Source organism: Aeromonas sp. ZOR0002 (assembly GCF_963866995.1).
In the GTDB taxonomy this organism is placed as follows: domain Bacteria; phylum Pseudomonadota; class Gammaproteobacteria; order Enterobacterales; family Aeromonadaceae; genus Aeromonas; species Aeromonas caviae.
Genome location: NZ_CAWMFQ010000034.1, coordinates 1 through 43,071, shown reverse-complemented (window position 1 = coordinate 43,071; position 43,071 = coordinate 1). Strand labels below are relative to the sequence as shown.

Here is a 43,071-nt window from a genome sequence, read left to right as displayed (position 1 = left end):
GAGACTCTGGTGCGGCCGCTCGAGCGGCTGTCAGGGGAGGGGCTCGGCGGCGAACTCAAGCAGCAGGAGCACCAGATCATTCTGGACACCCTGCAGGAGTGCAACGGCAGTCGCAAAGCGGTGGCCGACAAGCTCGGCATCAGCCCGCGCACCCTGCGCTACAAGCTGGCCCAGATGCGTGACGCCGGCATCGAGCTGCCCGCCTAGGCCTGACAGGCGCATGGCCTTGCCGGTCCGGCTCGATTATCATGGGCCCTGACGATCGGAATCCGGCTCCCCGCACAGTGCGTGGGGAGCCCAGCTAGGAGACCCCCATGATCTCTCATCGTAAACTGGAAAGCCTGCTCAACCACCTGCTCGAACCCCATGCCATCAAGGATTACTGCCCCAACGGCCTGCAGGTGGAGGGGCGCGAGCGCATTCGCAAGGTGGTGACCGGCGTCACCGCCAGCCAGGCCCTCATCGATGCCGCCGTGGCCGCCGGGGCCGATGCCATCCTGGTTCATCACGGCTACTTCTGGAGCGGCGAGCCGGCCCAGATCACCGGCATGAAACAGCGTCGTCTCAAGACCCTCTTGACCCACGACATCAACCTGTTTGCCTACCACCTGCCGCTGGACGTGCACCCCGAGGTGGGGAACAACGCCCAGCTTGCCAGGCTGCTTGGCATCAAGGTGCGTCGCGGCCTCGAACCCTGGAACAGCAAGAGCGTCGCCATGGTGGGCAAGCTGGAGGAGCCCATGAGCGGCAGCGATTTTGCCAAGCTGATTGGCGAGCGTCTCGGTCGCGAGCCGCTTCATTGTGGTGACAGTGGTCCCGAGCTCATCCGCTCCGTGGCCTGGTGCACCGGCGGTGGCCAGAGTTACATCAGCCAGGCGGCGGAGCAGGGCATCGATGCCTTCATCTCCGGCGAAGCCTCCGAGCAGACCATCCACACCGCCCGCGAGATGGGCATGCACTTCTACGCCGCAGGCCACCACGCCACCGAACGTTACGGCGTAAAGGCGCTGGGAGAGTGGCTCGCCACCGTACACGGGTTGGAGGTGACCTTTATCGATATCGACAATCCGGTGTAGGGCCGATTAGCCGCGCAGCGGCGTCATCGGACGTGATGGCAACCATTGCGCTGGTCGATGGAAATGACAAGGGAGGCCTGAGCCTCCCTTGTTGTGTCTTACTGCTGCTAGCGGTTACTCGCTGGCATAGCCTGCCAGGCCAAGCTGCTTGCCATCGAGGAAGGCAGACCCTTCTCGCATCTGCAAGCGCCCTTCACAGAACCACTGCACCACCAGGGGGTAGATGCTGTGCTCCTGCACCTGGACCCGGGCGGCGACCTCGTCGGCACTGTCCCCTTCGAAGATGGGGACCCGTGCCTGGAGGATCACCGGGCCGCCGTCGAGCTCTTCGGTGACGAAGTGGACGCTGGCGCCGTGCTCGTCATCACCGGCCTCGATGGCGCGCTGGTGGGTGTGCAGACCCTGGTATTTCGGCAGCAACGAGGGGTGGATGTTGATCATCCTCCCCGCGAAGTGACGCACGAGGTCGGCGCTCAGGATCCGCATAAAGCCGGCCAGCACCACCAGATCCGGCTGATAATCCGCCATCAGGGCCAGCAGGGCGGCATCATACTCCTCCCGGCTGGCGAACTGCTGCTGGGCCAGGATGGCGGTGGCCACCCCGGCTTCCCTGGCACGCACCAGGCCATAGGCATCAGCCTTGTTGCTGATGACGCCGACCACCTGACCGGCAATCTTGCCGCCGGCACAGCCGTCGAGGATGGCCTGCAGATTGCTGCCGCTGCCTGAGATGAGGACGAGGATGCGTTTCATGGAGGTCATCTGGCCGTTGATACGATCATTCATTGAATGATGACCTGCTCCTCACCATCGGCCGCCTTGGCGATGTGGCCGATGTGCCAGGCGTTTTCGCCTTCGGCCTTGAGCAGGGCCAGGGCCTTGTCCAGCTGATCCGCCGGCAGGGCGATGATCATGCCGACGCCGCAGTTGAAGGTGCGATACATCTCGTGGCGGGTGACGTTGCCTGCCTGTTGCAGCCAGCTGAACACCGCCGGCCACTGCCAGCTCTGCTCGTCGATGACCGCCTGGGTGTTGGCGGGCAGCACGCGCGGGATGTTCTCCCAGAAGCCGCCGCCGGTGATGTGGGACAGGGCGTGGATCTCGCACTCCTTGATGAGCTTGAGCACGGGCTTCACGTAGATGCGGGTCGGCTCCAGCAGGGCGTTGGCCAGGGTGGTATCACCCAGCGGCTGCTGCACGTCGGCCTTGGAGACTTCCAGGATCTTGCGAATGAGGGAGAAGCCGTTGGAGTGGGGACCGCTGGCGGCCAGGGCGATCAGGGCATCCCCTTCGCCAACCTTGCTGCCGTCGATGATCTCGCTCTTTTCCACCACGCCGACGCAGAAACCGGCGATGTCGTAATCTTCCCCTTCATACATGCCAGGCATTTCGGCAGTTTCACCGCCAACCAGGGCACAGCCGGACTGTTCGCAGCCGGCGCCGATGCCGGTGACCACGGCAGCGGCAGTGTCCACGTCCAGTTTGCCGGTGGCATAGTAGTCGAGGAAGAAGAGGGGCTCGGCGCCCTGCACGATGAGGTCATTGACGCACATGGCGACCAAGTCGATCCCCACGGTGTCGTGCTTCTTCAGGTCGATGGCCAGACGCAGCTTGGTGCCCACCCCGTCGGTACCGGAGACCAGTACCGGTTCCTTGTAGCCAGCAGGGATTTGACACAGGGCCCCAAAGCCGCCAAGACCACCAAGGACTTCAGGACGACGAGTGCGTTTTGACACGCCCTTGATACGTTCAACCAGTGCATTGCCGGCATCGATATCTACGCCAGCATCCTTGTAGCTCAGTGAGGTTTTGTCAGTCACGCGTATTCCCCGTCATATAAAGAAGTGGAGGGTAAAATTCGGGGCGTATTCTACCAGCGGGCAAGAAAAACCAGAAAGAAAATCGTTTGCGCGTTTTTGAATCGAAAAGCTCTACAAGCCGTGGCTTTTGTTGTATGATTCCGCGATTTTTTTGGCGCCGGTTAGAGGAGATAATAATGAAAGTCGTTGAAGTCAAACACCCCCTGGTCAAGCACAAGATCGGCCTGATGCGCGAAGGCGACATCAGCACCAAGCGTTTCCGTGAACTGGCCAAGGAAGTGGGCAGTTTGTTGACCTACGAAGCGACCTCTGACTTCGAAACCGAAAAAGTGACCATCGATGGCTGGAACGGCCCTGTGGAAGTCGACCAGATCAAGGGCAAGAAGGTCACCGTGGTGCCCATCCTGCGCGCCGGTCTTGGCATGATGGACGGGGTGCTTGAGCACATGCCGAGCGCCCGCGTCAGCGTGGTCGGTATCTATCGCGATGAAGAGACCCTGCAGCCTGTCCCCTACTTCGAGAAGATTGTCAGCAATATCGAAGAGCGTCTGGCCCTGGTCATCGACCCCATGCTGGCCACCGGCGGCTCCATGATCGCCACCATCGATCTGCTCAAGAAGAAAGGCTGCCAGTCCATCAAGGTGCTGGTGCTGGTTGCCGCCCCTGAAGGCATCAAGGCCCTGGAAGCCGCTCACCCGGACGTGGAGCTGTTCTGTGCCTCCATCGACCAGGGGTTGAACGAGAAAGGCTATATCGTCCCGGGTCTGGGGGATGCTGGCGACAAGATCTTCGGCACCAAGTAAGCATCACCCCATCGCCGCGCCCAAGGCGCGCAAACGGAGCCGGCACCCTGCCGGCTCCGCTGTTTCTCCCCCCTTTGCTTGCTGCCATGCGCGCCTTGCCGCTACCATAAGCACCATCCCCCATTTCGAGAATCTTCTTTATGCTGAAACGCTTAGCGACTCTCCTCTGCTGCTGTCTGCCACTCGTGGTGTCGGCCGCCCAGGTAACCGACCTCTATCAGGGCAAGGCTCCCACCAGTGGCGACATGACGGCCGCCCAGTCCCAGGCGCTGGGGGATGTGCTCGTCAAGGTGACGGGCAAGCGCGATATCCTCACCCAGCCGGATGTGGTGAAGGCCCTGGCGGCGCCGGCGGATTACGTGCAGCAATACAGCTATCAGGACATCGGCTCGGTCAAGTTTCTCAAGGCGGATTTCAATGTGGCCAAGGTGAACGCCCTGGTCGGCCAGAGCAAGTTTGCCCTGCTGGGCCCGGTGCGGCCGCAGGTCGCCATCTGGCTGGTGGTCGACGAAGGGGAGCGGCGCATTCTGCCGGATCAGTCCGGCGATGGCTGGTCCGAGGCGCTGCGTGCTCAGACCCAGGCCATGGGGCTGCCGGTCAGTCTCCCGCTGATGGACTTGGATGACAACATGGCGGTCAATGCCACCGATGTCTGGGGCCGCTTTGCTGATCCCGTGCTCAAGGCGAGCCAGCGTTACGGCGCTGAAATGGTGGTGCTCGGCAAACTGAGCCCGGAGGGGGAGGCCTGGAGCATCGACTGGGGTCTTTATGGGACCAAGCCGGGGGCACAGGCAGGAGAGCTGACCGAACTGACCAAGGGCTCGGGTTCAGGTACCCAGGCCGAGGTGGCAAAGGGCTTTGCCGATGCCCTGGCCGGTTGGCTGGTGCAGCAGTACGGTACCCGTCTCTCCGGTGTCGCCTCCAGCCAGACCCTGGTGGTGGAGGGGCTGTCCGACATCGATGGCATGATCCAGATCCAGAAGCTGCTGCAGGGGATGGCCAGTGTCACCAAGGTGGCCATCGGCAAGCTGGAAGGGGACAAGGTGACCTTCAACCTCTCGCTGCAGGGGGACAAGGCCGAGCTGGTGAGGGGGTTGCAACTTGAGAGTCGCCTGCATCAGGTGGAAGACAACGAGAGCGGCCTGCGCTATCAATGGTCGCAGCCCTGATCCCGGGGAAGGATCCTGACCGCCCGGCATGGTCCGGGCGGTTCTCTATCTGCCCCGCTGGTGATACACTTGCCCGCAAATATCACAGTCAAAGCCCAACGAGTGAAGCAACCGGCCCAACTGTCTTTAGCCGTACAACTACCGGATGATGAAACCTTCGTCAGTTTTTATCCCGGCAACAACGCCCATCTGATCACCGCCCTCAAGAATGCGGCCATTGGTCAGGGCTCGCCCTTCCTCTATTTCTGGGGAGCCAAGGGGTCGGGCCGCTCCCATCTGCTCCATGCCACCTGTGCCGAGGTCAACGCCCGCGACGCGGCGGCTGCCTATCTCTCCCTCGATCAGTTCGAACAGCTCGACCCCAGCATGCTCGATGCTTTGGAGAGCCTGCCCCTGGTCTGTCTTGACAGCCTGGAGGCGATCGCCGGCAACGCCCTGTGGGAGCGGGCCCTGTTCGACTTCTACAATCGCTGGAAGGAGAAGGGGGAGGGGACGCTCATCGTTACCGGCTGCAGCGCGCCACGCAAGCTGGGGCTGCAACTGCCGGATCTCGCGTCCCGTCTCGACTGGGGAGTGAGCTTCCACCTCGACGAGCTGGACGACGAGGGCAAACTCAGCGCCCTGCAACTGCGCGCCGAGCTGCGGGGTTTCAAGCTGCCTATCGACGTGGGCCGTTTCCTGCTCAACCGCCTCTCCCGCGACATGCGCACCCTGCTTGCCACCCTCAATCGTCTCGACAACGCCTCCTTCCGTGCCAAGCGCAAGCTGACCATCCCTTTCGTCAAAGAGATCCTCGAGCTCTGAAAACCTATCCCATTAGGCTATCTTATTCGCCATTTTGAACCTGGGCAGTGCTCGAAATCCTCACGTACTACAGTACGCTCCGGTTTCTGCGCGCTGTCCGTGTTCAAACTGCCTTCAACGATTACGCCTACTGGGATAGGTTCTAAGCCCCATAACGACAAACCCCGGGACTTGGCCGGGGTTTGTTTGCGAGCATTACACAGCTATCAGTGGAACTGATCTTCTTCGGTCGAGCCGGTCAGCGCGGTCACCGACGACTGGCCGCCCTGAATGACGGTGGTCACCTTGTCGAAGTAACCGGTACCGACTTCCTGCTGGTGTGCCACGAAGGTGTAGCCCCGCTCGGCGGCGGCGAATTCCGGCTGCTGCACCATCTCGACATAGTGCTTCATTCCCTCGCCACGGGCGTACTGGTAGGCCAGCTCGTACATGTGGAACCACATGTTGTGGATACCCGCCAGGGTGATGAACTGGTACTTGTAGCCCATGTCGGAGAGCTCCTGCTGGAAGCGTGCGATGGTGGCATCGTCCAGGTTCTTCTTCCAGTTGAAGCTCGGGGAGCAGTTGTAGGCCAGGATCTTGTCCGGGTACTGGGCCTTGATGGCCTCGGCAAATTTGCGCGCCTCGTCCAGATCGGGCTTGGCGGTCTCGCACCACACCATGTCGGCGTAAGGGGCGTAGGCCAGGCCGCGGGAGATGGCCTGCTCGATGCCGGCCTGCACCTTGTAGAAGCCCTCGCTGGTGCGCTCACCGGTCAGGAAGCCGGCATCGTAGGGGTCGGCATCCGTGGTCAGCAGATCCGCTGCGTTGGCGTCGGTGCGGGCGATCACCAGGGTGGTGGTGCCGCAGACATCTGCCGCGAGGCGAGCCGCGACAAGCTTTTGCACCGCTTCCTGGGTCGGGACCAGCACCTTGCCGCCCATGTGGCCGCACTTTTTCACGGACGCGAGCTGATCTTCGAAGTGCACGCCGGCGGCGCCCGCTTCAATCATCCCCTTCATCAGCTCGAAGGCGTTCAGCACGCCGCCGAAACCGGCTTCCGCATCCGCTACTATGGGCAGGAAGTAGTCGATGAAGCCCTTGTCCTCTGGTCCAACCTTGTTAGCCCACTGGATCTGGTCGGCCCTGGCGAAGGAGTTGTTGATGCGCTCCACCACGGAGGGGACGGAGTTGGCCGGGTAGAGGGACTGATCCGGGTACATGGTGGAGGAGAGGTTGTTGTCCGCCGCCACCTGCCAGCCGGAGAGATAGATGGCTTCGATGCCGGCCTTGGCCTGCTGCACCGCCTGGCCGCCGGTCAGGGCGCCGAGGCAGTTTACATAGCCTTTCTTGGCGCCGCCGTGGATCAGCTCCCACAGTTTGTCGGCGCCGCGTTGGGCCAGAGTGTGTGCCGGCTGCAGGCTGCCACGCAGGTTCACCACGTCCTCGGCGCTGTAGCCGCGCTTGATCCCTTTCCAGCGGGGGTTTTCTGCCCAGTCTTTCTCGATAGCCTGGATCTGTTGCTCACGGGTCAGTGCCATATCAGTTCCCTCTTTCATTGATTTCACGTTTCCATTGACTTGTTATGGGGGCCGTTACCGGCCCGGGTCTCACAGCCGCTCGTAGCCGGGCAGCGTCAGAAAATCGATGAGTGTGTCGGCGCAGGTGATCTCGTCCATCAGGGCACTTGCCTCGGCGAAACGGCCAGATTGCCAGCGGGCCTCGCCCACTTCGCCTCTGACCACCTCCTGCTCCTCGGCCAGCATCTGGCGGAACAGCGCCTTGGTCACCGCCTGACCGTTGGAGAGGGTCTTGCCGTGGCGGATCCACTGCCAGATGGAGGTGCGGGAGATCTCGGCGGTGGCGGCATCTTCCATCAGTCCGTAGATGGGCACGCAGCCATTGCCGTTGATCCAGGCTTCCAGGTATTGCAGGGCGACGCGGATATTGGTGCGCATGCCCGCCTCGGTGCGATCACCCTCACAGGGGGCCAGCAGGTCGGCGGCCGTGATGGGGGCATCCTGCTCGCGCAGCACGCCGATCTGGTTCTGGGCACCCGCCGGAATGGTGGCGTTGAACACCGCCATGGCGGTATCGGCCAGACCGGGGTGGGCGACCCAGGTGCCATCGTGGCCGTTGTCGGCCTCGCGCTGCTTGTCCGCGTGCACCTTGGCAAACACCTGTTCGTTGACTGCCGCGTCCTTGGCCGGAATAAAGGCGGCCATGCCCCCCATCGCCAGCGCGCCGCGTTTGTGGCAGGTCTTGATAAGGAGTCGCGAGTAGGCAGAGAGGAACGGCTTGTCCATGGTCACCACCTGACGATCCGGCAGGACGCGATCCGGGTGGTTCTTCAAGGTCTTGATATAGCTGAAGATGTAGTCCCAGCGACCGCAGTTGAGGGCGACGATGTGATCCTTCATCTGATAGAGCAGCTCATCCATCTCGAATACGGCTGGCAGGGTTTCGATGAGCACGGTGGCCTTGATGGTACCGCGGGGCAGACCGAATTTGTCCTCGGTCCAGGCGAACACCTCGCTCCACCAGCGCCCTTCCAGATGGCTCTGCAGCTTGGGTACGTAGAAGTAGGGACCGGAGCCCTTGGCCAGCAACGCCTTGTGGTTGTGCAGGAAATAGAGGGCGAAGTCAAACAGGCCGCCGGGAATGGGGGCACCATCAAAGGTGACGTGCTTCTCCGGCAGATGCAGACCGCGAACCCGGCAGATGAGCACTGCCGGATTGGGATTCAGGGTATAGGCCTTCCCCTCCGGGCTCTGGTAGGCAATGGTGCCGTTGACCGCATCGCGCAGGTTGATCTGGCCCTCGATCACCTTGTTCCAGGCCGGGGCCAGTGAGTCCTCGAAGTCGGCCATGAAGACCTTGACGTTGGCGTTGAGGGCATTGATCACCATTTTGCGCTCGACCGGGCCGGTGATCTCCACACGGCGGTCCTGCAGATCGGCGGGGATGCCGCGCACCGTCCACTCACCATCGCGAATATGGGCGGTCTCTGGCAGGAAGTCCGGCAACTCGCCGCCATCGATACGGGCCTGGCGTGCGACTCGCTGCTTCAGCAGCTCATTGCGTTGGGGAGCGAAACGTTCCACCAGTTCGGACACCAGGGCCACCGCATCCGGCGTCAGGATCTGCGCGTAATCGGGAAGCATCTCGCCTTGAATGCGCAGGCGGGTGCTGCTGATGGTCTGGGCCGGTGCCGACATAGTGGGTACTCCTCCAAAAGTTACATTTTGAATTTATTAACTACGACTAACGTCTATATCCCTTTCTTTCAAACTCCCCGTAACAGCGGGGTAACACGATTCATAAGGTGCAAAAGAATGGCGGATTCGTCAACTTGATTTTTAAAACAGGTGTTTTTTGATGATAGTTAAGATGCTGTTTTAAATGAATTTATGTGATTAGTGCAAAAGCTCTTTGCAGATGGTTATGCTCTTGGGTTGCCGGGGCGGCAGGGGGGAGGATTTCGGTAGAGGGGATGGGTTAAAAATGTAATTAATTACGTAATAAAATTACAAATGCAAAAACAAATCCCGACATTACTCCAAGCTTTGCAAAAACAGCTGTATGAAATGCCTTCGTTCAATCCAGCCTGCATGGGGGCTATGAAGTGACCGGGTAGTGAACTGGTGTTTAAAACTAAAATGTCAAATTGGGTCAAAATGGCGAAGGCGAACAGGAGAGAGGGAAATGACGAGCAATAACGTAGGTTTGTATCAAGGCGTGTCCATGAAGGAGAGGGAGGTTGGAGCGCAGCAGATGGTCAATTAAACTGATTTTTGAATAAAAACTAGCATTTTGTCGTTATTTGCGGTGGCAGTCTGTTGACCGGGGTCAAGGGCGGTGCCGGACAGCAAAACCGGCGTCTTGAACCGCACTATGGCACGGGCTCGTCTCAGTAATCTTCATCCGGGGCGGCGAGATCGATCACATCGAGGTGCACTGAACTGCCAAACCCGTGCTCTGCGGAATCGAGCTCGGAGGGCGTGGGGGAGATCAGGGGCTGAACGGGCTGGGAGTCAACAGCTTGGGTCATGGATGCTTGCCTCATTGATTGCAAGCCGGTCGGTGATTCCATCACCCTAGTGTCCACCTCCCTGTTTTTATGGCCGGCGGAAAAGTTGCGTATCCTAGCGGCACTTTATGAAAGCTTCAAGTGGTTCTGTATAAAATTCATGCCAATAAAAAGCGGCGACCCGATGAACGGGGGAGGCGAGAGGAAAAGAGGCAAGCGTCGGGCGTGCAGGCAAAAAAATAGCCCAGTCCTTTGACTGGGCTATTCTCGGGGAATTTGGTCGGTGTGAGAGGATTCGAACCTCCGACCCTCTACACCCCATGCAGATGCGCTACCTGGCTGCGCTACACACCGACGGAGTCAGCTCGGCTGACGGGGAGGAAGTCTAATCGGATGATTTGGCGGGCGCAACTCCTTTTTTATCAGGGAGATGCCGACTGCTTCTTTATTGTTCAGCCAAGATGCAACTTGGGCCCTGGCCGGAGTTTTGGCATAATCGCCGCCCCCTTAGGCGGGCACACCCAACTCGGGGCGTTCCGATGTCGCCGGGGCCTTTGGCCTCTCTTTCATTGACAGCATCTTCTGTCGTGGGCTACCGGCTACCGGCCAGCGCGAGGCGGAAGGGGCCCGGTGTGCCCAGGGCCGGGACGCAGTAATCCGGGAGTGCGCGGCCGATGCCGTGCAGGGGCCAGGCAAGCCGACATCATATCGACGAGAGGATCAGGGCGTGAAACCATCTGAAGTTGCAGCACAGATCAGCCAGCGCGAGGAGGACGAACGCTGGATGCGCCATGCCATGGCCCTGGCAGCCAGGGCAGAGGGGATAGGCGAGATCCCGGTGGGCGCCGTGCTGGTGCTGGGGGACGAGATAGTGGCAGAGGGGTGGAATCGTTCCATCAGCGAGCACGACGCCTGCGCCCATGCCGAGGTGATGGCGCTTCGGGAAGCGGGCAAGCAGCTTGAAAACTATCGCCTGCTCGACACCACCCTCTATGTGACGCTGGAGCCCTGCTGCATGTGTGCCGGCGCCCTCATCCACAGCCGGGTCAAGCGGGTGGTCTATGGTGCCCGGGATTTGAAAACGGGGGCGGCAGGGTCTGTGTTCGACATCCTGCTGGATCCCCGCCACAACCACCAGGTGGCACTGACGGGGGAGGTGCTCGCCGACGCCTGCTCGGCCCAGCTGTCGGATTTCTTCAAACGGCGCCGCGCCGAGAAGAAGGCGGCCAGACTCGCCGCGAAAGAGGCGCTTCCTCAAGATGACAGCGGGGCCTGATGGCCCCGTTTGCTTTTATTTCACTGCCAGACCGGCTGCCTGCTTCCCCCCGAATACCAACTGCCACACCCCCCGATGAAGCCCGTGCTCTTTGCCGCTGTTGATGTAACAAAACTGTCATGCATCCGCCATATAATGCCGCCAAGCCTAGCTCACATTGAGGTCTTGCATGTCATCGGAATCGTTAAATCTGGTCATGGCGGGTAGTCGAAAACGCCGGATCAAGGATAAATTGGCCAAATATGGCGTCACCACAGGGGGAGCCCTGGTGCTGGTGGCGCTGTTGCTTATCTTCTTCTACCTGCTCTATGTGGTGAAGCCCATCTTCAATGGCGCCAGCATGGAGAGCACTGCGTCCTTCACCCTGCCCATCAAGGACAAGACCGCCTGGCTCGGGGTCGAGGAGCAAAACGAGATAGGTTACCGCTTCAGCGACCAGGGGAAGGTCAAATTCTTTGCCGTGCAACCGGATGGCAAGATCAAGACCGGACAGGTGATTGGCGAGGCGCAGGTGAACGGCGAGATCACGGCGGTCGCGCCGCCTGCGCCGGGCCAGAAACTCATCGCCTATGGGTTTGCCGACGGCAAGGCCCAGGTGGTGCAACCCTATTTCAAGATCTCCTATCCCAATGACGTGCGCGTCATCGAGCCCAGCCTGCAATATCCCTTCGGCGAGACCCCCGTGGTGATCGATCCCCAGGGCAAGGCGCTGACGCGCATGGTCTTCGAGGCGACCAAGGACAAGATGGCGACTGCGGCCGTGACCGAAGATGGTCGTGGTGTGCTGATGGTGATGAGCGGCGAGGAGAATTTCCTCTCCGGCGAAATCGAGTGGAGCAACCAGACCTACACCATTCCGTCCCTGCCACGCCATGTTGACCAGATGCTGCTGACCCCGAACCTGCGCCTGTTGTTCGTGCGCGAGGGCAACCGCCTGTCGGTCTATGACATCCACAACCTGAGCGACATTTCCCTGCGCAATGTCATGGAGATCAACGCCCCCAATGCCAGCGTGACCCAGGTGGCCCTGCTCTCCGGTGCGTCCTCCCTGCTGGTGGGCAACGATAACGGCGTCATCTCCCAGTGGTTCGAGGTGGCAAAAGATGGCAAGCGCCAGTTCACCCAGATCCGTGACTTCAAGAGTGACGCGCCGGTCGCCCTGCTGACCCCCGAGCACTTTCGCAAGGGCTTCATCAGCGCAGGCAGCGACGGCACCATCAACTTCTTCCATGCCACCGGCGAAGCCAAGCTGCTTGGCGAGAAGATTGACGGGGGCAACCTGGCTGCCGTTGCCATCTCTCCTCGCCACAACCTGCTGTTGACCCAGCAGGGGGATGACTTCAAGGTCTTTGACGTCGAGAACGATCACCCCGAGGTAACCTGGTCTGCCCTCTGGCAACAGGTGTGGTATGAAGGCTATCCCGAGCCCCAGTACGTGTGGCAGTCCACCTCCGCCAGCAACGACTTCGAAGCCAAGCTGAGCCTGGTGCCCCTGGTGTTCGGTACCCTGAAAGCCTCCTTCTATGCCATGGTGTTCGCGGTGCCGCTCGGCGTCGCCGGCGCCATCTATACCGCCTACTTCATGTCGGCGGGGCTGCGCAAATACGTCAAGCCGACGGTGGAGATCATGGCGGCGCTGCCGACCGTCATCCTCGGCTTCCTGGCGGGTCTGTGGCTCGCGCCCATCATCGAAGGGGCCCTGCCCGGGGTGATCCTGCTGCTGATCCTGCTGCCCATGGGCATGCTGCTCACCGCCCTGGTGTGGAACTATCTGCCGGAGCGCGGCCGCACCTGGCTGCCGGAAGGCTGGCACGCCATCCTGCTCATCCCTGTGCTGCTGTTCATCGGATGGGGCGCCTTCGCCTTGAGCCCCATCATCGAGAACGCCTTCATGCACGGTGATTCGCGCATCTGGCTGACCCACGACATGGGCATCAAGTTTGACCAGCGCAACTCCCTGGTGGTCGGTATCGCCATGGGCTTTGCGGTCATCCCCACCATCTTCTCCATCGCCGAAGACGCGGTCTTCTCGGTGCCCAAGCACCTGACCCAGGGCTCGCTTGCGCTGGGGGCGACCCCGTGGCAGACCCTGAGCCGGGTGGTGATCCTCACCGCGAGTCCGGGCATCTTCTCGGCGGTGATGATGGGCCTTGGCCGCGCCGTGGGCGAGACCATGATCGTGCTGATGGCCACAGGCAACACCCCCATCATGGACTTTTCCATGTTCCAGGGGCTACGGACCCTGGCGGCGAACATCGCGGTGGAGATGCCGGAATCGGAAGTGGGCAGCTCCCACTACCGGGTGCTCTTCCTCGCCGCCTTCGTGCTGTTTGTGTTCACCTTCTTGTTCAATACCCTGGCCGAATTCGTCCGCCAGCGGTTGCGTGAAAAGTACAGCTCTCTGTAAGGACTAAGGAATCGACAATGGGTAAGTGGTTTAAATCGGGGGCCCCCTGGATCTGGATGACGGGGGGCGCCGTCAGCCTGAGTCTGGTGGCCGTACTGGGTCTGTTGTTGCTGATTGGCTGGCGTGGTCTGGTCTATTTCTGGCCCCATCCCATCTATGAGTGGCAGCTTGAAGATGCAAGCGGCAACAAGAGCGTCCTGATTGGCGAGATCAACGACCGGGAGCTGGTGCCGGTGGAGCGCCTGCGCGCCGCAGGCCAGGCGCTGGAAGGGGAGGATCGCGAAGAGATCACCCGTTATCTGGTCAAGACCGGCAACCGGGAGTTCGTGGACCTCGATTTTCGCTGGGTGCTGGAGACCGATATCAAATCGCGCACCCAGCCGGTGGAGCTCGCCATGGTGGAACGCGCCACCAACGGCAACTTCTATGGTTACATCACCTCGGTGAAGGAAGATGGCCAGGAGCTGACCACGGATCTGCATCCCGCCTTGCAGCGGGTGCTGGCCCGTGCCAACGGCCTCTCAAGCCAAGCCAACGACCTGCAAAAAGGGGCCATCGGCAGCATCAACTATCAGCTGGAGCGCCTGCGCCTGAAAGAGCGCAAGGCCGAGCTGGATGACAAGCTGACCGATCAGCTTAAAGCCGAGCTGGCGAGCGAGCGTCAGGCCCTGAACGATCGTTATCAGGTGCTGGAAAAAGAGCTCTTCTCCCTGCGTACCCAGGCGGACAGAGACAGCATCACCGTCAAGGACATGCGCGGCGAGCTGGTGACCATGCCCATGTCCCGGGTGCTGGATGTGGTCTGGCCCAACGACATGAGCCTGATGGCCAAGGTGGGTCACTGGTTCCACCAGATAGGCAAGTTCGTCTCCGATGACCCCCGGGAGGCGAACACCGAGGGCGGCGTCTTCCCGGCCATCTTCGGCACCGTCTTCATGGTGATCCTGATGGCCATCATCGTGACCCCGCTCGGGGTGGTGGCGGCGGTCTACCTGCACGAGTACGCGGGCAAGAACAGCCTGACCAAGATCATCCGTATCGCGGTGATCAACCTGGCGGGGGTGCCCTCCATCGTCTACGGCGTGTTTGGCCTGGGCTTTTTCGTCTACACCCTGGGGGGCAGCATCGACCGCCTCTTCTACCCGGAAGCGCTGCCGAGCCCGACCTTTGGCTCCCCCGGAGTCATCTGGTCGGCGCTGACCCTGGCCATCCTGACCCTGCCGGTGGTGATCGTCTCCACCGAAGAGGGGCTGGCCCGGATCCCGAGCACCATTCGCCAGGGGTCGCTGGCGCTGGGTGCTACCCAGGCCGAGACCCTCTGGCGCATCGTGCTGCCCATGGCCAGCCCGGCCATCATGACCGGCCTTATCCTGGCCATCGCCCGTGCGGCGGGCGAGGTGGCGCCGCTAATGCTGGTGGGGGTGGTGAAGCTTGCTCCCACGTTGCCGATGGACGGCAACTTCCCGTACCTGCACGTGGAGCGCAAGTTCATGCACCTGGGCTTCCACATCTATGACGTGGGCTTCCAGAGCCCGAACGTCGAGGCGGCGCGTCCTCTGGTCTACGCCACCTCCTTCCTGCTGGTGACGGTGATCGTCGGCCTCAACCTGACGGCGATCGGTATTCGTAACCACCTGCGCGAGAAATTCCGGTCGCTGGAACATTAATCCAGCCATTACAGAGACGGGCAGGGACCTTCCCTGCCAACCAGATATTCCGGCAGCGGGCAAGACGTTTGCCCGCTGCCACCAAGAGAATTTGAGGTAAACAGATGATCAACGTAACACCGAGTTCGGCCCCGCACACCGCCACCGACCTGCTCAACCTGACCCCGGAGCAGACTGCGTTGGAGGTGAAGGATCTCAACCTGTACTACGGCAACAAGCAGGCGCTGTTCAACGTCAACATGAAGATCCCCAAGGGTCAGGTCACCGCCTTCATCGGCCCGTCCGGTTGCGGCAAGTCCACTTTGCTGCGCTGCATCAACCGGATGAACGATCTGGTGGAGATCTGCCGCATCGAGGGGGAGATCCAGCTGCACGGCCACAACATCTACGACAAGAGCGTGGATGTCTCCGCCCTGCGCCGTCAGGTGGGCATGGTGTTCCAGCGCCCCAACCCCTTCCCCAAGTCCATCTACGAGAACGTGGTCTACGGCCTGCGTCTGCAGGGCATCAATGACCGCCGTACCCTGGACGAGGCCGCCGAGCGTTCCCTGCGCGGTGCTGCCCTGTGGGAGGAAGTGAAGGATCGTCTGCATGACAACGCCTTCGGCCTCTCCGGCGGTCAGCAGCAGCGTCTGGTGATTGCCCGTGCCATCGCCATCGAGCCGGAAGTGCTGCTGCTCGATGAACCGACCTCGGCGCTGGACCCCATCTCCACCCTCACCATCGAGGAGCTCATCAACGAGCTCAAGAGCCAGTTCACCGTGGTGATCGTGACCCACAACATGCAGCAGGCGGCGCGGGTCTCGGATCAGACCGCGTTCATGTACATGGGGGAACTCATCGAGTACTCGAATACCAACACCATCTTCACCACCCCGGCCAAGAAGAAGACCGAAGACTACATTACCGGTCGTTACGGCTAAGGGATGCCGCTGATTGAGATGAGCAAGATGAGCAAGATGAGCATCAACAAACAGATTGGCAGTCAGTTCAACGGCTAAGGCATAATCGGAGCAACAAGGATTACTGGTATGGACAATATGAACCTCAACAAACACATCTCCGGTCAGTTCAATGCCGAGCTTGAGAGCGTGCGCAACCAGGTACTGGTGATGGGGGGGCTGGTGGAGAAGCAACTCACCGACGCCATCGCCGCCATCCATGGCCAGGATCTGGATGCGGCGCGCAAGATCGTGGCCAACGACCACAAGGTCAACGCCATGGAAGTGGCGATCGACGAGGAGTGCACCCGCATCATCGCCAAGCGTCAGCCCACCGCGTCCGACCTGCGGCTGGTGATGGCCATCATCAAGACCATCACGGATCTGGAGCGGATCGGCGACGTGGCGGACAAGATTGCCCGCATGCTGACCGACAACGCCAACAAGCCCCAGCCACCGCTGGTGTCGCTGGAGAACATGGGGCGTCGCACCATCAAGATGCTCCACGACGTGCTGGACGCCTTCGCCCGCATGGATCTGGATGCCGCCCTGGCGGTCTACAAGGAAGATGACAAGGTGGACCGGGAGTACGAGTCCATCATCCGCGAGCTGATGACCTACATGATGGAAGATCCCCGCACCATCCCCCAGGTGCTCAACGTGCTCTGGGCGGCGCGGGCCATCGAGCGGGTCGGTGATCGCTGCCAGCACATCTGCGAGTACATCGTCTACTACGTCAAGGGCAAGGATGTGCGCCACACCAAGGCCGATGACCTGAGCGATCTGCTGGGCAAGGGCTGATCGGGCGCCTTGGGTGGAGCTCCCGTCGCGGCTGCACGACGGGAATCCAGCCCTGATTGAATAAAAAGGCGCTTTGAGCGCCTTTTTCATTGCATGGCACGGCAGTTCAAGATAACGCCACCCAGCGGGCGCTTTTCTGCTAGAATATGGCCCCTGTGTGAGTCCCGGATGGAGTCACGGTCCGGTTTCCCGGGCCCAGTTTGCCGTCTTGTGCTAAGGCGGCTGTAGCAATAGGTTAATCATGAGTTTTGCCGATAGTTTGTTCTTTCTGATGCTGCTGGTCGCCGGCAGCGTGTTCTTCTCACTCTCCGAGATCTCCCTTGCCGCCTCCCGCAAGATCAAGTTGCAGGTGATGGCCGACGAGGGCAACCGCCACGCCGAGAAGGTGCTGGCATTGCAGGCCCAGCCGGGCAACTTCTTTACCGTGGTGCAGATAGGCCTCAACACCGTCGCCATCCTGGGCGGTATCCTGGGGGAATCCGCCCTGAACCCGGCCATCAAGGCGTTTATCTCCGAGTTCTATCAGGGGCCCTGGCTTGGCCAGATCAGCTCTGCGGCCTCGTTCGTCTTCGTCACCGGCATGTTCATCCTGATAGCGGACCTGATGCCCAAGCGCCTTGCCATGACCATGCCCGAGCGGATCGCCGTGGTGGTGGTGCGTCCCATGATGCTGTGCGTCACCTTGCTGATGCCACTGGTGTGGCTGTTCAACGGCATGGCCAACGGCCTGTTCCGGCTGATGCGCATCTCCATGGTGCGCAACGACGAGATCACCTCCGACGATATTTATGCGGTGATGGATGCAGGTGCCGAAGCCGGTGTCATCCAGCGCGAGGAGCATCAGCTCATCGAGAACGTGTTCGAGCTCCAGTCCTTGGGTGTCACTTCCGCCATGACGGCGCGGGAGAGCCTCATCTACTTCACCCTGCAAGAGGGGGAGGAGAGCATCAAGGCGAAGATCGCCGAGCACCCCCACAACAAGTTCCTGGTGTGCGACCACAACCTCGACAGCATCAAGGGGTTCGTGGATGCCAAGGAGCTGCTGATCCGCGTCATCAGCGGCCAGAGCATCGATCTCAACAGCGGCTCCCTGGTGCAGAACGTCATCATCATTCCCGACACCCTCAACCTCTACGAGGCGATGGAGTACTTCAAGAACCATCGTGGCGATTTTGCGGTGGTGATGAACGAATACGCCCTGGTGGTGGGCATTGTCACCATGAATGACCTGATGAGTACCGTCATGGGGGAGTGGGCCACCCACGTGGTGGAAGAGCAGATCGTCCAGCGGGACGAGAACTCCTGGCTGGTGGACGGGGTGACCCCCATCTCCGACGTGATGCGCGCCTTCGACATCGAGGAGTTCCCGGAAAACCAGAACTACGAGACCATCGCCGGTTTCATCATGTACATGCTGCGCAAGATCCCCAAGCGCACCGACTCGGTCAAATATGCCGGTTACAAGTTCGAAGTGGTGGACATCGACAGTTACAAGATTGACCAGTTGCTGGTCACCCGGGTAGAACCTGCGAGCAATGAGAAGCCCGCTCAGGAATCCTAAAGGAGTTCGTTAGCAATCATGAAGATGAAGACTCATTCCCGTGCGCTGGCCTGTGTGGCGCTCGCCCTGGCACTGGGTGCCTGCAGCCAGAGCGCACCGCGCAAGCCGGTGACGCCTGCCAAACCCGTTACCCCCGAGCCTGCTGTGGTGGTCCCGCAGCAGGATCCCGATGCGGTGGTGCAAAGCGCCGTGGCAGAGCCCAGCCCGGTGTTCGACGAGGAGTATCACGGCCCGGATCAAGGGTCGCTTGAATCGGTCACCGCCCTGTTTGCCCGGGGTTACATCGAATCCGCCATGCGCGAGACCATGCTGGCGGCGGTGCACAGCGACTATCCGCTGCTCGGCATGCGGGACGTACGTCTCACCGACCCTGTTGCCAAGTTCCTCACCTCGGCCCAGGCACGCACCACGGCCCACGACTACCTCTATGCCGGGGTGCAGCGTCGGCTGGGCCTCCCGCTCAGCCCCGCCCAGTGGGAGCAGATCTGGCAGGGCTATCCCCAGCAGGGTCGGGTCTCCGACTGGGTCAAGCAGACCAAGCGGGTGCTGGCCGGGCGCTGAGTCCCCTGGTTATCGGCGGCTGTGCCCGCCTTGATCCCCTGTTTCACAAGAGGTCACCCCCCGGGGTGGCCTCTTGTCGTTTCAGTGCCTGGCCTGGTGATGCCTGTGCCGGGGAGATCTCCCTTTGCCGCCATCATCCTGAGCTTGCCCGGATTTGTTCGTAGCCCCCGATTGCCTCTTGTTCTACTTTGGGTCATGATATTTGGGATTTCTAGCCGTCTAGATGTTTTGATGGCTTAATGTGGTTTCACACAATAAACACCCGTCATGGCGGGGAGACGCAGAGAGACAGAGATGGACAAGCAGGATTTGTGGGTACTCGATGGCGGTATGGGCCGTGAACTGGCGCGGCGTGGTGCGCCGTTCCGTCAACCGGAGTGGTCGGCGCTGGCGTTGATGGAAGCGCCCGAGACGGTGCGCGAGGTACACCAGGCCTATGCGACGAGCGGTGCCCGGGTGATCACCACCAACAGCTATGCCCTGGTGCCCTTCCATATCGGCGAGGCGCGCTTTGCCGCCCAAGGGGAGGCACTTGCGGCTCTGGCCGGGCAACTGGCCCGAGACGTGGCCGACGAGCAGGGGGGAGCCGTCAAGGTGGCCGGCTCCTTGCCGCCGCTCTTTGGCTCCTATCGTGCGGACCTCTATCAGGCCGAGCGGGTGAGCGAGCTGGCGACACCGCTTATCCGTGCCCTGTCACCCCATGTGGATCTCTGGCTGGCGGAGACCATGAGCCTCATCGCCGAGCCCCTGGCCCTCAAGGCCCTGTTGCCACAGGACGGCAAGCCGTTCTGGGTCTCCTTTACTCTGGAAGACGAGGCGCCGGGCAGCGAGCCCACCCTGCGCTCCGGCGAGCGGGTGGCGGATGCCGTGACCGCGTTGGCGTCGGCCGGGGTGGATGCCATCCTGTTCAACTGCTGCCAGCCCGAGGTGATTGAAGGGGCGCTCAAGGTGGCCGTCGCCGCGTTGCAGGTTCAGGGGCGCACCGACGTTCGCCTCGGCGCCTATGCCAACGCCTTCCCGCCCCAGCCCAAGGAGGCGACTGCCAATGACGGTCTGGACGAGATCCGCGGCGATCTGGGGCCGCTGGATTACCTCGGCTGGGCCGAGCGCTGGCGCAGAGCCGGGGCAAACCTCATCGGCGGCTGCTGCGGCATCGGCCCGGAACACATCGAGGCGCTGGCCAGCCGGCTGCGTTAAGGAGCGCCCATGAAAGAGAGCAAGATCGGGCTCTGGTCCCTCACTGCGCTGGTGTTCAGCTCCATGGTGGGGGCCGGCATCTTCAGCCTGCCCCAGAACATGGCCGATGTGGCGGGTGCTCGCGCCGTGCTGATCGGCTGGGCCGTCACCGGGGTCGGCATACTGGCGCTGGCCATGAGCTTCCTTTACCTGTCGCGGCTCAAACCCGAGCTCGACGGCGGCATCTACAGCTATGCCCGGGCCGGCTTTGGCGAGCTGGTGGGGTTCTTCTCCGCCTGGGGATACTGGCTCTGTGCCACCATCGGCGTGGTGGGTTATCTGGTGATCGCCTTCGCTGCGCTGGGCAGCTTCGTCGACACGCCGGAGCGGGTCTGGTTTGGCGAGGGCAACACATTGGCAGCTTTTGTCGGCGAGTCCTGCATCCTCTGGGCGGTGCACCTGCTGGTGGCCCGCGGCGTGCAGCAGGCGGCGCTGTTCAACCTAGTGGCGACCCTGGCCAAGAGCCTGCCGCTGCTGCTGTTCATCCTGTTCGCCTGCTACTGGTTCGATCCGGTCACCTTTGCGGCGGATCAGGAGGGCAGCACCCTGGCGGTACCGGTCTCCGAGCAGGTGCGCAACACCATGCTCATCACCCTCTGGGTCTTCACCGGCATCGAAGGGGCAGCGGTGCTCTCGGCCCGGGCGAGAAACAAGCAGGACGTGGGCACCGCCACCGTGCTCGGTGTGGTGCTGGCGCTGCTGCTCTATGTGCTCATCTCGGTGCTGGCGCTCGGAATATTGAGCCGCCCGGAGCTTGCGGCCCTACCTAACCCCTCCATGGCGGGATTGATGGCCCAGATGACCGGTTCCTGGGGCAAGTTGCTCATCAGCGCCGGCCTCATCGTGTCGGTGCTCGCCTCCTACGTGAGCTGGACCCTCTTCTCGGCCGAGGTGCCGTTCAGCGCGGCGCGTCACGGGGCCTTCCCGGCCATCTTCCGGCGCGAGAACCGCAACGGCACCCCCATCGCCTCGCTCTGGCTCACCAGCCTGACCGTGCAGGGCTGCTTGCTGCTGGTGTGGTTGCTTGGCAAGGGGTACACCAACCTGCTGCTCATCTCCACCTCCATGATCCTGGTGCCCTACCTGCTCATCGGCCTCTTCCTGCTCAAACTGGTCTTCAGTGGCAAGGGTGGGCAGGGCCGCGGCCTGATGCAGGTGGTGGCGCTGGTGTCGAGCGGTTATGGTTTCTGGCTGCTCTACGCCGCCGGGGTGGAGTACCTGCTGCTGTCGCTTCTGCTCTACGGGCCGGGTCTGCTGCTGTTTCTCTACAGCCGTCGCCAGCTCGGCGCCGAACAGCGGCTCAGCGGTCGCGAACGGCTGCTGGCCGGGGTGACGCTGCTGAGCCTGATCCCCGCCGTCTGGTCCTTCGTTCACGTCTGACCTGGGGGTTGTCCCTGTCATGAAAAAGAGCGCCCCTGGGCGCTCTTTTTTATCTTGGTCGGTGGGTCAACCGCTGGTGGGGCCCGCCGGTTTGCCAAACAGCACGGCGAGCTTTTGCCGCCAGGGGAGGCCCCGGGCCTCTTGCAGCATGTCGCGCCACTCGTGGAAGGTGAGGGTGAGGGGGTTGAAGCTGTGGATTGGCTTGGTGATGCCGAAACGGCACGGCTCGCCCAAGTCTTCTTCCACGAAGGTGCCAAACAGCCGGTCCCAGATGATGAGCACGCCGGCGAAGTTGCGATCGATGTATCTGGCGTTGCTGGCGTGGTGCACCCTGTGGTGGGAGGGGGTGTTGAAGATCCATTCAAGTTTGCCCAGCTTGCCCACCACCTGGGTGTGGACGAAGAACTGAAAACCCAGGCTCAAGAGCACGGTGGCCACCACCGCCTCGGGGGGAAAGCCGATGAGGATCATGGGGATCCAGAACAGCCACATGCCGGAGACCGGGTACATCAGGCTCTGGCGAAAGGCGGTGGAGAGGTTGAGCCGCTCCGAGCTGTGGTGCACCACGTGGGAGGCCCACAGCCAGCGCACATGGTGGCTCGCGAAGTGGAACAGCCAGTAGCAGAGATCCTGCAACAGAAAGAGCAGCAAGAGGCTCCAGAGGTTCAGTTCGATATCGAATAGTCGCCAGCCCCAGAGGGTGTCATAGAGATAGGCGATGGCAATGGCGGCCAGGGCATCGCCCCCCTGATGCATCAGTGCCAGGGTGGCATTGGCGAAGAGATCCTTCCACTGGTAGCCCGCCGTGGGATAGGCGGCGCCGTGTTTTCGCAGGTAGAGCATCTCCCAGCCGATGAAAACCAGAAAGAGGGGCGAGAGGTAGAGCAGGAGCAGTTGCACATCCATGTGAGCCATCCGGTTGGACCAGTTGGATGTCAGCATACCGGATGATGTTAAAAACTCATTAACATTTGATGGTGATCCTCCTGTCTGACGCGGCCCGGCCTTGCCCTCCCTGTTTACACTGAAGAAGGAGCGCGCGCGGCATCTACCGCAAGCGGCAGTACCTTGGGAGGGAGAGAAAATGAACGGGACGCCTGTTTGTCTCATGCTCGGCCTGCTCAGTGCGAGTGCGATGGCCAATGACAGTTTCAACAGCGAGTTGAGCCATGTTGTCGGTGGTGCGGCCATGGGGGCGGGCTTTACGGCCATCGCGGATCACTATGGCTATCGGGAGCACAGGGGCTGGATTGGTTTTGGCATCTCGACCGGCATCGGCATCGCCGCAGAGCTGATCGAGCGGGCCAGTGGTCAGGGGCCCTTCTCCGCCCTGGATGCGGGGGCCAATGCGCTGGGGGCCGCCGCCGGTGCCTATGGGACGGATCGCTGGCTGCTGGCACCCGTGGTGCTGCCCGAGCAGCACTTCGCCGGACTGACGGGCATGTATCGATTCTAGGGGCGAGCCACCTGGAACAAAAAAGGGAGCCTGGGCTCCCTCTTCTTGATTTGCATGACACCGCTGCGCGGTTGATCGAGCCCGGGTTTGCCCCTTTACCGGATTGCCAATATCGGTGCGCTCGTCAGAGTACCTGGCTCAGGAACTGGCGCAGGCGCGGGGAGGGTGGATTGTCGAAGAAGTCGGCGGGTTTCTCGTCCACCAGCAACTCGCCGCTCTCCATGAAGAGCACCCTGTCCGCCACTTCCCGGGCAAAGCCCATTTCGTGGGTCACCACCACCATGGTCATCCCTTCGCGGGCCAACCCCTTCATGACGTCCAGCACCTCTCCCACCATTTCGGGGTCGAGGGCGCTGGTGGGCTCGTCAAACAGCATGATGCGCGGCTGCATGGCGAGCGCCCGTGCGATGGCCACCCGCTGCTGCTGGCCGCCGGAGAGCTGGGAGGGGTAGCTCTGGGCCTTGTTGGAGAGACCGACCTTGAGCAGCAGGGCCTTGGCCCGCTCCTCAGCCTCCTGGCGAGAGAGTCCTCTCACCTTCTGGGGGGCCAGGGTGATGTTGTCCAGCACCGTCAGGTGAGGGAAGAGATTGAAGGACTGGAACACCATGCCCACCTCTTCCCGCAGCTTGTTGACATCCCCGGGTTCGGTGAGGCTGATGCCGTCGACCACGATATTGCCATCGTTGATGGTCTCCAGCTGGTTGAGGGTGCGCAGGAAGGTGGACTTGCCCGAGCCGCTCGGCCCCACGATTACCACCACTTCCCCTTCGGCCACCTGGGTGCTGACGTTTTTCAGGGCGTGCACCTCGGTGCCGTAGAACTTCTCTACACCGGTCGCCTTGATGATGGGATCAGTTGCTGCGCGCATAGTTCACCTCCAGACGACGCACCGGTAAGGGGCAGGGAGTGCCGGTGATGGCAGAACGTTTCGACACCGATGGCGCCTTGATAACGGGATCAGTTGCTGCGCGCATATTTCACCTCCAGACGACGCACCAGGAAGGAGAGAGTGCCGGTCAGCACCAGATAGAGCAGGGCCACGGTGAACCACACCTCGAACGGGCTGAAGGTGGAGCTGACCACTTCGCGCCCTGCCTTGGTGAGATCCGTGATGGAGATGACGGAGACCAGAGAGGAGTCCTTGATGAGGTTGATGAACTGGCCCGCGAGCGGTGGCAGCACCCGTTTGAAGGCCTGGGGCAGGATGACGTAGCGCATGGTCTGGGCCGAGGTCATGCCAAGGCTTCTGCCCGCTTCCATCTGCCCCTTGTGAATGGAGCTGATACCGGCGCGCACGATTTCCGCCACGTAGGCGCCGGTGAAGACCGCGAGCGCCGCCACACCAGCGGTGAATCGGTCGAGGTTCAGCACGGTGCCGATAAAGAAATAGACGATGAAGATCTGCACCAGCAACGGGGTGCCACGGATGAGTTCCACATAGGTCACGGCCAGGTTGCGCAGGGCCGGATTGGGGGAAAGGCGGGCGAGCCCGGCCAGGGTGCCAAGCAGGATGGCGAAGATGCCCGCCACCAGGGAGAGCTTGACCGTGACCCAGACGCCCCAGGCGATGGGGCCGGCGGTCCAGCTCAGTTGCACATCCAGGGTATCGCCGAGGAAGACGGTATCCCCTTCAGCCAGCTGGGAGCCCTTGGGAGCGATGGCCTGACGGCGGCTGGGGTCGAGATCGTCTTGCAGGAAGAGCTGTCCCTTGTCCGCCACCACGGTGCCGTCAAACTCGGCATAGTGTTTCTGTTCTGCCTGATAGGCGATGTACTGGGGAATGCGTTCCCAGCGCCAGGTGTAATCCACTGCCTGCACGGCCTTGTAGATGCCGAAAATGGCGGCCAGCACCAGCATCAGGAAGATCCCGTGCCAGAGCAGCTGATTGGGCTGTTTTTCCATCTGTCTTGTGAGTTTGGGGTTGATCACTGTCACAACCTCTTTTGTCGTTATCGTGTGGGGAGTCTGCGTGAAGGGGCGGCATGCCGCCCCTTTGAGAGGTTATTTGAGCTGGTTCAGCCAGGCGGTGGATTCAAACCACTTCTTGTAGAGACGGTCGTAGCTGCCGTCGCCCTTGATCTGGCGCAGGTAGTTGTTGAACCAGTTGAGGGTGTCCTGATCCCCTTTGCGGATGGCCCAGGCCAGCGGCTCGAAGGTGAACGGCTTGTCGAGGTGCACCACGGCGCCCTGGTTCTGGGACGCGAAGATGGCGTTGTAGGGCAGGTCGTAGACGAAGGCATCCACCTTGCCGTTGATCACTTCCAGCTTGGCGTCATCCTGGGTTTCAAACTGCAGCAGGGTGGCTTTGGGGATCATGCGCTTGACCGCTTGCTCGCCGGTGGTGCCAAGTTTGACCGCGATCTTGTATTTGGGATCGTTGAGGTCCTGGAAGGATTTGATTTCGCCCGCCTTGTCCTTGCGAAGCACGATGGTCTGGCCGACGACGATGTAGGGATCGGCAAAGTTCACGCGCAGGTTGCGCTGGGGAGTGACGGTCATGCCGCCCATGATGACGTCGAACTTGTCGGTCAGGAGCGCGGGGATGATGCCATCCCAGGCGGTGTTGACGAACTCCACCTTCACGCCCATCTCCTTGGCGACCATCTTGGCGAGATCCACGTCAAAGCCGATGTACTGGCCCTGCTTGTTGGTCATCTCGAAGGGTTGATAGCCGGCATCGAAGCCGACCCGCAGCACACCGCGCTCCAGCACGGCATCCAGGGTGGAAGTGGGCGCGGCGTTGGCCAGCCCGCACAGCAGCAGGGTAGAAAGAATGAGTTTTTTGATCATAAATGACGTCTCTGTCGTAAATGTGGTCGGCCTTGAACCTGCTCCCGTGCGACTCCATGGCACAAGAGACTGCTGCATCCGGCAGCAGGCAAGACAGGATTATTGTCTTGGTCGGGGCAAAAGCCCCATATGAGATTCTATGAATGGTTCGTTGGATGAAAAATGTACCAAAACCTGTTTGTGCCAGAAGACTCAATAAGTTATGGAGACTTTTATCCCTCGTGGTGACTCATAAAACCACATGAAAACAACATATCTATCTAATGGCGCCGGTTCAAGTGCAAAATATCCGGTGGCCGTCTCGGTGGAAAATCCGGGCACAGACAGGGCGTTGTCCGGCACGCTTCACGGGGAATGAGGCGTGCGAGTCGGGCAAATATTTTTGCCCGGCCCATAGGCTCCCTCTGTGTCTTGTCATGGGCTTCCCATATACTCAGCCATCCCCATTGGAAGGTTCGGGAATGGACGCCTCAATTCTGCTCAATCTGGACGTATTTACCCTGATGCTGATGGCCCTCGGGGGCTACAGCCTGGGATTCATCACCCTCTCCATCATCTGGTGGACCCACAGGGAAATACCCGGTCTCGGGCTCTGGTGGTGGTCCAGCCTCTGCGCCCTGGCGGCGCAATCGCTCTTCTTCATGCAGGCATTTGCCCCCCATATCGCGGGGATCTGGCTGGCCAACCTGCTCATCACCTTCTGCCTCGCCCTGATGCCACTCGCCATCCAGCGCTTCTTCGGGGAGCCGCCAAACTGGCGGGCATTCACCCTCTTCATGCTGGTCTACCTGCTGATCCTCTGCTGGAGCGTCATCTTCAACGACAAGATGGCCCCCCGGGTGCTGCTGGCCTGCCTGAGCTACATGATGGTGGGGGCGGTGATTGTCTGGCTCATCTGGCGCCATGGCTACCCTGACTATCTGCCCGCTGTGCTGGTGTTCACCGTGGTCAACATCCTGCTCTACGGTTTCAATCTGGTGCGCATGGGGGCCCTGCTCGGCGGCGAGGTGCGGGTCCTGATGGATCAGCATGCGGTCAATGTGCTCCCCTTCCTTTCCATGCTGATGGGCAACTATCTGTCGACCTTCGGGGTGCTGCTGCTCTGTACCCAGTACCGGGCCCTGGCCCTGCGTCGACAGGCCAGCCAGGATCCCCTGACCGGCCTCCTGAACCGGCGCGGCTTCATGGATCACTGCGTGACGATGGCAAGGCAGGGGGCGCTGGTGGTGCTGGATCTCGACGACTTCAAGCAGATCAACGATCGCCACGGTCACGAGACCGGGGACAGGGTGCTGGAGGCGGTGGGTCGCTATCTTGCCGACCAGCGGGATCTGGTGGCCAGCCGCTTCGGCGGGGAAGAGTTTGTGCTGCTGTTGCCCGAGCGGGACCCCCTGGCCCTGCAGGCGCGCTGCGAGCAGATCCGCCAGGGGATAGAAACGCTGGGGCTGAAGGGGGTCCGGGTGACGGCCAGCCTGGGGTGGGTGCCCAGCGCCCGCGAATGGCACTTTGACACCCTGTTCAGCCAGGCCGATCGCGCTCTCTATCAGGCCAAGCGGGAGGGCAAGAACCGGATCTGTCAGGGGGCCTGATCCCCCGTCAGGTCATGCCCGGCCGGTGGCCGTCGGCTCCGACCGGACAAAGGCATACCGAGTCAGCCACCTGGTCGCATCAGACCAGAGTGGCCGCCTGGCAGCCTGTCAGCGGTGCAGCTCCCCCGCGCGTTCCGGCTGATAGACCACTTCCAGGATCTCCACCTGGATGGTGCGACCGGCCGGCCCCGGCCAGGCGATGCTGTCACCCACCTTGAGCCCCAGCAGGGCGCTGCCCACTGGCGCCAGCACGGAGATCTTCGATTCGTCCCCCTGTACATCCTTTGGATAGACCAGCGTCAGGCAGAAGTCGTTGCCGCTGTTTTGCATCTTGAAGCGCACCGTGCTGTTCATGGTCACCACGTCCGGCGGCATGTCGGCGGGTTCGCGGATCTCGGCGCGATCCAGTTCCTCTTGCAGGGCAAGGTGCTGGGGGTGGTTGCCAAGCAGCTGTTCGATGCGATCCAGATCCAGGCTGGAGATGACGAGATGAGGCTGTTTCATAGGGTATTTCCTTATCAATGACTGAAGGGACCAGGATGACGGGCAGACTGGTCGACAAAAAACGGTGCAAGGGTAATAAGCAGACAGCAAAAGCGATGCCCCCGAGCGACTCGCGCAGCGGGGCGAGGGCGGGGGCTCAGCGGGGTGTGAGCGTACTGGAAAAAATCATGATTGCTTTCATGGAGATACCATAACCATTCTGGGGTGGTTTGGCAATTGGGCTGACTTTCTCATCAGGGAGCCTGGTAATCGTACTGGTGCAGGATGCGCGCGAGACTGCCATCCTCCCTCATTTCCTGAATGACCCGGCGCCAGCGCAGCGCCTCGCTGCGGGAGAAGCGGGGGCTGGCGGCCAGGTAGAGGGTGCTCTGCTGCAAGGTCTCGCCCCGCACCAGATCCGGGAGCGGCAGACCCGCCCGCTGCTGGTTGTAACGGGCGGTGTTCCAGGCCACCGCCCAGGCCTGGATGCGGCCGCGCGCCAGCTTGCTGGCGTTGCTGACCTCCTCGGTGACCAGCTCCCGGGTCACTCCTGTCAGCGGCTGGATCAGGCTCTGGCTATGGGAGCCACGCATCACGCCAACGGTGAGGCCAGGCAGCGTCTTCATGGAGAGCGGCGCTGGATGGTGACGGCGATGGCTGACCAGCACGAAGGCCTCCTCCAGCAGGGGGGCAATCCAGAGAAACAGTGGTTCGCGCTGGGGATTTCGGGCCGGGGGCAACAACAGGACATCCGGGCGGTGGCTGGCCTGGCTGAGGGCGCGAGCCAGCGGCATCAACTCGATCTCGAGCGGTTCCCCGAGGCGGCGGGCAGCCTCCTCCAGCACCTCGATGGCCATGCCGCTCGGCGCACCCTGCTGGGCGCGGATCACATAGGGGGGAATGTCTGCGGCCACGACGACCACGGCACGGGCCGAAAAGGCGCAGACGATCAGAGGGGAGAGCAGCAGAAGCAGAGTAACAAGGCGCATGGATGTTCGGGTCCGGGATGAGTACAGAGAGTGTAACATCCCGTTAAGCCATGTCAGCCAGGCGATTGCCGCCTGGGGGGATCAGTCGAAGAAATCCCGCAGATCCAGGGTCTGGTACCCTGCCAGTTGCTGCCAGGGGAGGGTCTTTGGCAGCGGTTTGAGCGTCACCTCCATCCGGTAGCTGCGATAACCGTCGAGGCTTGCCGACTCCACCACCAGGGGCAACTGCCAGCGGCTCGACCAGAGGATGCGGGTGCGCTGGCGACCTTCGCGGGTCTCATACCAGTTCGCCTGGTCGGGGGCAGCCTCATCCAGCGGGGTCATTCCCTCTAGCAGGGAAGGGTTGATGAGGTGGCGGATCCGCGCCCACTCCGGCTTGAAGGCCACCTGGCCGTACTCCTCCTGCGGCACCTCCACCAGCTGGTTGTGCCAGGCATCGGCGTAGCGCAACTGGAGTGCGTCTCCCTCGCTGCGGGTGACCCAGCGCGCCGCCATCTGGTGTGTGAAGTGCTTGTGGCCGGGGCGGGCATCGTGGGTGGCGTGATAGGCACGGGCCAGGGGAACGGGAATGAGCCGCTGGCTCCACACCTGGTCACCGACCCGCAGCCACTTCTCCTGCCACTGGCTCTCCCGGGTGATGCCGTCGCTGCCGGTCACCCTGTCCACGTAGCGGATGCGGGCGGCCAGATCGGGCACCTCGTCGGCCAGGAGGGGGAAGGAGAGGGCGCTGCCCAGCAGCCATAAAGAAAGCAGATATTTCATCATCGTCTCTCGCTCGACGGAAAAGGTGCCCGACGCAGTGCCGGGCACCTTTATCACAGGCCGAGGGCCTCCCTGAGCTTGCCGAACACCCGGGTGTTGTCGAGGGTGCCCTTGAACTGGCTGCTGCCTGCGCCGCCCGCGAACAGCATCACATCGCCGCCGCCGTGAGTCTCGGAGCCGAGCTTGACCCCGGTCTCCTGCAGGTAGTCATCCGCCATCACCTCATCGCTGGTGAGGGTGGGGCGCTGGTCCTGGCGGTTGGGGCCGTTGCCGAATACCAGAGTAGTGAACGGCTTGCCGTCCGCGTCGTTCTGGGTCGAGCCATCGGCGTTCTTGACCAGATCCAGCACCTTGTTGCCCTTGGCTGAATAGCCGTTGATGGTCATGGTGTGGTCGTGGTCGGCGGTAACCACGATCAGGGTATCGCTCAAATCCACTTTGCCGAGGGCCGTCTTGACCGCCTCGTCCAGCGCCACCGCATCGGTCAGGGATCGCTTGGCGTTGGTGGCGTGCAGGGCGTGGTCGATACGCCCCCCCTCCACCATCAGGAAGTAGCCCTGGCTGTTCTGGCTGAGCAGATCGATCGCCTTGGCGGTCATCTCGGAGAGGGACGGCTGGGTACTGGCCGCCCCCTTGGCGACGCGGTCCAGTTCGTAGTCGAGGTGGGACTTGGTGCTGAACAGCCCCAGTACCTTGCCCGAGTTGACGGCAGAGAGCTCATCCTTGGTGGTGACATAGCGGTAGCCCCGGGCGGTCAGCTCGGCGGTGAGATCCCGGCCGTCGGCCCGGCCGCCCTTGTTGCTGGCGCTGTAGGGCGTCCAGTGGTTGGCGCCGCCCCCCATCAGCACATCGACCCCATCCCCCAGCGCCTGGTTGAAGCCGGCGCCGCCCGGTACCGCCTGCTCGGCGATGGCGTAGGCCGCATCCCGGTGGCAGATATGGGAATAGGTGGCCGCCGGGGTGGCATGGGTGAGCTCCGTGGTCGTGACAGCACCCACCGACTTGCCGGCTGCCTTGGCCAGCTCGAGAAGGGTGGGCACCGGGCTCCCGTTGTCGCTGGTGCAGTTGTTGATGCCCTTGTTGCCGTTGGCATCCTTGGACGGTGCCACGGCCCTGGTGTCGCTGCTCATGGCGATCACCTCGTTGTTCATCTTGACGCCGGTGGTGTAGGCCGCCATGGAGGGGGCGGAGTCCGTGGTCTGGGCATCGTGGGAGAAGGTCTTGATGCGCGCGCTCTGGGGCAGTTTCATCATCTCGAGATCCCCCTCTTCCCCCACCTTGAACAGGCGGGTGGCGGTGAGCACGGTGGGGCCCATGCCGTCACCGATAAAGAGGATGACGTTCTTGGCATCGGCGGCGTGCGCCTGGGAGAGGCCGCCAAGCGTGCCGAGCAGGGCGGTGCAGACCAGCGTCTTTTTCATGGTGATGTTCATCCTGATAATCCCTTACAGCTTGGCCGCAGCCTTGATCTTGCCGAACACGGCGGTGTTGTCGAGAGAGCCGTGGAAGCGCTCCGCCCCCTGGCCGATGGCGCCGAGGAATACGTCGGTACCGCCGTGGGTCTCGTTGCCTATCTCGCCCACCTTGACCACCACCTCCTGGTGATAGTCGTCGGCGGAGGCGGTGGCGTCGTCGAGGGCCGCCACGCTGCTGCGCGGGCCGTCCACCCGGTTGTAGCCGTTGCCAAAGCCGATGATGGTGTAGGGCATGCCATCGCTATCCTTGCTCGGCTCGCCGGTCTCGTAGTTCTTCACCAGCCCGAGCACGCCCGCATTGCCTGCGGTGGTCTTGCCGGTGCGCTTGGCATAACCATTCAGGACTAGCGTGTGGTCATGGTCGGCGGTGACCACGATCAGGGTGTTTTTCAGCTCGGGATCGGTTTTCTTCACTTCATTGATGGCGGCCAGGATGGCGTTGTCGAAGGCGAGGGTATCCTGCAGGGCGCGCTTGGCGTTGGTGTCGTGCAGGGCGTGGTCGATACGCCCCCCTTCCACCATCAGGAAGTAGCCCTTCTCTTTGTCCTTGAGCTGCTTGATGGCAGCCAGGGTCATCTGGGCCAGTGACGGCTCGCTGGCGGGCCGGTCCAGGTCATATTTCATGTGGCTTGAGCCAAACAGGCCCAGCAGCGGCTTGCTCGCATCGGCCTGGTTCAGCTCGTCCAGGGTGGCGGCAAACTGATAGCCCTTCGCCTTCATCTCGTCGATGAGGTTGCGGCCATCGGTCCGCTTGCCCTTGTCGGCGCTGGGCAGGAAGAAGCCGCTGCCGCCGCCGAGCACCACATCCAGCCCCTCCTTCAGGGCGCTGTTGTAACCGCTGCCCCCCGGCACCATCTGGACGGCGATATCAGCCTCCAGATCCCGGTTGCAGATATGGGCATAGGTGGCGGCCGGGGTGGCGTGGGTGACCCGGGTGGTGGTGACCACGCCGGTGCCACGGCCATCGGCCTTGGCCAGCTCCAGCAGGGTGGTCACCGCTTTGCCGCCGCTCTGGCTGCAATCGCTCTCCTGGGTGGCGTCGCTGTCCATGCTGATGACGCCGTTGTTGCTCTTGACCCCGGTCATGTAGGCCGCCATGGAGGGGGCCGAGTCGGTCACCTGGGCATCGTGGGAGAAGGTCTTGATGAAGGCCGTTTCCGGCAGGGTGTCGATGGTGAGGCTGCCCTCTTCGCCGACGCCATAGATCCGGGAGGCGGTCAGGGTGTTGAGACCCATGCCGTCGCCGAGGAAGAAGATCACGTTCTTGGCGCTGGGTTCCGGGGTGTTGCTGTCGTTGTTGGAGTTGCAGCCGGCGGCCAGGGCGGCGCCTATCATCACTGCAAGTCCTGCCATCTTTCTCATTGGGGTTCGCTCCTTGTGAAACCTGAGCGCAGCCTAGAGGGGGCAGATGACACTTTTAGTGAAGAGAGATGACAATGCGGTGAAAGCGCCTTGTAAATGTTATCTTATATCAATGGGTTATGTTGATTGTGTTTTGCCACTCACCTCCCGGTGGCGTGGCGGGCATCCGGCCACCCGGGTGACAACACCCGGCCAGAATAGCCTGTCAAATCGGGGCCGCAGCAGGTAAAATGCGCCCCCTTGCGATGAGTGCCAGCGGTCTGGCGCATCACCACGCACCCGCAACCCCGAGCGCCCGCAGCCCCGAGAGGGGACCGCATGCCAATGAGAGAGTAACGGATATGTCCATCAACTGGTTCCCCGGCCACATGCACAAGGCCCGCAAAGAGATTGCAGAGGTCATGCCCCAGGTCGATGTCATCATCGAGATGCTCGACGCCCGCATCCCCTTCTCCAGCGAGAACCCCCTGGTGCCGGAGCTGCGCGGGGAGACGCCGGTGATCAAGGTGCTCAACAAGGCAGACCTTGCCGACCCCGAGATCACCGAGCTGTGGGTGGCCCACATGGAGCAGGAAAAGGGGATCAAGGCACTGCCCCTGACCCAGCAGGAGCCGGAGAAGATCAAGCAACTGCTGACCCTGTGCCACGAGATGCTGCCGGAGCGCAACTTCGAGCTGCGCGGGGTGCGCGCCATGATCATGGGCATCCCCAACGTGGGCAAGTCCACCCTGATCAACACCCTGGCGGGGCGCATCATCGCCAAGACCGGCAACGAGGCGGGGGTGACCAAGTCCCAGCAGCGGATCAAGCTCGACAACCACGTCATCCTGACGGACACCCCTGGCTTCCTGTGGCCCAAGCTCAACCCGCCCTCCTGCGGTTATCGACTGGCGATCACGGCGGCCATCAAGGATACCGTCTTCGATTACGCCGACATCGCCATGTTTGCCGCCGATTACTTCATCAAGGCCTATCCGGAGCGCATCAAGGCACGCTACCAGCTGAGCGAGCTGCCGGAGACCGAGATCGAGCTGCTGGATCTCATTGCCCGTCAGCGCGGCTTCATGCGCAAGGGGGGGCTTGCGGATCTGCACAAGGCCTCGGAAATCCTGGTCAATGAATTCCGGTCCGGCATGCTGGGGCGGATCTCTCTGGAGACGCCAGAGATGGTGAGCGTCGAGATAGTGGAAGCCCAGGCCGAGGCTGAGCAGAAAGCCAGGGAGAAGGCGGAGCGGGAAGAGGAGCGCCAGGCCCGGGCTCGTCGCAAGTACGCCAAAAAGCGTCAGCGCTGACCGGCGTTGTGCACAATAGGTTGTGCTTGATAGAAAGAAGAGGCGGCCCTGGGCCGCCTCTTCTTGTCATGGCCTCGGCCTCTGGCGTGAGGGTCGATGTTCAACGGCCCGCTTCCCCTCATCATGACCAACGTGCCGGCCAATCAAGGGGATGAGGCTCCCGTCAGGGGAGGGCCTTGCCGCGTTGCCATCACGGTGGGCAGAAAAACCTTGCGACCCGGCCTCAGTGCCGATTGACAAAGGCACAGGCGGTGGCATGATGCGCTCGCATTTTGCCTCTCCCCACGGTTCTATCCATGACCACATACTCCCGCCCGGTGCTGCTCCTGCTCTGTGGCCTGCTGTTGCTGACCCTGGCCATCGCGGTATTGAATACCCTGGTGCCGCTCTGGCTCGCCCATGAGCATCTGCCCACCTGGCAGGTCGGCATGGTCGGCTCCTCCTATTTCACCGGCAACCTGCTGGGAACCCTGCTGGCGGGCAGACTCATCGCCCGCTGCGGCTTCAATCGCAGTTACTACCTGGCCAGTGCGCTCTTTGCCGCAGGCTGCGTCGGGCTCGGCATTACCCTGGCGTTCTGGAGCTGGCTCGCCTGGCGATTCATCGCCGGGGTCGGCTGCGCCATGATCTGGGTGGTGGTGGAGAGCGCGCTGATGTGCAGCGGCAACGCCCGCAATCGGGGTCGCCTGCTGGCCGCCTACATGATGGTCTATTACGTGGGCACCGTGCTTGGGCAACTGCTGGTGAGCAAGGTGCCGACGTCGCTGATGGCGGTGCTGCCCTGGGTGATTGCCCTGGTGTTGACGGCCATGCTGCCGCTCTTGTTCACCCGCATCGCCAGTCCGTCAGGCAACCACCAGGCCAGGACTCCGGTCTGGCCGATGCTGCGCCTGCGTCAGGCGCGTCTGGGGGTGAACGGCTGCATCCTCTCCGGCATCGTGCTGGGGGTGCTTTATGGTCTGATGCCGCTCTATCTGAACCACCAGGGGGTGAGCGACGGGGCCATCGGCTACTGGATGGCGGTGATGGTGAGCGCCGGCATCCTGGGGCAATGGCCGGTGGGGCGTCTGGCGGATCGTTTCGGGCGCCTGCCGGTGCTGCGGGTACAGGTGCTGGTGGTGATCCTGGGGGCCATGGCGATGCTCGGCAACGCGGCCATGGGACCGACGCTGTTCATTCTGGGGGCCGCGGGCTTCACGCTCTATCCGGTGGCCATGGCCTGGGCCTGCGAGAAGGTCGAGCAGCATCAACTGGTGGCCATGAACCAGGCGCTGCTGCTGAGTTACACCATCGGCAGCCTGCTCGGGCCGACCCTGACCGCGCTCCTGATGCAGCACTACTCGGATCATCTGCTGTTCATGGTGATTGCCGGGGTCTCCCTTGTCTATCTGCTGATGCTGCTGCGCAAGATGGGCGAGCACCCGACGCCGATGGCCCATGCCTGAGGGCAGACGGCGTCATCATCCCTGCGCACTGGATATAGAAGAGGCGACCCAAGGGTCGCCTTTTTTCATCATGGGCCGGGTGGTGCCGCTCAACCAAACCGGTGCCTTGCTACTTCAAAGAGCGAGAGGTGCAGCGGGATCAACTTCTGCCAGTCTCGCCGGTAACCCCCTCCCGGTACGGCGGTGATGGGCAGCCCGTGGCGAAGCGCAGAGTCAAAGACCATGGCATCGCGCTGGCGCACGCCGGAGTCGCTCAGGGAGAGGTAGCCCAGCTCGTCGTCCCGGTGCACATCCACCCCGGCCTGATAGAGGATGAAGTCGGGGGCGTAGAGGCGATGAGCCAGGGCGAGGGCCTGGTCCAGGGTCTCGAGATAGGCGTCGTCCTCCATGCCGCTTGGCAGGGGAAAGTCCAGATGGGAGGCCGGCTTGTGGCGGGGGAAGTTGTGTTCCCCGTGCAGGGAGAGAGTGATGATGTCACGGCTGCCCGTGCACAGGGCAGCGCTGCCATCTCCCTGATGGACATCGAGATCCACGATCAGTACCCGCTCGCAGAGTCCTTCGTCCAGGCAGGTTCGCGCCGCGATCACCAGATCGTTGAAGAGGCAGAAGCCGCTGCCAAACCCCCGGTGGGCGTGGTGGTAGCCGCCGGAGATCTGCAGTCCGCAGCCCTGCGCAAGGGCGTGGCGGCTGGCGGCCAGGGTGGCGCCGACCGAGTGCAGGGTACGTTCTATCAGCAGGGGAGACCAGGGAAAGCCGAGCCGGCGAATGGCCCCTTCATCGAGGGTGCCGGCGAGGGCGGCCTGTACATAGGCCGCATCGTGCACCTTCTCTATCTGCTCACGGCTGGCAGGGGCGGCCTGTGCCAGCGGATAGTCGAGGGCGGCGAGGCGTTCAAACAGCGCCTGGTACTTGGCCAGGGGGAAGCGGTGACGCTCGGGCAGCGTCAGGGCGGAGTAGTGGGGGTGATAGAAGATGCGCAGTGACATGAAGCATCGGCCATGAACGGGTATGAAAAAGGGGAGCCAGGCTCCCCTCGATGCAGGCGTGCGATGCGCCTTACTGCTGCTGGATCACCCAGATCTGGAAGGCTTTGCGGGTCTCCGCATCGGCCTTGTTGTACCAGCTCTGCAGCTGGGTCAGGGCTTCCGGGTTGCTCATGGCCTTGCTCGGGGCCACTTCCACCGGTGCGCTGGCGGCAGCCATCACGGCGGCGGTGGAGACGGAAACGGTCTTGGGCTGGTTGAAGGCCTTGCCCATCTTCAGCAGCTCCTGCTGATAGTCACGGGTCAGCTGGAAGCCACCCACGGTCGGCATGACGAACTGCTCGGATTTCAGAACCTGGCCGGTGGATTTGTCTTTCAGAACGACGTTCTGTTCCTTGACGAAACGCTTGGCTTCTTCTTCCTTGCGGGGCTTCTTGAAGTCGAGGAAGAGTTGCTGGTTGTCGGCGGCGGTGAAGTTGATCACCAGGGGCTCGGCGGTGACCAGCTTGGTTTCACTGCGGCTGGAGTAGTTGCCTTCGAAGGCGACCACGACCTGGTGCCTGCCGGGCTCCAGGGAGAAGACGGTGGCTTTATCGAGCAGCTGGGGGTTGACGGGTTCGCCATCGAGCAGCTGGATGACATAGGGATTCGTAATTTCCAGTTGGCTAGCGGCCAGGGCGCTACCTGCCCACAACAGACCAGCCAGGGCCGGTACCAGAACAGTCAGTTTCATTTCATCTCCTTGAACAGTCAGGCAATTGCCCACTGAAAAATAGGGGGTCATTTTTACAGGTTTACCCCACAGCGGCAATAGCCGTTTATGGCGCCATCCGGTGTGCGGGGTGTGGATCCCGCTGCCCCGAGCCCTGCGGGCAGCGTGCTCTTCTATCTTCCTGCCCCCTCCTGACATGAGGGACAGGGGAGTGCATGGCGGGCTCAGCCGTATCACTCGATGCGTCGGGTGAAGGGGGGGAGGGCGTCCAGCAGCCCCTTGCCGTAGCGCTTGGTCAGCAGGCGCCGGTCCAGGATGGTGACCCGCCCCCTATCCGCCTCTTTTCGGATGAGGCGGCCACAGGCCTGGATGAGCTTGCGCGACGCCTCCGGCACCGTCAGTTGCAGGAAGGGGTTGCCGCCGCGCTGCTCTATCCACTCGGCGGTCGCCTCTTCCACGGGGGAGTTGGGCACCGCGAAGGGGAGCTTGGTGATCACCAGGTTGGTGAGGTAGTGGCCGGGCAGATCCAGCCCTTCCGAGAAGCTGCCGGTGCCAAAGAGGATGCTGGCCTGTCCGCCGTCGCACTTCTGTTTGTGCAGGAGGAGCAGGGCGCTGCGGGACGCTTCCCCCTGTACCAGGAGCGACATCCCCTTGGCCCGCAGCCCCACCGCCACCTCGTTCATCTGGCGATAGGAGGAGAAGAGCACCAGGCTGGCCTCCTTGCCTGCCAGCAGGCGGGGCAGGGTATCGATCAACTCCTGGGTGAAGGCGGGGGCACTGGGTTCATGGGCCATCTTGGGCAGATAGAGTTCGGCCTTGTGGTAGTCGAAGGGGGAGCGCAGCCGCAGATAGCGGGTGCCGTCATGCTCCTTGAGCCCTACCTGGTGGCGAAAATAGCTGAAGGAGGAGAGGGCGGTGAGGGTCGCTGACACCAGCACGGCCCCGAGACAGCGGGACCAGAGCCACTCCTCCAGCAGATACCCCACCTCGATGGGGGAGGCGTGCAGCCAGATGTCCCCGTCCTCGCTTCTGGCCATCCAGCGGGCGAGGGGCGTCTTGCCGGTGGGAACATGGCGGCTCAGCATCTCCCAGAGGGCGCAGAAGCTCTCGAGCCGCTGCAGGTGAAAACCGCTCTCCGCCAGCAGAGGCTCGGCCTCCTTGCGACGAATTTCGCCATCCTTGAGCGCCTCGCCGATGGCCCCCTGCATTCTGTCCAGCGCCCTCAGTGCCTTCTTGCTCGCCTCCTTGAGGTTTTCCGCCAGCATGGGCAGGGGATCCGGCAGCACCCCATCGGCGAATCTGTGGTGGGGCTCGCCGCCAAAGAGGTGGTCATTGCTGGTGAGCCACTGCTCGAGGGCCTTGAGATCCGGCTGGAGAGAGGCCAGGGCATCCTGCAGTTTGAGCTGGGGGTCGAGGAGGCTCTCCTTGTTCAGCGTCCTGGCCAGCTTGCCCGCGCTTTGCACCAGCTTTTCCAGCCAGCGGCGGGATCCCTTGATACTGGCGCTGGCGGCGCCGTGATCCCGGGCGATGGTGGGCAGGTGATGGGCTTCGTCCAGCACATAGATGCACTCGTCCGGCGGCGGCAATATGATGCCGCCCCCCATGGTGAGGTCGGAGAGCAGCAGGGCGTGGTTGACCACCAGCACATCTGCTGCGTCCATGTCGTTGCGGGCGCGGTGGAAGGGGCAGTGCTGATGGTGGCTCAGGGCCTTGTTGCAGGTGTGGCGGTCGGCGGCGATGCGATCCCAGCACGGGTCCGGAATGGGTTTGGGCCAGTTGTCCCGATCCCCGTCCCACTTGCCTTCGGTGTAGGCCTGCCACAGCCCCTGGTAGCACGCCTTGTCAGCATCCGATGGCTTGTGTTTGCTCAATGCGCCGAAGTCGAGTTCGAAATTGGCCATCTCGCTGCCGTTTGCCGCTTGCTCCAGCAGGTGCTCGCAGCAGAAGCGCTGGCGCCCCTTGACCAGCATGAAACGAAACGGCAGCTCGCTGTGACGGTGATAAAAGGGAAGATCCTTGTGGATGAGCTGCTCCTGCAGGGCCACGGTGGCGGTGGAGATCACCAGCTTCTTCTGGGTCAGCCGTGCCACTGGTATGGCCCCCTGGGCATAGGAGAGGGACTTGCCGATGCCGGTGCCAGCCTCGGCCACCAGGATGCGGCGACTCCTGTCATATTCTCCCGTCAGGGTCTTGGCGATTTCGGCAACCAGGAAATTCTGCTCCTTGCGCGGCACAAAACCGGGTAAACCATCGGCAATCTGGCGATAGGTATTGCGGATGGTGGCTTTGAGGCGAGTCGATAGCATAAAGAAGGTGTGGCCGTGTCGGTGTGGATGGCAACAGGATACCCGCAACAGGCGGCCCGGGTCGAGGCAGGGGAGAAGCAGTCGGGTCAGCCCCGGCTTTGCACATATGTTATGAGGGAACATGGGGTTGCAATAAACCACCAAAAAAGAGGGATTCAGGCAGAGAGTATCGCTGTAAACGTTTTCCCTGATGGGGAAAACATTGTGAGATTCAGCTCACAAATTTTTCCCTGTGACTATGGTTTTCATAAAAAGTTCCAAGTTTTTTCATTGCGGATTCGAAAACCCGGTGATAGTCTCGGCGCCATAGTGATGCAAAGAACATCGCTAACACAGGGAATAACAAGGACTTAGTGTTTAATTACAGTAGGCATTGGAAACTATGAAAAAGACAATTCTGGCTATTGCTATCCCGGCTCTGTTCGCATCCGCAGCCAACGCTGCTGTCGTTTACGACAAAGACGGCACCTCCTTTGACATTTACGGCCGTGTTCAAGCCAACTACTACGGTGAACACGACGATACCGACGCTGAACTGGTTGGTTCCTCCCGTCTGGGCTGGTCCGGCAAAGTCGGCCTGAACAACACCTGGTCCGGTATCGCCAAGACCGAGTGGCAAGTATCCGCCGAAAACTCTGACAACAAGTTCAACTCCCGTCACGTATACGTCGGCCTGGACGGTACCCAGTACGGCAAGATCATCTTCGGCCAGACCGACACCGCGTTCTACGACGTGCTGGAGCCGACCGATATCTTCAACGAATGGGGTGACGTAGGTAACTTCTACGACGGTCGTCAAGAAGGCCAGATCATCTACTCCAACACCTTCGGTGGCTTCAAGGGCAAAGTGTCCTACCAGACCAACGATGACGTAGCTGTCAAGGTTACTGACATCGGTCAAGGCATCAAGGAAACCGACGTCTACGGTCCGAACGTTAAGCGCAACTACGGCTACGCCGCAGCTGCTGGTTACGACTTCGACTTCGGTCTGGGCCTGAACGCCGGTTACGCTTACTCCGACCTGGAAAGCACCGTCAGCACCGCTTCTGGCGACAAGAAAGAGTGGGCCCTGGGCGCACACTACGCCATCAACGGTTTCTACTTCGCCGGTATGTATACCCAGGGTGACCTGAGCTACGACAACACCACCCAAGGCAACAACAAGGACAAGGGCCGTGGCTACGAGCTGGCTGCTTCCTACAACGTTGACGCCTGGACCTTCCTGGCCGGTTACAACTTCGCCGAAGGCAAGGTACTGTCCAACTCCGCCGGTTCTTCTTACGAAGACATCGTCGACGAAACCCTGCTGGGCGTGCAGTACAACTTCACTTCCAAGTTCAAGGCGTACACCGAGTACAAAATCCAGGGTATCAACGACAAGGACGACGAGTTCACTGTTGCCCTGCAATACAACTTCTAATCTAGCCTCTGCGCTGATTTAGTTGATGAACGGCCAAGCTTGCTTGGCCGTTCTGTTTTTTGCCTCCTTCATCACTTTTCGTCCTCTGGCCCTGCGCCATATCACGTTGTCTTCCTTGCCCCCTTGGTTCTCCTCTGGTAAATCGCTAGATTATTCAATTTGTTGAAGCAGATTGGCCGACAGGGAAGGATGCCTTTGATCGATTTCACCCACCCCGAGTGGCGCGCGCTGGCACAGCAGTTGCTGAGCGGCGGCCCCCAGGCTGTTCGCGGTCGTCAATGGCAGCCGCTCATCGGCATGCTTCGGGACAACCAGTTGCTGCTGGCCCTTGGCAATCACCACTATGAGCTCACCCCTGCCGGGCAACGCTATCTGACCCGGGAGCTGATGCTGGCGAAGATGGCCAGTGCCCCGCCGGAACCCGAGGAGTGGCTGCAATCCCACGGCTGGCAACTGGGGGAGAGGGTCAACGAGCGGGTGCTGGCGGCCCTGTATCGCAAGGGGGAGGGTCATTTCAGCCCCATCGAGCAGATCGACTTCGAAGACAAGGGGATCCGGCTTTGCACTGATCTGTCCCTTCGTCTGCGGGCCGCACGGCCGTTCAGCCTGTTTCTCAGCGGCGGCACCCTGCTGGATGCCGCCCCCTGGCTCCAGACCCTGGGGGAGGTGGCGCTGCCAGCCCGCACCCTGGCGCAGCTTGGCAAGATCCTCTGGGGAGAGGGGGAGATACAGCGGGTGATCACGACCGATGCCGTCGGCGCTTTCGCCGAGTTGCCACTGCCCGCCGACGCCCTGCTGGTCTGGTATCCTGCCGAGGATCCCGGCACGCTGGAGCCCCTGATCGCTGCCTTGCCGCCCCAGACCCTCTGGAGCCACCTCACTGCCCTGGATCCGGCCGGGGTCGACAGAGTACTGGCATTGGCCCAGCGGTTGGGGAGACCGGCGAGCTGGTGGCTGCCCCGGGATCTGGTGCCCATCAAGGCGGCCTACGGGGCTCCCCTGGGGGATGGTCGGCCCTGGGAGCCGAGCCGTATCCCCCGTGCGCTGCTGGCGCAATGCAATGATCTGGTGGAGTCGAATCGGGGTCTGTCGGTCGAGGTGTGTGCCCTGGCACCGGATTGGCACGGGATTGGTTGAGGTGGCGCCGAGAAAGCGGTTTTCCCCTATGGAAGGCAGTGGTATAAAGAGCTGACGAAGCGCTCCCTGGACGGGCGCTTTTGTTTGCCAACCTACTTTGCCAGCCAACGAACTCAACGGACTACAGGGAATACCATGTTTGAAAAGGTTGTTGCCGCCCCAGCGGATCCGATCCTGGGCCTGACCGAAGCCTTCCGTGCCGACACTCGCAGCCACAAGATCAATCTGGGGGTCGGTATCTACAAGGATGAGACCGGTGCCACTCCTATCCTTCACTGCGTCAAGCAAGCCGAGCAGAAGCTCTTGACCGACGAGAAGACCAAGAACTACCTCGGTATCGAAGGCAATATCGAATACGGCCGCATCGTGCAGCAACTGCTGTTCGGCCGTGATGCCGCCCTGGTGACCAGCGGCCGCGCCAAGACGGCGCAGGCGCCGGGCGGTACCGGTGCCCTGCGTATCGCCGCCGAGTTCGTGGTACGCAACAATCTCGCCAAGACCATCTGGATCTCCGATCCCACCTGGGCGAACCACGTCAGCGTGTTCCAGGCGGCCGGTTTGACCGTCAAGTGGTACAAGTACTACGACGCCGCCACCAAGGGACTCGACTTCGCCGCCATGCAGGCCTCCCTGTCTGACGCGCAGGCGGGGGATCTGGTGCTGCTGCACGGCTGCTGCCACAACCCGACCGGTATCGACCCCACCACCGAGCAGTGGCGCGCCCTGGCCAGGCAGAGTGCCGCCGCCGGCTGGCTGCCGCTCTTTGACTTCGCCTATCAGGGCTTCGCCCGGGGTATCGAAGAGGATGCCGAAGGCCTTCGCATCTTCGCCGAGTGCCACGACGAGCTGCTGGTGGCGAGCTCCTTCTCCAAGAACTTCGGCCTCTACAACGAGCGGGTCGGCGCCTTCACCCTGGTCTGCGCGACCAAGGCGGTGGCCGACGTCGCCTTCACCCAGGTGAAGACCGTCATTCGTGCCAACTACTCCAACCCGCCATCACACGGCGCCGCCGTTGTCACCACCGTGGTGAGCGACCCGGCCCTCTATGCGGAGTGGGTGGAAGAAGTGGCCGCCATGCGGGTGCGCATTCGCGAGATGCGCGAGCTGCTGGTGGAGAAGCTGGCCGAGCGGGGGGTGAACCAGGATTTCAGTTTCATCCGCGAACAGAACGGCATGTTCTCCTTCTCCGGTCTCTCCAAGGATCAGGTGGAGCGCCTCAAGAGCGAATTCGCCATCTACATCGTCGGCTCCGGCCGGATCAGCGTGGCAGGCATCACCCGCGCCAACATTGATCCCCTCTGCGACGCCATCGCCAAGGTGTTGTAAGAGAGACGCATCTGCGTCCAGCGCCTTGCTTCA

38 protein-coding genes and 1 tRNA gene are annotated in these 43,071 nt (G+C 61.9%); 21 read left to right on the top strand and 18 right to left on the bottom strand.

Annotated elements, in window-relative coordinates; translation table 11 throughout:
- Both AACR77_RS02500 and AACR77_RS02495 read left to right on the top strand, forming a co-directional pair.
- Nucleotides 1-207 (top strand): helix-turn-helix domain-containing protein (locus AACR77_RS02500; protein ID WP_042879579.1); only part of this gene is annotated, 207 nt, incomplete at its 5' end.
- Between the two features lie 107 nt (nucleotides 208-314).
- Nucleotides 315-1,076: a Nif3-like dinuclear metal center hexameric protein gene (locus AACR77_RS02495; RefSeq protein WP_042879577.1), complete on the top strand. Its 762-nt coding sequence runs from the start codon at nucleotides 315-317 to the stop codon at nucleotides 1,074-1,076.
- Between the two features lie 114 nt (nucleotides 1,077-1,190).
- On the opposite strand, the gene purN is transcribed toward AACR77_RS02495, so the two are convergent.
- Nucleotides 1,191-1,829, bottom strand: coding sequence for a phosphoribosylglycinamide formyltransferase (gene purN, locus AACR77_RS02490; protein ID WP_042017578.1), 639 nt, complete (start codon nucleotides 1,827-1,829; stop codon nucleotides 1,191-1,193).
- A 29-nt stretch (nucleotides 1,830-1,858) separates the two neighbouring features.
- Nucleotides 1,859-2,896 carry a phosphoribosylformylglycinamidine cyclo-ligase gene (gene purM / locus AACR77_RS02485; protein WP_010675274.1) on the bottom strand — a complete coding sequence of 346 codons (1,038 nt, stop codon included), beginning with the start codon at nucleotides 2,894-2,896 and terminating at the stop codon, nucleotides 1,859-1,861.
- A gap of 176 nt (nucleotides 2,897-3,072) precedes the next feature.
- On the opposite strand from purM, the gene upp reads away from it, so the two are divergent.
- The 3 genes from upp to hda all read left to right on the top strand — a co-directional run bounded on the left by upp (nucleotide 3,073) and on the right by hda (nucleotide 5,672).
- The gene (upp, locus tag AACR77_RS02480) at nucleotides 3,073-3,699 is read left to right on the top strand and encodes a uracil phosphoribosyltransferase (RefSeq protein ID WP_005302745.1); all 627 of its coding nucleotides are present in this window, start codon (nucleotides 3,073-3,075) and stop codon (nucleotides 3,697-3,699) included.
- Between the two features lie 140 nt (nucleotides 3,700-3,839).
- Nucleotides 3,840-4,868 (top strand): DUF2066 domain-containing protein, encoded by a 1,029-nt coding sequence (locus tag AACR77_RS02475; RefSeq protein ID WP_042864114.1) that lies wholly within the window; start codon nucleotides 3,840-3,842, stop codon nucleotides 4,866-4,868.
- 102 nt (nucleotides 4,869-4,970) lie between these two features.
- Complete coding sequence (hda, locus tag AACR77_RS02470; RefSeq protein ID WP_010675272.1) at nucleotides 4,971-5,672, top strand: DnaA inactivator Hda; 702 nt, start codon at nucleotides 4,971-4,973, stop codon at nucleotides 5,670-5,672.
- Nucleotides 5,673-5,878: 206 nt separating this feature from the next.
- Here the strand turns inward: hda and aceA are convergent, their stop codons facing one another.
- The 4 genes from aceA to AACR77_RS02450 form a co-directional block, all read right to left on the bottom strand.
- On the bottom strand, nucleotides 5,879-7,192 hold the full coding sequence (gene aceA / locus AACR77_RS02465; RefSeq protein WP_041213155.1) for an isocitrate lyase: 1,314 nt from the start codon (nucleotides 7,190-7,192) through the stop codon (nucleotides 5,879-5,881).
- 69 nt (nucleotides 7,193-7,261) lie between these two features.
- Nucleotides 7,262-8,869, bottom strand: coding sequence for a malate synthase A (aceB, locus tag AACR77_RS02460; RefSeq protein WP_042879575.1), 1,608 nt, complete (start codon nucleotides 8,867-8,869; stop codon nucleotides 7,262-7,264).
- Nucleotides 8,870-9,561: 692 nt separating this feature from the next.
- Complete coding sequence (locus AACR77_RS02455; protein WP_010675269.1) at nucleotides 9,562-9,702, bottom strand: hypothetical protein; 141 nt, start codon at nucleotides 9,700-9,702, stop codon at nucleotides 9,562-9,564.
- Nucleotides 9,703-9,958: 256 nt separating this feature from the next.
- Nucleotides 9,959-10,035, bottom strand: a tRNA-Pro gene (locus tag AACR77_RS02450).
- A gap of 373 nt (nucleotides 10,036-10,408) precedes the next feature.
- Between AACR77_RS02450 and tadA the strand changes: the two genes are divergently transcribed.
- The 9 genes from tadA to AACR77_RS02405 all read left to right on the top strand — a co-directional run bounded on the left by tadA (nucleotide 10,409) and on the right by AACR77_RS02405 (nucleotide 21,511).
- A complete protein-coding gene (tadA, locus tag AACR77_RS02445; RefSeq protein ID WP_081999367.1) occupies nucleotides 10,409-10,957 on the top strand; it encodes a tRNA adenosine(34) deaminase TadA in 549 nt (182 codons plus the stop codon).
- A 169-nt stretch (nucleotides 10,958-11,126) separates the two neighbouring features.
- A complete protein-coding gene (locus AACR77_RS02440) occupies nucleotides 11,127-13,364 on the top strand; it encodes an ABC transporter permease subunit (RefSeq protein WP_042879573.1) in 2,238 nt (745 codons plus the stop codon).
- Between the two features lie 17 nt (nucleotides 13,365-13,381).
- The gene (gene pstA, locus AACR77_RS02435) at nucleotides 13,382-15,031 is read left to right on the top strand and encodes a phosphate ABC transporter permease PstA (RefSeq protein WP_042879571.1); all 1,650 of its coding nucleotides are present in this window, start codon (nucleotides 13,382-13,384) and stop codon (nucleotides 15,029-15,031) included.
- 104 nt (nucleotides 15,032-15,135) lie between these two features.
- On the top strand, nucleotides 15,136-15,954 hold the full coding sequence (pstB, locus tag AACR77_RS02430; protein WP_010675264.1) for a phosphate ABC transporter ATP-binding protein PstB: 819 nt from the start codon (nucleotides 15,136-15,138) through the stop codon (nucleotides 15,952-15,954).
- A gap of 108 nt (nucleotides 15,955-16,062) precedes the next feature.
- Nucleotides 16,063-16,773, top strand: coding sequence for a phosphate signaling complex protein PhoU (gene phoU / locus AACR77_RS02425; RefSeq protein WP_029314752.1), 711 nt, complete (start codon nucleotides 16,063-16,065; stop codon nucleotides 16,771-16,773).
- Nucleotides 16,774-17,014: 241 nt separating this feature from the next.
- Nucleotides 17,015-18,334 carry a hemolysin family protein gene (locus AACR77_RS02420; protein ID WP_042879569.1) on the top strand — a complete coding sequence of 440 codons (1,320 nt, stop codon included), beginning with the start codon at nucleotides 17,015-17,017 and terminating at the stop codon, nucleotides 18,332-18,334.
- A gap of 18 nt (nucleotides 18,335-18,352) precedes the next feature.
- Nucleotides 18,353-18,895 carry a hypothetical protein gene (locus AACR77_RS02415; RefSeq protein ID WP_042879567.1) on the top strand — a complete coding sequence of 181 codons (543 nt, stop codon included), beginning with the start codon at nucleotides 18,353-18,355 and terminating at the stop codon, nucleotides 18,893-18,895.
- A gap of 294 nt (nucleotides 18,896-19,189) precedes the next feature.
- Nucleotides 19,190-20,092: a homocysteine S-methyltransferase family protein gene (locus AACR77_RS02410; protein ID WP_042879565.1), complete on the top strand. Its 903-nt coding sequence runs from the start codon at nucleotides 19,190-19,192 to the stop codon at nucleotides 20,090-20,092.
- A gap of 9 nt (nucleotides 20,093-20,101) precedes the next feature.
- Nucleotides 20,102-21,511 carry a basic amino acid/polyamine antiporter gene (locus AACR77_RS02405; protein WP_042879563.1) on the top strand — a complete coding sequence of 470 codons (1,410 nt, stop codon included), beginning with the start codon at nucleotides 20,102-20,104 and terminating at the stop codon, nucleotides 21,509-21,511.
- A 66-nt stretch (nucleotides 21,512-21,577) separates the two neighbouring features.
- On the opposite strand, the gene AACR77_RS02400 is transcribed toward AACR77_RS02405, so the two are convergent.
- On the bottom strand, nucleotides 21,578-22,417 hold the full coding sequence (locus AACR77_RS02400) for a sterol desaturase family protein (RefSeq protein ID WP_039040283.1): 840 nt from the start codon (nucleotides 22,415-22,417) through the stop codon (nucleotides 21,578-21,580).
- A 178-nt stretch (nucleotides 22,418-22,595) separates the two neighbouring features.
- On the opposite strand from AACR77_RS02400, the gene AACR77_RS02395 reads away from it, so the two are divergent.
- A complete protein-coding gene (locus tag AACR77_RS02395; protein ID WP_041214885.1) occupies nucleotides 22,596-22,967 on the top strand; it encodes a hypothetical protein in 372 nt (123 codons plus the stop codon).
- Nucleotides 22,968-23,091: 124 nt separating this feature from the next.
- On the opposite strand, the gene AACR77_RS02390 is transcribed toward AACR77_RS02395, so the two are convergent.
- The 3 genes from AACR77_RS02390 to AACR77_RS02380 form a co-directional block, all read right to left on the bottom strand.
- Nucleotides 23,092-23,835 (bottom strand): amino acid ABC transporter ATP-binding protein, encoded by a 744-nt coding sequence (locus AACR77_RS02390; RefSeq protein ID WP_010675257.1) that lies wholly within the window; start codon nucleotides 23,833-23,835, stop codon nucleotides 23,092-23,094.
- A gap of 89 nt (nucleotides 23,836-23,924) precedes the next feature.
- Entirely contained in the window at nucleotides 23,925-24,869 is a 945-nt protein-coding gene (locus tag AACR77_RS02385; RefSeq protein WP_042879610.1) for an amino acid ABC transporter permease, read from the bottom strand.
- A gap of 99 nt (nucleotides 24,870-24,968) precedes the next feature.
- Nucleotides 24,969-25,757, bottom strand: coding sequence for a transporter substrate-binding domain-containing protein (locus tag AACR77_RS02380; RefSeq protein WP_010675255.1), 789 nt, complete (start codon nucleotides 25,755-25,757; stop codon nucleotides 24,969-24,971).
- Nucleotides 25,758-26,218: 461 nt separating this feature from the next.
- Here AACR77_RS02380 and AACR77_RS02375 point away from each other — a divergent pair, with 461 nt between their 5' ends.
- Nucleotides 26,219-27,346, top strand: a complete 1,128-nt coding sequence (locus tag AACR77_RS02375) for a GGDEF domain-containing protein (protein ID WP_042879562.1) — start codon at nucleotides 26,219-26,221, stop codon at nucleotides 27,344-27,346.
- Nucleotides 27,347-27,454: 108 nt separating this feature from the next.
- On the opposite strand, the gene rnk is transcribed toward AACR77_RS02375, so the two are convergent.
- The 5 genes from rnk to AACR77_RS02350 form a co-directional block, all read right to left on the bottom strand.
- A complete protein-coding gene (rnk, locus tag AACR77_RS02370) occupies nucleotides 27,455-27,850 on the bottom strand; it encodes a nucleoside diphosphate kinase regulator (protein WP_010675253.1) in 396 nt (131 codons plus the stop codon).
- 233 nt (nucleotides 27,851-28,083) lie between these two features.
- Nucleotides 28,084-28,818, bottom strand: a complete 735-nt coding sequence (locus AACR77_RS02365; RefSeq protein WP_010675251.1) for a substrate-binding periplasmic protein — start codon at nucleotides 28,816-28,818, stop codon at nucleotides 28,084-28,086.
- 81 nt (nucleotides 28,819-28,899) lie between these two features.
- Nucleotides 28,900-29,583 carry a hypothetical protein gene (locus AACR77_RS02360; protein ID WP_029314749.1) on the bottom strand — a complete coding sequence of 228 codons (684 nt, stop codon included), beginning with the start codon at nucleotides 29,581-29,583 and terminating at the stop codon, nucleotides 28,900-28,902.
- Between the two features lie 50 nt (nucleotides 29,584-29,633).
- Entirely contained in the window at nucleotides 29,634-31,001 is a 1,368-nt protein-coding gene (locus AACR77_RS02355) for an alkaline phosphatase (protein ID WP_171865824.1), read from the bottom strand.
- A gap of 24 nt (nucleotides 31,002-31,025) precedes the next feature.
- Complete coding sequence (locus AACR77_RS02350; RefSeq protein ID WP_042017564.1) at nucleotides 31,026-32,417, bottom strand: alkaline phosphatase; 1,392 nt, start codon at nucleotides 32,415-32,417, stop codon at nucleotides 31,026-31,028.
- A 341-nt stretch (nucleotides 32,418-32,758) separates the two neighbouring features.
- Between AACR77_RS02350 and ylqF the strand changes: the two genes are divergently transcribed.
- Together ylqF and AACR77_RS02340 are read left to right on the top strand one after the other, a co-directional pair.
- Entirely contained in the window at nucleotides 32,759-33,709 is a 951-nt protein-coding gene (gene ylqF / locus AACR77_RS02345; RefSeq protein ID WP_010675247.1) for a ribosome biogenesis GTPase YlqF, read from the top strand.
- A gap of 296 nt (nucleotides 33,710-34,005) precedes the next feature.
- On the top strand, nucleotides 34,006-35,154 hold the full coding sequence (locus AACR77_RS02340) for an MFS transporter (protein ID WP_042017565.1): 1,149 nt from the start codon (nucleotides 34,006-34,008) through the stop codon (nucleotides 35,152-35,154).
- A gap of 89 nt (nucleotides 35,155-35,243) precedes the next feature.
- On the opposite strand, the gene AACR77_RS02335 is transcribed toward AACR77_RS02340, so the two are convergent.
- The 3 genes from AACR77_RS02335 to dinG form a co-directional block, all read right to left on the bottom strand.
- Nucleotides 35,244-36,140 carry a histone deacetylase family protein gene (locus AACR77_RS02335; RefSeq protein ID WP_042879560.1) on the bottom strand — a complete coding sequence of 299 codons (897 nt, stop codon included), beginning with the start codon at nucleotides 36,138-36,140 and terminating at the stop codon, nucleotides 35,244-35,246.
- Between the two features lie 70 nt (nucleotides 36,141-36,210).
- Entirely contained in the window at nucleotides 36,211-36,870 is a 660-nt protein-coding gene (locus AACR77_RS02330) for a YccT family protein (protein ID WP_039040268.1), read from the bottom strand.
- Nucleotides 36,871-37,082: 212 nt separating this feature from the next.
- Entirely contained in the window at nucleotides 37,083-39,155 is a 2,073-nt protein-coding gene (dinG, locus tag AACR77_RS02325; protein WP_042879558.1) for an ATP-dependent DNA helicase DinG, read from the bottom strand.
- Nucleotides 39,156-39,537: 382 nt separating this feature from the next.
- Here dinG and AACR77_RS02320 point away from each other — a divergent pair, with 382 nt between their 5' ends.
- From AACR77_RS02320 to AACR77_RS02310, 3 genes are all read left to right on the top strand, one after another.
- Nucleotides 39,538-40,575, top strand: coding sequence for a porin (locus AACR77_RS02320; protein WP_039040270.1), 1,038 nt, complete (start codon nucleotides 39,538-39,540; stop codon nucleotides 40,573-40,575).
- Nucleotides 40,576-40,770: 195 nt separating this feature from the next.
- Nucleotides 40,771-41,712 carry a hypothetical protein gene (locus AACR77_RS02315; protein WP_042879556.1) on the top strand — a complete coding sequence of 314 codons (942 nt, stop codon included), beginning with the start codon at nucleotides 40,771-40,773 and terminating at the stop codon, nucleotides 41,710-41,712.
- A gap of 135 nt (nucleotides 41,713-41,847) precedes the next feature.
- Nucleotides 41,848-43,038: an amino acid aminotransferase gene (locus tag AACR77_RS02310; RefSeq protein ID WP_010675240.1), complete on the top strand. Its 1,191-nt coding sequence runs from the start codon at nucleotides 41,848-41,850 to the stop codon at nucleotides 43,036-43,038.
- Nucleotides 43,039-43,071 lie beyond the last annotated feature (33 nt).

Bases quoted from the DNA above. Each gene is read 5' to 3' on its own strand.
- phoU (WP_029314752.1), top strand. From the start codon at position 16,063: ATGGACAATATGAACCTCAACAAACACATCTCCGGTCAGTTCAATGCC.
- upp (WP_005302745.1), top strand. From the start codon at position 3,073: ATGAAAGTCGTTGAAGTCAAACACCCCCTGGTCAAGCACAAGATCGGC.
- AACR77_RS02415 (WP_042879567.1), top strand. From the start codon at position 18,353: ATGAAGATGAAGACTCATTCCCGTGCGCTGGCCTGTGTGGCGCTCGCC.
- AACR77_RS02350 (WP_042017564.1), bottom strand. From the start codon at position 32,417: ATGAGAAAGATGGCAGGACTTGCAGTGATGATAGGCGCCGCCCTGGCC.
- AACR77_RS02320 (WP_039040270.1), top strand. From the start codon at position 39,538: ATGAAAAAGACAATTCTGGCTATTGCTATCCCGGCTCTGTTCGCATCC.
- AACR77_RS02340 (WP_042017565.1), top strand. From the start codon at position 34,006: ATGACCACATACTCCCGCCCGGTGCTGCTCCTGCTCTGTGGCCTGCTG.
- AACR77_RS02420 (WP_042879569.1), top strand. From the start codon at position 17,015: ATGAGTTTTGCCGATAGTTTGTTCTTTCTGATGCTGCTGGTCGCCGGC.
- rnk (WP_010675253.1), bottom strand. From the start codon at position 27,850: ATGAAACAGCCTCATCTCGTCATCTCCAGCCTGGATCTGGATCGCATC.
- AACR77_RS02330 (WP_039040268.1), bottom strand. From the start codon at position 36,870: ATGAAACTGACTGTTCTGGTACCGGCCCTGGCTGGTCTGTTGTGGGCA.
- pstA (WP_042879571.1), top strand. From the start codon at position 13,382: ATGGGTAAGTGGTTTAAATCGGGGGCCCCCTGGATCTGGATGACGGGG.
- aceA (WP_041213155.1), bottom strand. From the start codon at position 7,192: ATGGCACTGACCCGTGAGCAACAGATCCAGGCTATCGAGAAAGACTGG.
- AACR77_RS02335 (WP_042879560.1), bottom strand. From the start codon at position 36,140: ATGTCACTGCGCATCTTCTATCACCCCCACTACTCCGCCCTGACGCTG.
- AACR77_RS02440 (WP_042879573.1), top strand. From the start codon at position 11,127: ATGTCATCGGAATCGTTAAATCTGGTCATGGCGGGTAGTCGAAAACGC.
- AACR77_RS02310 (WP_010675240.1), top strand. From the start codon at position 41,848: ATGTTTGAAAAGGTTGTTGCCGCCCCAGCGGATCCGATCCTGGGCCTG.
- AACR77_RS02405 (WP_042879563.1), top strand. From the start codon at position 20,102: ATGAAAGAGAGCAAGATCGGGCTCTGGTCCCTCACTGCGCTGGTGTTC.
- AACR77_RS02395 (WP_041214885.1), top strand. From the start codon at position 22,596: ATGAACGGGACGCCTGTTTGTCTCATGCTCGGCCTGCTCAGTGCGAGT.
- ylqF (WP_010675247.1), top strand. From the start codon at position 32,759: ATGTCCATCAACTGGTTCCCCGGCCACATGCACAAGGCCCGCAAAGAG.
- AACR77_RS02475 (WP_042864114.1), top strand. From the start codon at position 3,840: ATGCTGAAACGCTTAGCGACTCTCCTCTGCTGCTGTCTGCCACTCGTG.
- pstB (WP_010675264.1), top strand. From the start codon at position 15,136: ATGATCAACGTAACACCGAGTTCGGCCCCGCACACCGCCACCGACCTG.
- dinG (WP_042879558.1), bottom strand. From the start codon at position 39,155: ATGCTATCGACTCGCCTCAAAGCCACCATCCGCAATACCTATCGCCAG.
- AACR77_RS02410 (WP_042879565.1), top strand. From the start codon at position 19,190: ATGGACAAGCAGGATTTGTGGGTACTCGATGGCGGTATGGGCCGTGAA.
- AACR77_RS02455 (WP_010675269.1), bottom strand. From the start codon at position 9,702: ATGACCCAAGCTGTTGACTCCCAGCCCGTTCAGCCCCTGATCTCCCCC.
- AACR77_RS02390 (WP_010675257.1), bottom strand. From the start codon at position 23,835: ATGCGCGCAGCAACTGATCCCATCATCAAGGCGACCGGTGTAGAGAAG.
- AACR77_RS02400 (WP_039040283.1), bottom strand. From the start codon at position 22,417: ATGGATGTGCAACTGCTCCTGCTCTACCTCTCGCCCCTCTTTCTGGTT.
- AACR77_RS02380 (WP_010675255.1), bottom strand. From the start codon at position 25,757: ATGATCAAAAAACTCATTCTTTCTACCCTGCTGCTGTGCGGGCTGGCC.
- purN (WP_042017578.1), bottom strand. From the start codon at position 1,829: ATGAAACGCATCCTCGTCCTCATCTCAGGCAGCGGCAGCAATCTGCAG.
- aceB (WP_042879575.1), bottom strand. From the start codon at position 8,869: ATGTCGGCACCGGCCCAGACCATCAGCAGCACCCGCCTGCGCATTCAA.
- AACR77_RS02385 (WP_042879610.1), bottom strand. From the start codon at position 24,869: ATGGAAAAACAGCCCAATCAGCTGCTCTGGCACGGGATCTTCCTGATG.
- AACR77_RS02355 (WP_171865824.1), bottom strand. From the start codon at position 31,001: ATGAAAAAGACGCTGGTCTGCACCGCCCTGCTCGGCACGCTTGGCGGC.
- AACR77_RS02360 (WP_029314749.1), bottom strand. From the start codon at position 29,583: ATGATGAAATATCTGCTTTCTTTATGGCTGCTGGGCAGCGCCCTCTCC.
- AACR77_RS02495 (WP_042879577.1), top strand. From the start codon at position 315: ATGATCTCTCATCGTAAACTGGAAAGCCTGCTCAACCACCTGCTCGAA.
- AACR77_RS02375 (WP_042879562.1), top strand. From the start codon at position 26,219: ATGGACGCCTCAATTCTGCTCAATCTGGACGTATTTACCCTGATGCTG.
- AACR77_RS02365 (WP_010675251.1), bottom strand. From the start codon at position 28,818: ATGCGCCTTGTTACTCTGCTTCTGCTGCTCTCCCCTCTGATCGTCTGC.